At 72.0% G+C, this 55,261-nt stretch carries 56 protein-coding genes and 1 pseudogene (2 of these 57 only partly in view); 29 read left to right on the forward strand and 28 right to left on the reverse strand.

Annotated elements, in window-relative coordinates:
• Both AWQ70_RS13825 and AWQ70_RS13830 read right to left on the reverse strand, forming a co-directional pair.
• Positions 1–702, reverse strand: partial view of an alpha/beta fold hydrolase gene (locus tag AWQ70_RS13825; RefSeq protein WP_218004523.1) — the start only. It extends 732 nt beyond the left edge of the window; the window shows 702 of its 1,434 coding nt (coding positions 1–702); the start codon lies at positions 700–702; the stop codon falls past the left edge of the window.
• Between the two features lie 188 nt (positions 703–890).
• Positions 891–2,516 (reverse strand): ABC-F family ATP-binding cassette domain-containing protein, encoded by a 1,626-nt coding sequence (locus AWQ70_RS13830; RefSeq protein WP_067175304.1) that lies wholly within the window; start codon positions 2,514–2,516, stop codon positions 891–893.
• A 311-nt stretch (positions 2,517–2,827) separates the two neighbouring features.
• On the opposite strand from AWQ70_RS13830, the gene AWQ70_RS13835 reads away from it, so the two are divergent.
• Together AWQ70_RS13835 and AWQ70_RS13840 are read left to right on the forward strand one after the other, a co-directional pair.
• The gene (locus AWQ70_RS13835) at positions 2,828–3,514 is read left to right on the forward strand and encodes a phosphatase PAP2 family protein (RefSeq protein ID WP_067175306.1); all 687 of its coding nucleotides are present in this window, start codon (positions 2,828–2,830) and stop codon (positions 3,512–3,514) included.
• A gap of 221 nt (positions 3,515–3,735) precedes the next feature.
• Positions 3,736–4,230 (forward strand): sensor histidine kinase, encoded by a 495-nt coding sequence (locus tag AWQ70_RS13840; protein WP_084517017.1) that lies wholly within the window; start codon positions 3,736–3,738, stop codon positions 4,228–4,230.
• Positions 4,231–4,287: 57 nt separating this feature from the next.
• Here AWQ70_RS13840 and AWQ70_RS13845 read toward each other — a convergent pair whose 3' ends face one another.
• The 4 genes from AWQ70_RS13845 to AWQ70_RS13860 all read right to left on the reverse strand — a co-directional run bounded on the left by AWQ70_RS13845 (position 4,288) and on the right by AWQ70_RS13860 (position 6,881).
• Positions 4,288–4,623, reverse strand: coding sequence for a COG4705 family protein (locus AWQ70_RS13845; RefSeq protein WP_067175312.1), 336 nt, complete (start codon positions 4,621–4,623; stop codon positions 4,288–4,290).
• Between the two features lie 211 nt (positions 4,624–4,834).
• Positions 4,835–5,035 carry a ferredoxin gene (locus tag AWQ70_RS13850; protein WP_067175314.1) on the reverse strand — a complete coding sequence of 67 codons (201 nt, stop codon included), beginning with the start codon at positions 5,033–5,035 and terminating at the stop codon, positions 4,835–4,837.
• Positions 5,035–5,697: a TetR/AcrR family transcriptional regulator gene (locus tag AWQ70_RS13855; protein ID WP_067175317.1), complete on the reverse strand. Its 663-nt coding sequence runs from the start codon at positions 5,695–5,697 to the stop codon at positions 5,035–5,037. Before AWQ70_RS13855 ends, AWQ70_RS13850 begins: the two co-directional genes overlap by 1 nt.
• A 2-nt stretch (positions 5,698–5,699) precedes the next feature.
• Positions 5,700–6,881, reverse strand: a complete 1,182-nt coding sequence (locus AWQ70_RS13860; RefSeq protein WP_067175526.1) for a cytochrome P450 — start codon at positions 6,879–6,881, stop codon at positions 5,700–5,702.
• A gap of 422 nt (positions 6,882–7,303) precedes the next feature.
• On the opposite strand from AWQ70_RS13860, the gene AWQ70_RS13865 reads away from it, so the two are divergent.
• Positions 7,304–8,416, forward strand: coding sequence for a phosphotriesterase family protein (locus tag AWQ70_RS13865; RefSeq protein WP_067175320.1), 1,113 nt, complete (start codon positions 7,304–7,306; stop codon positions 8,414–8,416).
• Positions 8,413–9,489 (forward strand): phosphotriesterase family protein, encoded by a 1,077-nt coding sequence (locus tag AWQ70_RS13870; RefSeq protein ID WP_067175323.1) that lies wholly within the window; start codon positions 8,413–8,415, stop codon positions 9,487–9,489. Before AWQ70_RS13865 ends, AWQ70_RS13870 begins: the two co-directional genes overlap by 4 nt.
• 154 nt (positions 9,490–9,643) lie before the next feature.
• Here AWQ70_RS13870 and AWQ70_RS13875 read toward each other — a convergent pair whose 3' ends face one another.
• The gene (locus tag AWQ70_RS13875; RefSeq protein ID WP_067175326.1) at positions 9,644–11,683 is read right to left on the reverse strand and encodes a cellulose binding domain-containing protein; all 2,040 of its coding nucleotides are present in this window, start codon (positions 11,681–11,683) and stop codon (positions 9,644–9,646) included.
• A gap of 405 nt (positions 11,684–12,088) precedes the next feature.
• On the opposite strand from AWQ70_RS13875, the gene AWQ70_RS13880 reads away from it, so the two are divergent.
• Positions 12,089–12,547, forward strand: a complete 459-nt coding sequence (locus AWQ70_RS13880; RefSeq protein WP_067175329.1) for a hypothetical protein — start codon at positions 12,089–12,091, stop codon at positions 12,545–12,547.
• Between the two features lie 5 nt (positions 12,548–12,552).
• On the opposite strand, the gene AWQ70_RS13885 is transcribed toward AWQ70_RS13880, so the two are convergent.
• From AWQ70_RS13885 to AWQ70_RS13900, 5 genes are all read right to left on the reverse strand, one after another.
• On the reverse strand, positions 12,553–14,511 hold the full coding sequence (locus tag AWQ70_RS13885; protein WP_067175332.1) for a hypothetical protein: 1,959 nt from the start codon (positions 14,509–14,511) through the stop codon (positions 12,553–12,555).
• A 45-nt stretch (positions 14,512–14,556) separates the two neighbouring features.
• On the reverse strand, positions 14,557–14,934 hold the full coding sequence (locus AWQ70_RS13890; RefSeq protein WP_169808664.1) for a hypothetical protein: 378 nt from the start codon (positions 14,932–14,934) through the stop codon (positions 14,557–14,559).
• Between the two features lie 302 nt (positions 14,935–15,236).
• Positions 15,237–15,530, reverse strand: coding sequence for a VOC family protein (locus tag AWQ70_RS13895; protein ID WP_306303399.1), 294 nt, complete (start codon positions 15,528–15,530; stop codon positions 15,237–15,239).
• Positions 15,531–15,700: 170 nt separating this feature from the next.
• Positions 15,701–15,910 carry a hypothetical protein gene (locus AWQ70_RS38855; protein ID WP_157530059.1) on the reverse strand — a complete coding sequence of 70 codons (210 nt, stop codon included), beginning with the start codon at positions 15,908–15,910 and terminating at the stop codon, positions 15,701–15,703.
• 16 nt (positions 15,911–15,926) lie between these two features.
• Positions 15,927–17,078: an RNA-guided endonuclease InsQ/TnpB family protein gene (locus AWQ70_RS13900; RefSeq protein ID WP_067175338.1), complete on the reverse strand. Its 1,152-nt coding sequence runs from the start codon at positions 17,076–17,078 to the stop codon at positions 15,927–15,929.
• Between the two features lie 23 nt (positions 17,079–17,101).
• Here AWQ70_RS13900 and AWQ70_RS42245 point away from each other — a divergent pair, with 23 nt between their 5' ends.
• Positions 17,102–17,308, forward strand: coding sequence for a type II toxin-antitoxin system prevent-host-death family antitoxin (locus AWQ70_RS42245; RefSeq protein ID WP_306303400.1), 207 nt, complete (start codon positions 17,102–17,104; stop codon positions 17,306–17,308).
• On the opposite strand, the gene AWQ70_RS41180 is transcribed toward AWQ70_RS42245, so the two are convergent.
• Both AWQ70_RS41180 and AWQ70_RS13905 read right to left on the reverse strand, forming a co-directional pair.
• On the reverse strand, positions 17,218–17,625 hold the full coding sequence (locus AWQ70_RS41180; RefSeq protein ID WP_245646950.1) for a hypothetical protein: 408 nt from the start codon (positions 17,623–17,625) through the stop codon (positions 17,218–17,220). The two genes, AWQ70_RS42245 and AWQ70_RS41180, sit on opposite strands and share 91 nt — an antisense overlap.
• Positions 17,626–17,938: 313 nt before the next feature.
• Positions 17,939–19,885 (reverse strand): family 10 glycosylhydrolase, encoded by a 1,947-nt coding sequence (locus AWQ70_RS13905; protein ID WP_067175341.1) that lies wholly within the window; start codon positions 19,883–19,885, stop codon positions 17,939–17,941.
• A 472-nt stretch (positions 19,886–20,357) separates the two neighbouring features.
• Between AWQ70_RS13905 and AWQ70_RS13910 the strand changes: the two genes are divergently transcribed.
• A complete protein-coding gene (locus tag AWQ70_RS13910; protein WP_067175344.1) occupies positions 20,358–21,872 on the forward strand; it encodes a golvesin C-terminal-like domain-containing protein in 1,515 nt (504 codons plus the stop codon).
• A 96-nt stretch (positions 21,873–21,968) separates the two neighbouring features.
• Here AWQ70_RS13910 and AWQ70_RS13915 read toward each other — a convergent pair whose 3' ends face one another.
• The 5 genes from AWQ70_RS13915 to AWQ70_RS13935 form a co-directional block, all read right to left on the reverse strand.
• Positions 21,969–22,751, reverse strand: coding sequence for a TetR/AcrR family transcriptional regulator (locus AWQ70_RS13915; RefSeq protein ID WP_067175347.1), 783 nt, complete (start codon positions 22,749–22,751; stop codon positions 21,969–21,971).
• 191 nt (positions 22,752–22,942) lie between these two features.
• On the reverse strand, positions 22,943–23,776 hold the full coding sequence (locus tag AWQ70_RS13920) for an ABC transporter permease (RefSeq protein WP_067175352.1): 834 nt from the start codon (positions 23,774–23,776) through the stop codon (positions 22,943–22,945).
• Positions 23,773–24,825, reverse strand: a complete 1,053-nt coding sequence (locus AWQ70_RS13925) for an ATP-binding cassette domain-containing protein (RefSeq protein ID WP_067175355.1) — start codon at positions 24,823–24,825, stop codon at positions 23,773–23,775. The genes AWQ70_RS13920 and AWQ70_RS13925 overlap by 4 nt, the downstream gene beginning before the upstream one ends.
• 298 nt (positions 24,826–25,123) lie before the next feature.
• Positions 25,124–25,813 (reverse strand): alpha/beta fold hydrolase, encoded by a 690-nt coding sequence (locus AWQ70_RS13930; protein WP_067175529.1) that lies wholly within the window; start codon positions 25,811–25,813, stop codon positions 25,124–25,126.
• A gap of 126 nt (positions 25,814–25,939) precedes the next feature.
• The gene (locus AWQ70_RS13935; RefSeq protein ID WP_067175358.1) at positions 25,940–26,122 is read right to left on the reverse strand and encodes a hypothetical protein; all 183 of its coding nucleotides are present in this window, start codon (positions 26,120–26,122) and stop codon (positions 25,940–25,942) included.
• A 118-nt stretch (positions 26,123–26,240) separates the two neighbouring features.
• On the opposite strand from AWQ70_RS13935, the gene AWQ70_RS13940 reads away from it, so the two are divergent.
• Positions 26,241–27,044: a helix-turn-helix domain-containing protein gene (locus AWQ70_RS13940; protein WP_245646945.1), complete on the forward strand. Its 804-nt coding sequence runs from the start codon at positions 26,241–26,243 to the stop codon at positions 27,042–27,044.
• A 116-nt stretch (positions 27,045–27,160) separates the two neighbouring features.
• On the forward strand, positions 27,161–27,556 hold the full coding sequence (locus tag AWQ70_RS13945; RefSeq protein WP_067175361.1) for a VOC family protein: 396 nt from the start codon (positions 27,161–27,163) through the stop codon (positions 27,554–27,556).
• A gap of 208 nt (positions 27,557–27,764) precedes the next feature.
• On the opposite strand, the gene AWQ70_RS13950 is transcribed toward AWQ70_RS13945, so the two are convergent.
• Positions 27,765–30,053 (reverse strand): hypothetical protein, encoded by a 2,289-nt coding sequence (locus AWQ70_RS13950; protein ID WP_067175364.1) that lies wholly within the window; start codon positions 30,051–30,053, stop codon positions 27,765–27,767.
• A 168-nt stretch (positions 30,054–30,221) separates the two neighbouring features.
• Complete coding sequence (locus AWQ70_RS13955) at positions 30,222–30,617, reverse strand: hypothetical protein (protein ID WP_067175367.1); 396 nt, start codon at positions 30,615–30,617, stop codon at positions 30,222–30,224.
• A gap of 171 nt (positions 30,618–30,788) precedes the next feature.
• Here AWQ70_RS13955 and sigJ point away from each other — a divergent pair, with 171 nt between their 5' ends.
• The 5 genes from sigJ to AWQ70_RS13980 all read left to right on the forward strand — a co-directional run bounded on the left by sigJ (position 30,789) and on the right by AWQ70_RS13980 (position 35,299).
• Positions 30,789–31,748, forward strand: coding sequence for an RNA polymerase sigma factor SigJ (gene sigJ / locus AWQ70_RS13960; protein ID WP_067175370.1), 960 nt, complete (start codon positions 30,789–30,791; stop codon positions 31,746–31,748).
• Positions 31,749–31,874: 126 nt separating this feature from the next.
• Complete coding sequence (locus AWQ70_RS13965) at positions 31,875–32,786, forward strand: ABC transporter ATP-binding protein (RefSeq protein ID WP_067175373.1); 912 nt, start codon at positions 31,875–31,877, stop codon at positions 32,784–32,786.
• Positions 32,787–32,798: 12 nt separating this feature from the next.
• Positions 32,799–33,494 (forward strand): ABC transporter permease, encoded by a 696-nt coding sequence (locus AWQ70_RS13970; protein WP_067175376.1) that lies wholly within the window; start codon positions 32,799–32,801, stop codon positions 33,492–33,494.
• A 7-nt stretch (positions 33,495–33,501) separates the two neighbouring features.
• Positions 33,502–34,665, forward strand: a complete 1,164-nt coding sequence (locus AWQ70_RS13975) for a sensor histidine kinase (RefSeq protein ID WP_067175379.1) — start codon at positions 33,502–33,504, stop codon at positions 34,663–34,665.
• Positions 34,658–35,299, forward strand: a complete 642-nt coding sequence (locus AWQ70_RS13980; RefSeq protein ID WP_067175382.1) for a response regulator — start codon at positions 34,658–34,660, stop codon at positions 35,297–35,299. The genes AWQ70_RS13975 and AWQ70_RS13980 overlap by 8 nt, the downstream gene beginning before the upstream one ends.
• Before the next feature lie 107 nt (positions 35,300–35,406).
• Here the strand turns inward: AWQ70_RS13980 and AWQ70_RS13985 are convergent, their stop codons facing one another.
• The gene (locus tag AWQ70_RS13985) at positions 35,407–36,810 is read right to left on the reverse strand and encodes a cellulase family glycosylhydrolase (RefSeq protein ID WP_067175385.1); all 1,404 of its coding nucleotides are present in this window, start codon (positions 36,808–36,810) and stop codon (positions 35,407–35,409) included.
• A 52-nt stretch (positions 36,811–36,862) separates the two neighbouring features.
• Between AWQ70_RS13985 and AWQ70_RS13990 the strand changes: the two genes are divergently transcribed.
• From AWQ70_RS13990 to AWQ70_RS14000, 3 genes are all read left to right on the forward strand, one after another.
• Positions 36,863–37,357: a hypothetical protein gene (locus tag AWQ70_RS13990; RefSeq protein ID WP_157530060.1), complete on the forward strand. Its 495-nt coding sequence runs from the start codon at positions 36,863–36,865 to the stop codon at positions 37,355–37,357.
• Between the two features lie 248 nt (positions 37,358–37,605).
• Complete coding sequence (locus AWQ70_RS13995; RefSeq protein WP_067175390.1) at positions 37,606–38,130, forward strand: RNA polymerase sigma factor; 525 nt, start codon at positions 37,606–37,608, stop codon at positions 38,128–38,130.
• A complete protein-coding gene (locus AWQ70_RS14000; protein ID WP_067175392.1) occupies positions 38,127–38,609 on the forward strand; it encodes a hypothetical protein in 483 nt (160 codons plus the stop codon). The genes AWQ70_RS13995 and AWQ70_RS14000 overlap by 4 nt, the downstream gene beginning before the upstream one ends.
• A gap of 120 nt (positions 38,610–38,729) precedes the next feature.
• Here AWQ70_RS14000 and cuyB read toward each other — a convergent pair whose 3' ends face one another.
• Positions 38,730–39,422, reverse strand: a complete 693-nt coding sequence (gene cuyB / locus AWQ70_RS14005; protein WP_067175395.1) for a cysteate racemase — start codon at positions 39,420–39,422, stop codon at positions 38,730–38,732.
• 286 nt (positions 39,423–39,708) lie between these two features.
• Here cuyB and AWQ70_RS14010 point away from each other — a divergent pair, with 286 nt between their 5' ends.
• On the forward strand, positions 39,709–40,818 hold the full coding sequence (locus AWQ70_RS14010; protein ID WP_067175398.1) for an Lrp/AsnC family transcriptional regulator: 1,110 nt from the start codon (positions 39,709–39,711) through the stop codon (positions 40,816–40,818).
• 129 nt (positions 40,819–40,947) lie between these two features.
• Here AWQ70_RS14010 and AWQ70_RS14015 read toward each other — a convergent pair whose 3' ends face one another.
• Entirely contained in the window at positions 40,948–42,186 is a 1,239-nt protein-coding gene (locus AWQ70_RS14015) for an amidase (RefSeq protein WP_067175401.1), read from the reverse strand.
• Between the two features lie 206 nt (positions 42,187–42,392).
• Positions 42,393–43,268: a LysR family transcriptional regulator gene (locus AWQ70_RS14020; RefSeq protein ID WP_067175404.1), complete on the reverse strand. Its 876-nt coding sequence runs from the start codon at positions 43,266–43,268 to the stop codon at positions 42,393–42,395.
• 112 nt (positions 43,269–43,380) lie between these two features.
• On the opposite strand from AWQ70_RS14020, the gene AWQ70_RS14025 reads away from it, so the two are divergent.
• The 4 genes from AWQ70_RS14025 to AWQ70_RS14040 all read left to right on the forward strand — a co-directional run bounded on the left by AWQ70_RS14025 (position 43,381) and on the right by AWQ70_RS14040 (position 47,706).
• The gene (locus AWQ70_RS14025) at positions 43,381–44,949 is read left to right on the forward strand and encodes an amidohydrolase (protein WP_067175407.1); all 1,569 of its coding nucleotides are present in this window, start codon (positions 43,381–43,383) and stop codon (positions 44,947–44,949) included.
• A 15-nt stretch (positions 44,950–44,964) separates the two neighbouring features.
• A complete protein-coding gene (locus AWQ70_RS14030) occupies positions 44,965–45,918 on the forward strand; it encodes an ABC transporter substrate-binding protein (protein WP_067175410.1) in 954 nt (317 codons plus the stop codon).
• A 1-nt stretch (position 45,919) separates the two neighbouring features.
• Positions 45,920–46,828: an amino acid ABC transporter permease gene (locus tag AWQ70_RS14035; RefSeq protein ID WP_067175413.1), complete on the forward strand. Its 909-nt coding sequence runs from the start codon at positions 45,920–45,922 to the stop codon at positions 46,826–46,828.
• A 122-nt stretch (positions 46,829–46,950) separates the two neighbouring features.
• Positions 46,951–47,706, forward strand: coding sequence for an amino acid ABC transporter ATP-binding protein (locus AWQ70_RS14040; RefSeq protein WP_067175535.1), 756 nt, complete (start codon positions 46,951–46,953; stop codon positions 47,704–47,706).
• Between the two features lie 168 nt (positions 47,707–47,874).
• On the opposite strand, the gene AWQ70_RS14045 is transcribed toward AWQ70_RS14040, so the two are convergent.
• Entirely contained in the window at positions 47,875–48,549 is a 675-nt protein-coding gene (locus AWQ70_RS14045) for a molybdopterin-dependent oxidoreductase (RefSeq protein ID WP_067175416.1), read from the reverse strand.
• Complete coding sequence (locus AWQ70_RS14050) at positions 48,546–49,145, reverse strand: TetR/AcrR family transcriptional regulator (RefSeq protein WP_067175419.1); 600 nt, start codon at positions 49,143–49,145, stop codon at positions 48,546–48,548. Before AWQ70_RS14050 ends, AWQ70_RS14045 begins: the two co-directional genes overlap by 4 nt.
• A gap of 127 nt (positions 49,146–49,272) precedes the next feature.
• On the opposite strand from AWQ70_RS14050, the gene AWQ70_RS14055 reads away from it, so the two are divergent.
• From AWQ70_RS14055 to AWQ70_RS14085, 7 genes are all read left to right on the forward strand, one after another.
• Positions 49,273–50,151, forward strand: coding sequence for a TIGR03619 family F420-dependent LLM class oxidoreductase (locus tag AWQ70_RS14055; protein ID WP_067175422.1), 879 nt, complete (start codon positions 49,273–49,275; stop codon positions 50,149–50,151).
• A 32-nt stretch (positions 50,152–50,183) separates the two neighbouring features.
• Positions 50,184–50,630, forward strand: a complete 447-nt coding sequence (locus AWQ70_RS14060; RefSeq protein ID WP_067175425.1) for a nuclear transport factor 2 family protein — start codon at positions 50,184–50,186, stop codon at positions 50,628–50,630.
• Positions 50,631–50,807: 177 nt separating this feature from the next.
• Complete coding sequence (locus AWQ70_RS14065) at positions 50,808–51,887, forward strand: NAD(P)H-dependent amine dehydrogenase family protein (protein WP_067175428.1); 1,080 nt, start codon at positions 50,808–50,810, stop codon at positions 51,885–51,887.
• A complete protein-coding gene (locus tag AWQ70_RS14070; protein WP_067175431.1) occupies positions 51,884–52,381 on the forward strand; it encodes a carboxymuconolactone decarboxylase family protein in 498 nt (165 codons plus the stop codon). The genes AWQ70_RS14065 and AWQ70_RS14070 overlap by 4 nt, the downstream gene beginning before the upstream one ends.
• 109 nt (positions 52,382–52,490) lie before the next feature.
• On the forward strand, positions 52,491–54,131 hold the full coding sequence (locus tag AWQ70_RS14075) for a GMC oxidoreductase (protein WP_084517005.1): 1,641 nt from the start codon (positions 52,491–52,493) through the stop codon (positions 54,129–54,131).
• Between the two features lie 32 nt (positions 54,132–54,163).
• Positions 54,164–54,511: a MazG-like family protein gene (locus AWQ70_RS38860; protein ID WP_067175434.1), complete on the forward strand. Its 348-nt coding sequence runs from the start codon at positions 54,164–54,166 to the stop codon at positions 54,509–54,511.
• Between the two features lie 132 nt (positions 54,512–54,643).
• Positions 54,644–55,123, forward strand: coding sequence for an SRPBCC family protein (locus AWQ70_RS14085; protein WP_067175437.1), 480 nt, complete (start codon positions 54,644–54,646; stop codon positions 55,121–55,123).
• Here the strand turns inward: AWQ70_RS14085 and AWQ70_RS14090 are convergent.
• Positions 55,087–55,261, reverse strand: a pseudogene (locus AWQ70_RS14090) (AfsR/SARP family transcriptional regulator) (its annotated part continues 911 nt past the right edge of the window); the annotation flags it as partial. The gene AWQ70_RS14085 and the pseudogene AWQ70_RS14090 overlap by 37 nt on opposite strands.

The following is a 55,261-nucleotide window of genomic DNA, read 5'->3' on the forward strand; positions in this document are numbered from 1 at the left end:
CGCGCGTTCCACCCCCCGCCAGCCGACCGTCGGGTCGGGCGTGCTGTCGAAAACCACGGCACGGACGCGTCCTGGATGAAGCCGCGCGTACGCGGCGGCCGGAACCCCGCCGTAGGAGAAGGCCAGCATGTTGAGCCTGTCCTGGCCGAGGGCGGTTCGGATCGCCTCCATGTCCCCGGCCACCGAGGACGAGTCCAGGTGGTCGGCCAGACCGGTCGTGTCGTCCCGACGGCACCGATCGACCAGGCGTTCAAGGGCGACGGCCTGGGCCTCGTACGCGGCGCGGTCACGCGGGTCATTGAGCGGCAGCCCGGGAACCCCGCAGGAAGGCGGCAGATAGCGTCCGGCCGCGCTGGTGCGCGGGTTGTAGCTGACGACATCGAAGTGCTCGCGCAACTTCGTGAACGACTCCGGAGCCGGGGAAAGGACGCCTTGGATCCCCGGACCGCCGTCGGGCACCACGAGAACGCTGCCGAGGCGGAGCGACGGATCGGTGGCGGGCAGCCGAGCGAGGTCCAGCTTGATCGTGGCTCCACCCGGCGCGGACCTGTCCACCGGAACCTCGATGGCGGCACATTCCATATCGGCCGGGCCCTGGCCGGCAGAGCAGGACCTCCAGGTGAGGGTCGGCGCGGCCTGGGCCGCTACCGGCAGTACGGCCGGGCCCAGGAACGCGGACAGGGCCGAGAGGGCGACCGGCACGGCCCTCACCCGATACGCGGAGCGCACCGGTGCCGGTCCGACCGGCCGTTTCGTTCGGTTTTCCATGCGCTCACCGTAGAGATCGCGACCGGCCCGATGACATGGCCGAGGCATCCCGAAACAAGGTGAGGCACACTCCACCTTCGCCCGTGCGCCCAGCCCCACCGCTCACCGCCGCCGTGGGCGCGTCACTCGCGGGCGAGATCCCCGGTCTCCAGCAGCCGCCCGCCTGACAGCTCCAGCCGGCGGTCCACCCTGATCTCCGCGAGAAAACGCTCGTCGTGGCTGACCACCACGAACGCCCCCTCGTACGCGCCGAGCGCGCTCTCCAACTGCCCCACGCTGACCAGGTCGAGGTTGTTCGTGGGCTCGTCGAGCAGCAGAAGCTGGGGCGCCGGCTCCGCGCACAACACGCAGGCCAGCGTGGCGCGCAGCCGTTCGCCGCCCGACAGCACCCCGACCGGCAGGTGGGCGCGGGCGCCCCGGAACAGGAAGCGGGCCAGCATGTTCATCCGGTCCACCTCCGGCATCGCGGGGGCGAACGCGGCCAGGTTCTCGGCCACGGTCCGGCCGACGTCGAGCAGGTCCAGCCGCTGCGACAGGTAGGCCACCCGGCCGTCGGCCCGCCTGGTCGTGCCGCCGTCCGGCTCCAGCTCGCCGCTGATGAGGCGCAGCAGGGTGGACTTGCCCGCACCGTTGGGGCCGGTCAGCGCGATGCGCTCGGGTCCGCGGATCGTCAGGTCGACGCCGGGCTCGGCGAACAGGCCGCGGGCCCGCAGGTGTTCGCCGAGGAAGACCGTGCGCCCCGCGGGGACGTTGGTCCCGGGCAGTTGCAGCACGATCTTCTGGTCGTCGCGCAGGGCGCGCCCCGCCTCGTCGAGCCGGGCCTTGGCGTCGCTGACGCGGGCCGCGTGCATCTGGCCCGCCCGCCCGGCCGACTCCTGGGCGCCCCGCTTCATGTTCCCGGCGAAGATCCGCGGCAGGCCGGCGCTCTTGAGGTTGCGCGCGGCGTTGCTCGCCCGGCGTTCGGCCCGCTCGCGGGCCTGCTGCATCTCCCGCTTCTCACGCTTGAGCTCCTGCTCGGCGCTGCGCACGGTCCGCTCGGCGGCCTCCTGCTCGGTGCGTACAGCCTCCTCGTACGCGGTGAAGTCGCCGCCGTAGAAGCGGACCTCGCCCCGGTCGAGCTCGGCGATGCGGTCCATCCGGTCGAGCAGGGCCCGGTCGTGACTGACCACGAGCAGGCAGCCGTTCCAGTCGCCGAGCACGGCGTAGAGCTTGCGGCGCGCGTCGAGGTCGAGGTTGTTCGTCGGCTCGTCGAGCAGCAGGACGTCGGGACGTTTGAGGAGCTGCGCGGCCAGGCCGAGCGACACGACCTGGCCGCCGCTGAGCGTGCGCAGCGTACGCGCGAACTCGAGGTCGCCGAGCCCGAGCCGGTCGAGCTGGGCTCGGGTGCGTTCCTCGATGTCCCAGTCGTTGCCGATGGCGGTGAAGTGCTCCTCGCTCGCGTCTCCCGACTCGATGGCGTCCAGCGCGGCGATCACGGGGGCGATGCCCAGGACCTCGGCCACGGTCAGGTCGCCGGCGAGTGGCAGGCTCTGCGGTAGGTAACCGAGCACACCGTTGACGGACACGCTGCCGCCGCCGGGCCGGTACTCGCCGGCGATCAGCTTGAGCAGCGTGCTCTTGCCCGCGCCGTTCGGGGCGACGAGGCCCGTACGGCCGCCGCCCACGGTGAAGGACAGGTCGGTGAAGACGGGCGTGTCGTCGGGCCAGGAGAAGGACAGGTTGGAGCAGACGATGAACGCATCGGACATGCGAGAGACCTCGTACGCAAGTGATCCGGGCGCGCCGACGCAGCCCGGTGATGGGACAGGGATTCGGGGAACGACGACCGAAGCCGCATCGGCGGCGCTCAACATGCGCCCGCCGGGGCCGATCAATCTCCGGTATCACCCGGAGATGTCGTCGTCACCTGCCACGTCTGGTCTCCTAGCTTCCGCTCACAAGCGGTATACACCATAGCAGCGGTCCACCGGCCGGCGGCAAGAACGATCTTGCTCTGGCCGTCTTCGCCGCCTCGGCCGGCGCCGCCGCCGGCGGGGTGCCCCGATCCTCAAGGAGTTCCGTGGTCTGGAAGCGTCTGCGCCTGCCCGCGCTCCTCGTCGCCGTGAGCGGCGCGCTCGGGGTCGTCGCGAGGACACCGCTGGTCACCGAGCACGACCTGCGCGCCGACGAAGCCGTCGGGACGCTGCGCTCCCCCGTCCTGACGGCGATCGCGGACGGCCTCGACATCGCCTTCCGCCCCCTGGCGGGCATCATGATCATCGCGGCGCTGGCGGTCGTGCTCGCCGCGATGGGACGCGCCCGCACGGCGGTGCTCGTCACGGCGATGGTCACGATCGGCTGGACCACCGGCTCGGTCCTCAAGCGGATCATCGCCCGGCCCCGCCCGCCCCTGTCGGGCCAGCTCCTTCACATGACCGGTCACGACAGCTTTCCCAGCGGGCATGTCACCCTGACGCTCTCGCTGGTCATCGCCGCCTGCTTCCTCGCCGCCGGCACCCGGCGGTTCCGGCTCGTCGTGTGCGTCGGCGCCGTTCTCGTGGCCGCGCAGGCGTTCGCGCGCGTCTACCTCGGCGTCCACTACCCCACCGACGTGATCGGCGCGCTGCCGGCCGCCGCGGCAGGGACCTCGGCCGTCATCGCGCTGCGCGACGGCGTCGGCGGCCGGTTCGGCCGGGCGCCGCTCTCCGCCGCGCCTCCGGGCCGGAGGCGTCGACGGGGGTCGCGCGACGCGGGCGACGACGCGTGAGCTCCCCCTTCGGGGAGAGCCGCGCCGCCGCGCCGAGCCGTACTGACCTGAACGCGACCTGAACGCCGGGCCCCGCCGGCGCGGTGACGCTCCGGAGGCGGGCGATAGCCGGCCCGCCGTGCCGAACCGCTCGGCCGCGCCGCGCTCGCTCCACCGCGCGGCCTGGGAACGCGGCCGAGCGGCGGGCGTCCCACGAGGTGATCGCGTCCGCGGCGGCGACGATGCGGAGCATCTGCGAGACCCTGCTCTCCGAGGCGCGGACCCGGTCGGCGCCGGTGCCGGGGCGGTGCGCGGTGCTCGACCTCGCGCACGACCTGGCCCGGCGCAGCGCCGAGGAGCATCCGGAGGCGGCCCCCGTGGTCGTACGCGGCTCCGCGGTGACCGCCGGGGTCGCCGCGGCCGTCGCGGAGCGTGTCCTGACGCCGCTGCTGGACAACGCCCGCCGCTACGCCGTACGGACGATCGCGATCGAGTGCGCGCGGGTTCCCGGCGGCGGTGTCGAGGTCGCCGTCGCCGACGACGGGCCCGGGGTGCCCGCCGAGGTGGGCGCGGCCGTCTTCGAGCCGGGCCGGCGCGCGGATCCCGCCGACGGGCACGACGGCGCGGGTCTCGGTCTCGCCCTCGCCCGGCGCCTGGCGCGGGTGGCCGGGGGTGACGTGCACCTGGCCCCGGGCGCGGAGGGCGCCCGGTTCGTGGTCCGGCTGCCCGCCGGGTGACGTTCGCCGGGGACGGGCTCCTTTCGCGGGCGGGACGCGTCTCGGCGAGGCCGGCGGTCACCCCGCGTCGGACAGCGGTGTCGTCGTCCGCTGCCCCTGCCACATCGTGTACGCGATCAGCGCGGCCAGGACCCCGGCGAGCACCAGCGAGGAGCCGATCGTCCCGTACCCGAGCCCGCCCTTGGCGACGGGCTTGCTGAAGAAGTCGCCGACGGTGGCGCCGAGCGGGCGGGTCAGGACGAACGCCGTCCAGAACAGCAGCGTGACGGAGACCCGGGTGAGGTATCGGGCCGCGAGGATCGCCGCGAGCAGGTCGCCACCCGTCTCCCCCAGGGTCGTCGCCGCGATCTTCATGATCCAGAAGGCCAGGGTGATCCGCGGAAGCTTCGTCATTTCCCCTCCCCGTGCCCAGGTGCGGACGCGGGGGGCGTGAGCGAACGCCGCGTGCGCCCTGGAGATGACCGGAACCGCGTGGCGGTCCGGCCTCTCCAGACCGCCGGGAGGAGCGTAGGTCGGCGGATCTGAAATCAACCTGAGCGGCCGGCGGGGGTTCCGCCGGCCGCGTTCCGTCCCGGGCCCCGGGGTCGCGCCCGGGGTGGCGGGGTCAGTCGTTCTCGTGCAGTTCGATGGCGGAGGTGGGGCAGACGGCGGCGGCTTCGCGCACCACCGGGTGGAGACGCTCGGCGGGCTCCGCGTCCAGCAGCGCCACGACGCCGTCGTCCTCGCGCTGGTCGAACACCTCGGGTGCGAGCAGCACGCATTGGCCCGCGCCGCAGCACCTGGTCTCGTCCACGCTGATCTTCATTATGGGGTTCCTCTCCGCTTCCCTTCGACGTGCGTGACGGGCGCCGTCCACAGGCCGGTGATGGCGTCGATCAGGCCGGTGGCGGCGTCGTGCCAGCTCGCCCGGGGGGTGGGCCGGCCCTCGGCCAGGGCGCGCTCGCGCTCGGCGCACCCGTGCATCATGAGCTGGCTCGTCATCTCGCCGCGCTCGGCCCGTACCTCGCCCGGCAGGCCGGGAAGGCACCGGTTCAGCCCGTCGACGACGCGGATGAGCGTGGGCGAGGCGAGCGCCTCCTCGATCATGATTTCGCGCAGCGCGGGGTCCGTCATCACCTGGGCGCCGAACCGGGCGAACCAGGTGGGGTTGCCCATGGCGGCCAGATGTTCGGTGAACGGGCGCACCAGGCAGGCCACCCAGTCCCGCACGTCGGCGGAGCCGGCCGTCTCGGCCAGCATCCGCCGGCGGATGAGGTCCATCCGCTCGGCGTGCTTGTGCACGATCGCGCGCACCAGGTCGGCTTTGGCGCCGAAGTGGTAGCCGACCGCGGTGTTGTTGCCCTGGCCCGCCGCCTCGCTGATCCGGCGGTTGGACACGGCGAACACCCCCTGCTCGGCGAACAGCCGCTCCGCCGCCGTCAGGATCTGCTCCCGGGTCGCGCTGACCCTCTCGGCCCGCAGGGCCATGCTCACCACCGCACCGGGACTTCCCGCAGCCCGCCGACGATCAGCCCGTCCACAGGGAGCAGGTCCTCCGGCGCGACGGCGAGCTCCAGGGACGGGAGCCTGCGCAGCAGCACCTCCAGCACGACCTGCAGCTCGGTGCGCGCCAGCGCCTGCCCCAGGCACGAGTGCGCCCCGGAGCCGAAGGCCAGGTGCGGGTTCGGGGTACGGCCCAGATCCATCTCGCCGGCGTTCTCGAACGCGGTCTCGTCCCGGTTGGCCGCGGCCATGCTGCACACGACGGTCGTGCCGGCCGGCAGGGACGTGCCCCCGAGCTCGGCCTCCTCGCCGAGGTAGCGCGGCATGCCGAACCCCGGGTTGGCGTCGAACCGCAGCGCCTCCTCGACCGCCGTACGCACCAGCGACGGATCCGCGAGCAGCGACTCCCAGCGCCGCCGGTCGGCCAGCAGCATGCCGACCATCTTTCCGATCATGTTGGCGGTGGTCTCGTGCCCGGCGACCAGCAACGCCATCCCGGTGATCACCAGCTCGTCCTCGGACAACCCTTCGCCATCGGCGTCCGTGCCGACCATCAGCTCGCTGATCAGGTCCTCGCCGGGCTCCGCCCGCTTGGCGGCGACGTGCGCGGCCATGTAGCCGATGAACTCGGCCTGCGCCGCGTCGATCTCCTCCTGGCCGTACCGGGTCAGGTTGAGCAGCGTGTCGGACCAGTAGGCGAACCGGTCCCGGTCGGCGGCCGGCACCCCGAGCAGGTCGCAGATCACGTACACCGGGAACGGGAAACCCAGGCCCGCCCTGAGATCGGCCGGATGTCCCGTCTTGACCATGTCGTCGACGAGCCGGTCGGCCATCTCCTCCATCCGCGGACGGAGGGCGGCCATCCGCTTGGCGGTGAACCATTTGGCGACCAGGCGCCGCCACCGCCGATGCCCGTCGCCGTCCTGGGGGAGGGTCGTCGCCATGTCGTTGTTGAACACCCCGCCCGACTCGTTGTCGGAGATCCGGGCCGCGTCGTCCGCGCTGAGCTGCCGGGTGAAGCGCGGGTCGGACAGCGCCTGCTTGACGTCCTGGTAGCGGGTCAGCAGCAGCGCCTCGTCCCCGCTGGGCAGCCGCACCCGCGCGACCGGGCACTCCCGCCGCAGCCGGGCCCACTCGGCGGGCGGCTCCAGCGCCGTCTCGCTCCGCATCGGGTAGCTCAGGATCGGCTCGTCGTGGCCTCGGCTCACCGGACACCTCCTTCGACGCCGGCGCGCGGTCGTCGACCCGGCCGGTCAAGTTAAGTCAAGCGATTGATTTAATATGTCCCCCTTTCCTCGCGGCGTAAGACGGGAAACCCGACCTTTTACCGTCGCTCGACCCACTCCCTGCCTCCCCTTGGTGCGACGCGTACGCCGCGTGGGCCGCGCTCCGCCGCCTCCCGGCCTCCCCCAGGCCGTGGGCGTCACGGACGTCCCACGACGTCGCGGGAACCAGCAGATGATCACCGGCCCGCACGTTCCCGGCCAGGACGCGGACGGCTCCTGCGCCTTCCCCCGGGAGTGGCCGGCGTCCCCGGAGGCGACCGCGGAGGACCGCCCGGGGCGGGAAATCTTATACGATATGTTGTCTTATGGACTTTATCGATCGTGTGTCCACCGGAGACTCGACCGGGCGGGCGTCGCGGGAAACCGTCGTCACCGTCACCGGCGAGGTCGCGGCGGACACGCTCGGCGCGGTGCTCCCCCACGAGCACCTGCTGAGCGACTTCGCCCCGCCCCGCGACACCGCCGAGTCCTGGGCGGCGGTGGGCGTCACCCGCCCCACCGCCGCGAGCCGCCTCCGCCTCTACCGCGCGCCGCTCACCATGGACCTGCTCGGCGAGGTCGCGATGGGCACGCCCAACAGGGACGACTGGCTGCTCGGGGACGAGGACCTCGCCGTGCGCGAGGCGGCCGCGTTCAAGGAGGCCGGCGGCGGCACGCTGGTGGACGCCACCACCGCCGGTCTCGGCCGCGATCCGGCCGCCCTGCGCCGGATCGCCGAGGCGACCGGCCTCGCCGTCGTCATGGGCGCGGGGTGGCACCACCCCGCCCGGGCCGGGGGGCTCGCCGGCCGCGACGCCGAGAGCCTCACGGAGGAGATCGTCCGGGACCTCACCGAGGGCGTGGACGGGGTGCGCGCCGGCGTCATCGGCGAGATCGCGGCGCTCGACCCCGGCGAGCCGTCCGAGCGCGCCGTCCTCGTCGCGGCGGCGCGGGCGTCGGCGGCGACCGGCGCTTCGATCTCGCTCCGCCGTTCCGGCGACGCCGCCACCCAGCGGCGCGTGCTCGACCTGCTCGCCGAGGAGGGCGCGGACCTCGCCCGTGTCGCCGTCGGGAACTGCGACGCGCTCGCCCCGCGCCCCGACGACCTCGAACCGCTCCTCGAACGCGGGGTCTTCGTGCGGTTCGACCGGCTCGGCCGGCTTCCCTCGGTGCTCAGCGTGTCCGACGACCAGGACGTCGCCCTGGCCGTGCTCGAACTCGCCCGCAGGGGCCACGCCGAGCGGATCCTCCTGTCGCAGGGCGTCTCCGCCAAGTCGCAGCTCCTCGCCTACGGGGGCGGCGGCTACGGCTTCGTCCTCCGGCAGTTCGTCCCGTACCTGAGGATGCTCGGAGCCGACGACGCCCTCGTCGAGCGCGTCACCGTCCGGAACCCGCGTCGTCTCCTCGCCGTCCCGACCACCCCGAAGGCAGACTCGTGAGCCGCTACCCCTTCGAGATCCCCGACATCGCCGGCAAGGCTCTCACCGTGACGGGCCCGGTGGACCCGGCGACGCTCGGGGAAACGCTCATGCACGAGCACGTCTTCGTCGACCTGCGGCGGCCGCCGCGGTTCCACCGCCCCGGCGAGGACGCCCCCGAGGCCGCCGAGCCGCTCACGCTCGCGAACCTCGCACGTGTACGCCACGGGAGCCCGAACGCCGACAACGACGTGATGGGCGACTTCGACGAGATGCTCGCGGAGGTGGCGGCCTTCGCCCACAGCGGTGGACGCACGATCGTCGAGGTCTCCCCCATCGGCCTCGGCCGGGACCCCGAGGCGCTTTCGCGGCTCTCCCGGGCGAGCGGGCTCAACATCGTGATGGGCGGAGGCTGGTACACCCCGGCCTTCCACCCGGAGGACATGGGCGAGCGCACCGTCGACGACCTCGCCGACGTCATCGTGCGCGACATCGCCGTGGGCGCCGACGGTACCGGCGTGCGCTCGGGCGTCATCGGCGAGGTCGGCGCGGAGTCGGCGCCGCTGACCGGCGACGAGCTGAAGAGCGTGCGGGCGAGCGGGCGCGCGAGCAGGATCACCGGCGCTCCCGTCACGTTCCACGTCGGCGGCGTGGGCGAGGAGAAGTTCCGGGTCCTCGACATCCTGGACGAGGAGGGCGTCGCCCCGTCGAACGTCGTCATGGGGCACGCGGCGGACGTCCTCGCGGACGCGCCGTTCGCCGAGCGGCTCCTCGCCCGCGGCGTCTTCGTCGAGTTCGACTTCCTCGCCTCGCCCGGGAGCCCGTGGGGCCACCTCGTCCTCATGAGCGACCACAAGGTGGTCCGGGGCATCGCGGACCTGATCGAGCGGGGTCACGCCCGCCAGATCGTGCTCGGCCACGACGTCTGCCAGAAGATCCAGCTCAAGAGGTACGGCGGCAAGGGGTACGACTACATCCACCGGCACTTCCTGCCCGCCCTGCGCCGCCTCGGCGTGAGCGAGGAGGCGATCCACACGATCATGGTGGAGAACCCGGCGCGCGCGCTCGCCTTCGCCGAGCCGCAGGCCGGTTAGCGACCCCAACCCCGGCGTCCGGCCGGAAAGCCCCCGATCCCAGACCTGGCTGCGCTGACACGGGCGTACCCGGCCCCGGCGCACGACCGGCGCGCCCGGCCGGGCGCTCCCTTCGGCCGGGCGTGAGGCGGGCCGAAGGGAGCCTCCGGGGGTGTCACCGCGTCGTGCAGACGGCTCCGTTGAGGGTGAAGACGGCGGGGAGCACGTTCGGACCGCTGTAGTTTCCGACGAAGCCGACCGTGGTCGAGGCGCCGGTGGCCAGCGAGCCGCCGCCGGGCTCGTTCACGACCGTGACCTCCGAGCCCTCCTGCGTCCAGACGGCGCTCCAGCCGCTGCCCAGGCTCTGCCAGGGCCTGGGCCACCTGAAGTGCAGGGTCCAGCCGTTGACCGGCGCGCCGTTGTTCGTGATCTCGATGGCGCCGACGTAGCCGTTGCCCCAGTCGGACTGGTCGGTCAGCCGTACGGCGCAGGAGCCGGAGGCGGGCGTGCCGGTCGTGAACGTGAGCGGCGGCGAGGCGGGCGAGACGCCGCCGGCGCCGTCCCGGGCGACCACGTTGACGGTGTGGCGCGTGCCCGGGGTGAGGTTGGCGACGCGGAAAGACGTGCCGGCGGTCTCGCCGAGCTGCTCGCCGGCGGCCCCGTCGTTGCGGTGGACCTCGTACTTCACGATCGGGCGGGTCCCGGCGGAGGCGGCGGGCCAGGAGATCGTGGCGGCCGTGTCCGTCACGTTCGAGACGGCCGGCTGCCCCGGCGCTCCCGGGAGGCCCTCCTGGGCCGCGGCGGGACGCACGACGATCGTGGTCAGCGACAGCGGCGGCAGCGTCTGGCCGGTCGCGCTCCCGGCGGTCGAGCCGGTGATGCCCGTGGCGCCGTTGGTGTGGGTCAGCACGGTGGGCGCGCCGGAGGCCGGGCTGAAGCCGGAGTAGCCGATCGTGACGGGGTAGGACGTGTCGGACGAGGTGTTGATCAGCATGACGGCGAGATCGCCGCCGGGACGGCGGACCGCGTGCGCGGCGACCTTCGGCTCGTCGGTCGCGGCCGCGACGAACCGGTCTCCCGGACGGGCGAACCGGCTCATCATCTGCAGCGCGTAGTACGGCGCGAAGGGCGTGTTCGCCGGCGGCTCGCAGACGTCGCCGGCGGAGGTGCACGCGGCGCTGGACAGCAGGCCGAAGTCGCCGTAGTCGGTGTGGCCCTCGACCTGCGTGACGGCGCCGATGCCGTTGTGGACGTTCCACCAGTCGACCGTGAACACCCCGTTCGCGAGCAGCGTCGCGTAGGCGTCGGCGGCCGCGAGCGCGCCGGGCTGGGTGTTCGTGCCGTTGCTGCTGCTCCCGGTGTTGAACTCCGTCATCGCGATCCCGATCCGGTCCGACCCGGGTCCCGCGTACTCGGCGATCTGCCGTCGGGTGAGACGGATCATGTCGGGGACGTGGGCGGCCTTGTCGAGGGCGCCGGGATACCAGTGCAGGATCACGAAGTCGATCTTCGGTCCGGCGATCGAGAGGACGACCTTGTTCCAGGTGCCGTCGTCTCCGTCGCCGACGAGGCCGTCGGGCCAGTTGGCCGCCGTGGTGAGCACCGCGCCCACCTTGATGGCCGGGTCCACCGCCTTCATCGCCTCGGCGTACGCGACGACGTTGCGCGCGTACTCCGCCGGGCTCTTGTCGGCGTGGGCGTCCGCCTCCCAGGCGGAGCCGTAGTGGCCGTTGCCGTAGTTCTCGTTGCCGATCTCCCAGTACGTGACGCCGTACCCCTTGGTGACGTTGGCGTGGCGGACCCAGGCGGCGGCCTCCTCGGCGGTTCCGGTGCCGTAGTTGGCCGTCACCATCGCCTGCGCCCCGGTCCGCCGCACGCCGCGCATGAAGGTGTCGAAGTCGGTGTCCGGAGCGACGTAGCCGCCGGGAGCGGTGTGGTCGGCCCAGTGGTAGATGTCGGAGTAGGAGCCGCCCGGGTAGCGCAGCAGCTTCACACCCGCGTCCTTGAGCCGGTCCGCGGTCTCGTCGGTGCCAAGGCGGCTGTCCCAGATCGCGTGGTTGGCTCCGATGGCGGTCTCGGGGACGGCGGCGAGCGCGGCACGCGCGTTGACGGTCACCGCGACTGGGGCGGCCTCCTCGGCGTGGGCGGGGGGAACGGTCAGCGCGGCCAGCGTCAGCAGGACGGCGGACGCGACTCGTAACGGGACATTGGGCATCGGCACACCTCGCCATGTGTAGCGGCATTCACTCGACGCCCCCTCCTGACCAGGGAAGCACCATGATCCTGTGGGCAGCTGCCACGCGCGTCAACCTCGCGTGAAAGTTTCATCCGCACGCCCGCCACGGCGTGGCCCGCCCGACGGCGCACACCTCGGAATCGCCTCGGCGGAAACACAAGGTCGGCCGCGCCCGGGACCGTACGGACCGGCTCCTTCGGGAACACGGAAAACGGCCGACACATATTGCATTCGACGGGATCCCTTTTCGCCGACAAAAGCCATAGAGCGAGCGAATGAATGGTCGGCGCGAGAAAGGGATGACGGAAGGCAACGCTTTGGGTCAAGATTGACAGGTCTGTCCGTCAGGGTGGAGGTAGGCGCGTGCGCGTTGCGTGGACGGCGATGGCGGTTCTGCTGGTCGGCGGAGTGCTCTCCGGATGCGGCCCCGGCCCCACTCTCGCCGCGGCGACCGCCGAGCTCCGAAAGGACACGCAACGCCTGGAGACCGACAGGTTTTTCAAGAATCCCCTGACCAAACTGCGGATCGTGGAGCGTCCGGACAAGGATCTGCCCTGCGACAAGGGCAAGTTCCAGCGGGTGTTACACGCGACGGCCGACTACGGATCCAAGCCTTCGGATGTGGACGGCCGTCTCGATCTCGCACAGCGGTTGATGGAGAACACGCTGTCTCAGGCGCTCCACTACACGGTGACCTATGACTTCACCCAGGTGGACTGGGAAGACGCCCGGTTGATCGAGGGCAGGAAGGACGTCCCCGGAATCACCGTCAAGGTGATCCTGGTACCGGAGTCCCCGACGTGGCGGCTCGTCGCGAAGACCGACTGCCTCCCCCGCTCATAGCCCCGTCACCCCCATAGGCGGAGGAGTTCCTTCGCCTGCTCGTTGGCCATGTGATCCGCGGCGTCCTCGACCTTCCGATCGAGGGCGTCATTCCTGTCCATCCATCGCTCGTAGGGCGTCAGCTTCGCCCGGAGAACGCTCTCCCAGCTCTTTCCGGTACGGGCGGCCTCCTGCTTGGCCTCCGCCATCAACTCGTCGAAGGTCTTGAGGTGGCCCGTTCTGGCCTTGATCAACTCACTCGGGGGCCTGCTCGCGGGATAACCGGCGTCGTGCAGCAGGTAGGCCATGTCGTACTTCTGACGCAGGGTGAAGTTGGCCCGGGCCTCGGCCAGCGACTGGACGCGGGTTTCGAAACCGGCGGCCCAGTTGTCCAGCAACTTGCTCGCTCCGTACGTTTTCGCGAGCGTCCATCCCACCCCGACGATGGGGCCGGCTATGGGGATCCGGTCGATGCCCAGGGCCATCGTGTTCTTCGTGAGATCCCGGATCAGGCTGTCCGTGGCGTCCTTCTCACCCCGCACCTCCAACGCCGCCTTGAACTCGAGCCCGCCGAGATCGCCGAACATCTGGCTGGCACGTTGGAAGCGGTAGTTGTCTCCCTTGGCGTCCAGGCGGGCCGCCGACGTCAGGACGTCGTACCGGAAGCCGGCCGCGGCCTTGTCGAAGTCGTCGGTGAGCCGCTCCTCTCCGGCGAACGTCTGGAGGAAGCGGTAGGTGTCCCCCGGGCTCAGGTAGAAGGCGGGAGTGACGCCGGTGATCGGCACCCAGTTCTCCGGTGTCGCCATGCCCGACGTCCGGTGGAGCGCCTTGTCGAAGCGGGCGCCGGAAGCGAGCTCGTGGACGTAGGACTCGCCGATCACCTCCATCGAGTCCCTGGCCGTGTTGGGCAGGTCCTTGCCGAAGGAACCGGCCGCGAGGACCGCGTCGAGCGCGAACGCCGCGGCCGGCGCGGAGTGTTTTCCCGGCTTTTCGGTCGCGGCCTCGCTGCCCGCCTCCATCACGTGGCCGAAGGCGTCGGCGACGGCGTCGCCCGTGCCGACGGATTTGGCGTAGTTCAGGAACAGCTTCATCTTCCCGACGCGATCGAGCGTGACGCCGTCGCCGCCCATCTGCGCGAAGGCCGTGCGGGCGGCCGCGCCGTCCCCGGCCAGCACCTCCAGCGCGAGGGCGACCACGTCGGAGGAGTATCCGTACGCCCGGGACAGGCTCGCGCTGCCGCCGCGCCAGTCCTGCCGGGGATTCCCGGCGAACGCGTCGAGTGCGAGAGCCCGGGCGGCGGCCACCCGCACATCGGTCGGCGCCTTCGCTCCGATCAGCAGCGCGAGCCGGTTCCACGCCTCGCCCCGGTCGGCGGGCTTGCTCACCAGGTCGGCCTTGACCTTCTCGAAGGCCGGAATGCCGCCGGGAGCGCGCAGCGCCGCGCCCAGGGCCGCGCTGAACGCGGCCAGGTCCTGCTTGGCGGTCGGGCTGCCCGTGGCCGCGAGCAGTTCGGGCAGGGCGTGGCGGACGTCCGCGGGCAGTGTGGCGAAGAACGCCGCGGCGGCCGCGGGATCCCCGGCCAGCCGGGCCAGCTCGTCGACGTGCTCGTGGACGAGGTCGCCCTTCAGCTCCGGCTTGATGCCCTTGTTGGTGAGGATGCCCGTGCCGTACGTCAGGGCCAGGTCGCGGCCGGCCGAGAAGCTCGCCAGCGCGTCGGGCAGGCGGGCGAAGGTGTCGTCACCGGTGCCGTTCAGCGCTTTGATCAGCTCGGCCCGGTCGCTGAGCATGGGGGCCTGCCTCCTGCCCCACTCGGCGATGGCGGCTATGTGCGTCAGGGGCGCGGTGCTGACCCCGTTCGCCCGGAGCAGCCCCTCGAAGTCGGCGGAGAAGGCGGTGAGCCGGTCGGCCGCCTGGCGCAGGTCGGTCGCCATGGCGTTCATCGCCGCGGGGTCGATGCCGCAGAAGTCACCGGCGGGGGATGCCATCGCGGTCCTCTTCTCGGGATCGTCGCCGGTCGTCGCCGGGCGTTGTCAGGGACGTCCGGTGATCTGGTGCCGGATGAGCTCGGCCTGGGACCGCGTCACCAGCGCGGGATGCCGGCGCAGCTCGTCTTCGATCGCCTGCAGCAACTGCCGTACGACCCGGGCCAGACGGTGGTGGCGCTCGGCGACCTCGTCCGTCCATTTCTTCGCGGTCGGCCCCGTCCAGACCTTTCCCGACTGCATCGAGGCGTGGACGCGCTGGTATGCCTGTCCGACCTCCTGCGACCGGCTGTGCGCTTCCTTGAGAAGCGCCGCGAGTTGTTCGTGGCGGGGGTTGGGCACCATTTCTTCCGGCACGCCGTCCGTCCCCCGTTCTTGTCTCCTCGCACCCGCCCCCGAGTCATAGTCGATGTCAAAGGTAGACATCCGCCGATGGGGGCGACAAGCCCGAAATATCAGAACGGTTGTTTATGCGGTGACTTAGGAATTCCGGACAGGTTTCAGCGGCGGAAACCGGCGGATTTCAACACGGATTCCACGGCGGGAGCTGATACTCCAGCCGTGGAGCCTGACAGCGGGCATCGACCGCCATCGCGAGGACGCCACGCCACCGCCCACGGCCACCGCACGATCGTCGATCGGTCGATCGTCGGCACGACGCTCGATGATCATGGTGGCCGTGCGCGGCTCCACGCCCCGCTACCGGAAAGCCGGCGATCTACGAAGTGTCAGAGGCCACGTTCGGCCGTGCTCCGCTCGACGCAGAATTCGTTGCCCTCGGGGTCGAGCAAGGTGACCCAGCCGAGCCCTTCGGCGGTGCGGTGGTCCTCGTACAGCTTCGCGCCCAAGGCGATGATGCGATCCACCTCCTCGTCGCGGGTCCGCTCGGTGGGCATCCAGTCGAAATGGATCCGGTTCTTCACGGTCTTGCCCTCGGGCACCTGGATGAACAACATTCCGGGAACGGGCGAGGGAGCCTCGACGAGGACCTCGGAGTCGCCCGGCGCGTCCTCGTCGGACACCGGTCATCCGGTTACGGCACTCCAGAACTTCGCGAGCTCATAAGGATCGGCACAGTCGACGGTCACATGGCGCAGGATCATGAAGTGCAGCCTAGCCACCCGGCCGGCGCCATCGGTTGATCACGAACGTGGAGGGCCGGACCGCGAACCACGGCGGCCGTGCCGGCCGGCTAGCCGCAGTGCGCCCACTTGCCCTGCGGCGTGCCCCCGCGGACGAGGGGCTTGGAACCGATCCTGACCGCCCCGGTCATCTGGACGCACAGGTTGTCGGCCGAGGCGAAGACGGGGCCCGCGAACCACTTTTGACGCGCTCCCCAGCCTGAAGGCTGGGGATTCAGCCCGTACCGCGCGTGCGGCACCTCTGCGGCTACCTGTTTCACCGGGTCCTGCCCTCCGCTAAGCGGCGGGTCTTACGGTCCCTCCGCAGGCGTTTAGCCTCTCCGCCCGTCCGGCGGCGAGGATGTTCTTCGCGGCGTTGACATCCCGGTCGTGGACCGCGCCACACGGGCATTCCCACGACCGAACGTTCAGCGGCATCGACTCGGCGAGCGCCCCGCACGCTGAGCAGAGTTTCGAACTGGGGAACCACCGGTCGATCTTGGCGAAGTGGCGGCCGTGCCGGGCCGCCTTGTACTCCAGCATGGTCACGAACTGCGACCATCCCGCGTCGTGAACGGACTTCGCGAGGCGGGTGCGTCCGAGACCGGACACGGCAAGGTTCTCCACATACACCGCTTGGTTCTCGCGGATGATCTGAGTGGAGAGCTTGTGTGCCCAGTCGCGGCGCGCATCGGCCACCTTGGCGTGCGCCTTGGCGACCTTCACGACGGCTTTCTTGCGGTTGTTCGACCCATTCGCCTTGCGGCTGAGATCCTGCTGTGCCTTGCGGAGGCGTCGTTCGGCCCGGCGGAGGAAACGCGGGTTGTCCACCTTCCGGCCGTCGGAGGTGACGGCGAAGTGCGTGAGTCCGAGGTCGATGCCGACCTCGGACGCGGCTTCGGGGAGCGGTGCGTCTGCCGTTTCGACCACGAACGAGGCGAAGTACCGTCCGGCCGCATCCTTGATCACTGTCACCGAGCTGGGGTCGGCGGGCAGGGAGCGAGACCAGCGGATGTCCACGTCCCCGATCTTCGGCAGGCGAAGCTTCCCACCCGTGGTGATCGAGAAGCGGGCGTTCTTCGTGAAGCGGATCGCCTGCCGGTTGGCCTTGCGGGACCGGAAGCGGGGCGGGGCCACCTTCGGGCCTTTCCGCTTCCCGGTGATCGAGGCGAAGAAGTTGCGGAATGCGGTGTTGAGGTCCGCGAGTGCCTGCTGAAGGACCACGGCTGAGACCTCGGAAAGCCAGGAACGTTCCGTGGTCTTCTTCGCCTCCGTGATGACCCGCTTGGACAGGTCCCCATCCGACAGATATGGCAAGCCCTGCTCCCGAGCGATCTGCCGTGCGCGCAGCCCGTCGTTGAACACCACCCGCGCGCACCCGAACGCCCGTGCCAGCGACTCGCGCTGACCAGGTGTCGGGTAGAGGCGGAAGTTGTATCTGAGCTGCACAGATCAATTGTACATCCACGTACATGAAGGTGCGTCCATGTACGCTGACCTGTATGGAGTCGGAAGAGATGAGCGTCGCCGACGCGCGCAGGCAGTTCGCGGACGTCCTCAACGACGCCGCTGTCCGAGGCCGCATCACCTACATCACCAACCGGGGGCGCAGGGTCGCCGCCGTGGTGCCGGTACCGGTCGCGGAAGCTGCCGAACCCGCGCAGGGCGAACACGGCTGACGTTGCGGGTTAGGGCACGCTCGGGCCTTGACGGCCCTCCCGCGCGGGCCTTCACCCCCGGCCTGAAGGCCGGAGCACTGGCCCGCATCCCGGTAGCTCTCGGCGCCGCTGGCCACCCCGATGTCGGCGTCGTCGTACTTCTTGTTCCGGTTCCTGTCCACGAACAGCTCGACGTACAGATAGCTCGTCTTGCCGACGTAGGCGCTCGCCACCCGGGCGATGGCGCATTTCCGGTGCGCGGTCGGGCTCTGGTAGAGCGTGACGGTGCCGTACGACTTCCCGTCCTTCGCCCCCTGGCTGAGCGGATAGGTGGCCACCTTGCGGTACGACTGCCGCAGGAGCCCTGGGGAAGGGCCTCCGCGGGAGCGGCGGAGACCAGGGTGAGGGCGGCGGCCGCGGTCATGCCGCCCGCGACCCAACGAGTGATCTTCAAGGGTTCTCGCCTGACTGTTGGGGAGACGGTCGTCGAACCATCGCCGGCGAGCGGAAACGGACGACGATCACGCTAACATCACCGCGTCTTGACCTCCTAGCGGAATGATCTTCAGCCCTCCCGCCGGGAGCCGCGAGCCGCCGCCGCGGCGAGGGCGGTCCCCCGTCCGGATCGTGCGGCCGGGGGACGCACGACCGTCAGATCTTGGTGATGCGGACGGCGTCGGCGATGACGTAGCCCGTGGTGGAGGTCCATCGGCTCACGCCCACCACCTTGTACGTCCCGGCCGCGAGCGTGAACGTGCCGAGCGTGCGCCACTGGCCGCCGCCCGTGCGCTGGTCCACCGCGACGGTCTGGTTGCCGCTCGACGTCGCCACGATGTACGGCGTCGCGCTGTTGTAGCCGGCGTTGGCCGGATACCAGACCTCCACCCGGTAGCCGCCCGCGCTGGGGATGGCCGCCGTGAACCAGGCCGGGTCGCTGGCGGCCACCGGCGTGGCGAAGCGGTAGTCGGAGCCGTAGAGCTGCGAGGAGTAGGCCGAGGTGCCCCAGGCGGAACCGGCGGTGAACGACGGATCGGCGTTGTCGACGACGACGCTGAACGCGCCGGAGGAGGTCACCGGCTTGCCGGCGCTGGGCGCGCTCTCCCGCTGCCACCGGTCGAGCGCGGTGACGTAGTAGGTGGTGGTGCCCCCGGGCGCGGTGTCCGTGAAGCTCGTCTGCCTGGTGGTCCCGAGCAGGTTGCGGGCGTCCGCGAAGAAGCACGGGTCCGCCGTCGAGGGGGTGCCGTCCACCCGGTACACCGCGTACGAGGTCGGCGAACCGGTGGCCTGCCAGGAGAGGGCGACGCCGTTCGAGCCGCGGGTGGCCGAGGTGATCGAGGGGGCGGAGGGCCCGCTTCCGGCGTCCCGGGCGGGCGGGAGCGCCGGTTTGGAATAGTGGGTGGACACGAGGGCCGACACGGCGCCGATCCGGTCCGCCCTGACGTCCTTGGCGCTGAAGTACACGTCGCCGGCCACCTCGGGGTGCTTCCTGTTCTCGTAGAGGTGGTCGCTCAGCTCGGCGGGGTCCTGCCAGGCGGCGTCCTGGCCGCTCGCTCCGGCCCGGTAGGCGGCCTGGCCGACGACGAGGCCGACGCCGGTCCCCTTGACGACGTCGGACCACCAGGAGGTGAGCACCTCGTAGGCGGCGGGGGCGTACCCGATGTGCCAGTAGATCTGCGGCGCGATGTAGTCCACCCAGCCCTGCTTCACCCACAGCCTGCTGTCGGCGTAGATGGCGTCGTACGACTGCAGGCCGGACGTGCGGGAGCCGAGCGGGTCGGTGGAGGAGTTGCGCCAGATGCCGAACGGGCTGACGCCGAACGCGAGGTACGGCTTGGCCGCGTGGACGCGCTCGTCCAGCTCGCGCACGAGCCGGTTGACGTTGTCACGGCGCCAGTCGGCGATGGTCGGGAAACCCGCGCCGTACCGGCTGTAGGTGGCGGAGTCGGGGATGGTCTCGCCGCTCACCGGATACGGGTAGAAGTAGTCGTCCAGGTGGACGCCGTCGATGTCGTACCGGCTGACCGCGTCCATGATCGCGTCTTCGATGAAGCCGCGGACCTCAGGGATGCCGGGGTTGTAGTAGAGCTTGCCGCCGTAGGCGAAGCGCCAGTCGGGGTGCTGCCGCGCCGGGTGCGTGGACACCAGCTTGGTCGGGTCGTCGTGGTTGGCGATCCGGTACGGGTTGAACCAGGCGTGCAGCTCCAGGTTGCGCGCGTGGGCCTCGGCGACCATGAACGCCAGCGGGTCGTAGCCGGGGTCGCCGCCCTGGGCGCCGGTCAGCCACTGCGACCACGGTTCGTACGGCGAGGGCCAGAAGGCGTCGGCGGTCGGCCTGACCTGGATCATCACCGCGTTCATGCGCTTGCTGACGGCCAGGTCGAGCCAGGCGCGCAGCTCGGCCTGCTGGGCGGAGGCGCTCAGGCCGGTCCGGCTGGGCCAGTCGATGTTGGCGACCGTGGAGATCCACATGGCGCGGAGCTGCCGCTTGGGGGTGGCGGGGTCGGTGGCGCAGGCCGCCGCCATGGCTGAGGTGGGGATGACCAGGTTGACGATCACGGCGGTGAGCGCCGCAAGAAGGGTACGCAGGAGCGCGGTCACGAAAAGAAGTTTCAAGAAATCGCATGGATTGCGCAATAGTCTTCACAAGATCGGGGGACCCAATTCCCGGTGACCGCCGCCGACCTCGTGCGCCCACCCGGTCCCACCGCCGCTCCCACCGCCGCGCCCGCCGCCTCCCGAGCACGCCCCCGGCCCGGCGGCCTCGGCAAGGGGCCGGGACGACGCGGCGGGATGGCCGGGCAGGGATGGCGGGCGGGGATGGCGGGCGGGGATGGCGGGCGGGGATGGCGGACCGAGCCAGGACGGGCGAAGCGGTCAGACGGGAGGGCGGGCGCCGGCGGTGCGGCGGTGCGGTGGTGGTGGCGGCGCGGCGGCGGTGGTGGTGGCGGCGCGGCGGCGGCGGCGGCGGCGGCGAAAAGTTTCTTCTAACTGAGATCGCATGTCAATTATCGACATCGTGTCAGGAGTTGCCGTACGGTGCAGCCGACACCCCCTGACAGGAGCCCCCCTCATGATCCTGCGCTTCGCCCGATTAACCGCTCTCGTCGCCTCCGCCCTCGCCGCCCTCGTCGTCCTCGCCGGCCAGCCGGCGACGGCCGCGGCGGCCGGGGAGACCCCGCTCCCCGCGGCGTTCGCCCGTGCGGCGGCCGACCGCGACGTGCCGCGCGAGCTGCTGGTCGCGCTCGCGTACGCCGAGACCCACCTGGACGCCCACGAAGGCAAGCCGAGCGCGAGCGGCGGCTACGGCGTCATGCACCTGGTCAGCAACCCCACCACCCACGCCCTGGAGAAGGCCGCCGAGCTGACCGGGCTGTCGGCCGAGAAGCTCCGCACCGACACCGCGGCCAACATCATGGGCGGCGCAGCCGTGCTGCGCGCGCACGCCGACGAGCTCGGCCTCGACGAGGCGGCCAGGAAGGACATGGGCCGCTGGTACCAGGCCGTGGCCCGGTACGGCAACGCCTCCTCGCCGGAGATCGCCCGTCTCTACGCCGACGCCGTGTACGAGCAGCTCGGGCTCGGGATCGACGCCCGCGGCGTCCGGGTCGCGCCGCAGGAGGTCACGGCCGACCGCGGCGACTACGCGAACGCCCGTGACCTGAGCGCCCGGGCGAGCCTGCTCAGCGCCGACTACCCGCCCGCGAACTGGGTCGCGGCCAGCTCCAGCAACTACACGGCCTCCAGCCGCCCGTCGAGCTACGCCATCGACCGCGTGGTCATCCACGTGACCCAGGGCTCGTACGCGGGCAGCATCTCGTGGTTCCAGAACCCCAGCGCCCAGGTCTCGGCCCACTACGTGGTCAAGTCGTCGAACGGCGAGATCACGCAGATGGTCCGGGAGAAGGACATCGCCTGGCACGCGGGCAACTGGACCTACAACACCCGCTCCATCGGCATCGAGCACGAGGGCTACATCAGCGACGCCTCGTGGTTCACCGACGCCATGTACCGCGCGTCGGCGGCGCTGACCCGCGCCATCTGCGACAAGTACGGCATCCCGAAGGACCGCTCGCACATCATCGGGCACAACGAGGTGCCCGGCGCGACGCACACCGACCCCGGCTCGTACTGGAACTGGAACACCTACATGAACTACGTGACCGGCGGCGGCACCCCGTCGTGGTCGGCCACGATCGACAACACGAGCGCCCAGTTCACGGCGAGCTCCAACTGGGGCACCTCGTCCTACTCCGGCCAGCGCTACGGCGCCGACTACCGCTTCGCCAACCCGGTGGCGGCCAGCGACCCGGCCTGGTACCAGGTCGCCGTCCCCAGCGCGGGCACCTACCGGGTCGAGGTGTGGTACCCGGCCGACGCCGGCTACAACTCCTCGGCGCCGTACATCGTGGCGGCATCGGGAGGCAACCAGACGGTCTTCGTCGACCAGCGCTCCGGCGGCGGCACGTGGCGCAGCCTGGGCACGTTCTCCCTCAACGCCGGGACGTACAACGCCGTCGGCGTCAGCCGCTGGACCTCGGGAACGGGCTACGTCATCGCCGACGCCGTCCGCGTCACCCGGGTCTGAGACTGAGACCGGTACGACCCGTACGTCCCCTACGGCCCGGATGACCGCGGCCCGCGCCGTTCACCCGGCGCGGGCCGTGCCGGCGTCCCACCCGGCTCAGAGAGGCCGGCTCCCGGGCCCGGCCCGCTGGTCCACCACGACGGCCAGGCCGTCGAGGACCCGCTGGAGGCTGAACTCGAAGGCGTAGTCGGGGTCGTACGCCCGGCCGTGCGCCTCGCTCGCGGCCGTGCCGACCCGGGAGGCCACCGGATACCTGTCCGACTCGGCGAACTTCTGCAGCCACGGCCCGTACGCCTGCCACCACTGCCCGTCGGTCATGCCCGTCTCGCGTTCCAGCTCCCTCATGTCGGCGGCGGCGCGCTCGGCGCTCTTGGCGACGTCGAGCACCAGGCTGAGCGCCGCGTCCATCTCGACGTCGGTGAGCCCGATGTCGGCGATCGCGCGCAGCTCGTAGTCGTACTTCGCCAGAAGGTTGGGACCGAGCACCGGCCGGCCCGTCTCGACCTGGAGGAGCCACGGGTGCCTGCGGTAGAGCGCCCGGTTCGCGCGCGCGACGAGCTCCAGCCGCGCCCGCCAGCCGCCGGGCACGTCCGGCGGGAGCTCCACCTCGCCGTACACCGTGTCGGTCATGAGGTCGAGCAGCTCCGCCTTGCCCGGGACGTAGGTGTACATCGACATCGTGCCGACGCCCAGCGCCTGGCTCACCTGCCGCATGGTCAGCCCACCGACGCCCTCCGCGTCGGCGATCCCGATCGCCGTCCTGACGATCCGGTCGACGCTGAGATCCGGACCGCCCTTGCGGCTCTTGGGCTCCTTGGTCCGCCACAGGAGGGCCATGCTCCGGGCCGGATCGGCCGCCTCCCTGCGATCAATAGGCATTCCCTCAGTATCCCATCGGGGCTTCCGGCCCGGATCGCCAAGGTTCCGGCGGGCACCCCGGCGTACGCGCTGGGACACAGGCGCCCGGACGTGCGGGCACCCGGGCATGCGGGGGTGCCGCTCCCCGGGGGCGTTCCCGGCGCGGCCCCCGGAGACCGGCCCGGCCCCCGGAGACCGGCCGCGGCGCCTCGTCAGGCGCGCAAAGAGCGATACTTCGCGACGGCCAGCGGCATGAAGATCAGCATGAGGACGACGGGCCAGACGACCGCCATCGTCATGGCGTTCCGCACCACCCACGCGTCGCCGCCCCAGCCCGGGTTGCCGAGCAGCTCGCGGGCCGCGGTGACCGTGGACGACAGCGGGTTCCACTCCGCGATCGCCCCCAGCCAGCCGGGCATCGTGCTCGGCGCGATGAACGCGCAGGACAGGAACCCGAACGGGAACTCCATCGTCTGGACGGCGGCGACGGCCTCCTTCCCCTTCATGGCCAGCCCGAGGTAGACGCCCACCCAGACGAGCGCGAACCGCAGCAGCAGGATGAGGCCGGCCGCCGCCAGGATCCGGCCCGCGTCCGCGCCCGGCCGCCAGCCGACGGCCAGGCCGCACAGCATCATGACCACCAGCGTGACCAGCGCGAACAGCATGTCCGCGGCCGCCCGGCCGATCAGCGGCGACATGGACGCCATCGGCATCGAGCGGAACCTGTCGGTGACGCCGCGTTCCATGTCGGCGGCGACCGCGGCCGTGGTGAGGCTGATGCCGAACAACATGGTCATCGCGAACATGCCCGGCATCAGGAACTCGTGGTAGTCCCCGCCGCCGGGCAGGCGCATCTGCCCGCCGAACAGGTAGGTGAACATCAACACGATCAGGACGTTGAAGGCCAGCGACGCGATCAGCGGGCCGGGGTCGCGGACCCAGTGGGAGAGGCTGCGCCGCGTCAGCGTCCAGCCGTCGGCCAGCGTCCAGCGGAGCCCGCCGGACCGGGCGGGCACCGATCCCGGCGTGAGGGTCCCGATGGTCATGCCTCCACCTCCTGCTCCGTGCGGGCGCCGTCCCCGGTGCCGGCGGCCCCCTTCCGTCCCGTCCCGCCTTTCCCGGCCTTCTCTTCGCCCCCGGCGCCGTCCGCGCTCTGGGTACGGCGGCCGGTCAGGTGGAGGAACACCTCGTCCAGGGTCGGGCGCCGCAGCGCGATGTCCTCGACGCCGAGCCCGGCCGCGTCCAGCGTCCGGATCGTCTCCGCCAGCGTTCCCACCCGGCCCCGCACCTGGACGCTGAGCATCCGCCTGTCGTCGTCCAGCGTCGGCTCGCCCCCTGAAACGCGGGCGACGGCGGCCGCCGCCCTCGGCAGGTCGCGCGGGTCGCGGACGACCACGTCGATCCGGTCTCCGCCGATCGTGGACTTGAGCTCGTCCGGCGTGCCCTCCGCGATGACCTTGCCGGTGTCGGCGATCGAGATCCGGTCGGAGAGCCGGTCGGCCTCCTCGAGGTACTGGGTGGTGAGCAGCACGGTCGTGCCCGCGCGCACCAGCGACCGCACGGCCTCCCACACCTCGTTGCGGCCCCGGGGGTCGAGCCCGACGGTGGGCTCGTCGAGGAACAGCACCGACGGCGTGAGGATCATGCTCGCCGCCAGGTCCAGGCGGCGCCGCATGCCGCCCGAGTAGGTCCTCACCGGCTGGGACCCGGTGTCGTCCAGGCCGAACTGTTCGAGCAGCTCGTCGGCGCGCCGCCGGGCCCGCCCGCCGTCCAGATGGAAGAGCCTGCCGAACAGCACCAGGTTCTGCCGCCCGCTCAGGACCTCGTCCACCGCGGCGTTCTGGCCGACCAGGCCGATCCGGCGGCGGACCAGCGCCGCCTGTGTGGCCACGTCGTGGCCGGCCACCTCGGCGCGTCCGCCGTCGAAGCGCAGCAGCGTCGCCAGGATCCGGACCGTCGTGGTCTTGCCCGCGCCGTTCGGGCCGAGCAGGCCGCGCACGGTGCCCTGCGGCACCCGCAGGTTCAGCCCGTCGAGCGCCGGCTTGCCGCCGTACAGCTTGCGGAGTCCTTTCGCGACTATCGCGAAGTCGCCCAAACCAGCCCCACTTCCTCTCACGTCTCTCACCGAGAGGCTACCGTACACTATACGGTACGTCGTACGACAAATAGCGCGCGCGGGTGGGTGTCTGATCGCTGTGGCCCTCCGCAGGTCAGGATCGTGCGGGCAGCGCGACGGCGCGCCCGCGGTAAAGCCCGATCGGGAGAGGTGTCATCGGCGTCGGCGAGCGGACGTCGTGCGGTCCGGACAGCGCCGTTCGATCCGGCGGCGTTGGTCGGCCGGTTGGTCGGCCGGTTGGTCGGCCGGTTGGTCGGCCGGCGTGAGAGCGGGCTGGTCAGAGCCCGGTGCGGTACGCCTCAAGGCGGTCGGCCAGTTCCTTCGGGTGGCCGAGCATCGGGCAGTGATCACCGGGCATTACGTCCGGTCGGAAACCGAGACGCTCGGCGACGATCCCGCGCATGAACTCGGCCGGGAAGAAGCGGTCGTCGGCGGCCAGCAGGAACCTGGTCGGCACATCCGGCCAGGCGGTCAGCGGCCACGGCTTGCCGAATGGCGTAGCCGCCTGGTGCCGCTGGTGCCCGGCCACGAACTCGGCGGCCAGGCCGGTCGGGGTGTCGTGCAGCACCAGGGAGAGCGTGTCCTCCTCCGTGCCGGCCGCGACGCCTCGGCGCCGGTCGGCTTCCTCCCGTGCCGCCCAGTATCCGGTGTTGCCCCACCATTCGCCCGGCGATTCGCCGGGGGCCGGGATCTGCGCCTGGAGCATCACGAGCAGGTCGGCCGGCACCCGATCACACACCAGCGGACCGGTGAACCCACCGAACGAGTGGGCGACGACGACCAGATCGGTGCGCTCGCCGATCGCCTCGACCACCGTGTCCGCGTACTCCGCGAGCCCGGCCGACTCGTCATCACAGGGCAGATCCGGTGCCACCACGTCGTGGCCCCGGTCTCGCAGCTCGGCGGAGAGCGGTCCCCAATACCAGGAGTCGACCGCCGCAGCGTGGACCAATACGTAGGTCGCCATCGGACAGGATCCTCCGAGGTTGTCGATCCATTCGTCCAGCCGGGGAGCCGGGCTGTCGGGCAACGGCCATCAGCGATCATCGCTTGGGCGAATACGGAAGATCATGCGGCGATCGCAGGCCACAGCCTAGACCTCGCCGCCGAGCCCCGCCATGGCCGGCGGCCATCTGGAGACCGAGCGGCCCGTGCTCCTGGCGCTGCCGGTCATGCCCATGACCGGCAGGTCCATCCCGGCCTTCTCGGCGATGCCGGTCAGCGGCTTCTTGAACAGCCTCGGCCCGGCGGGCAGCGCCTCGTGAGGAGGCGACATCCGCAGGCGAGCGCTGTTCGACGATGTCCAGCCATCGATCTTGGGAAGCCGCATCAGGCGGGCGTGCCACCGTAGCGGAGACGTCGGTCGCGTCGCCGGGCCGCCATATCGTGAAGGGATGACCATCGTGCCCGCTCATCAGAGGTCGTCTGCGGCTCTGGCGCCGTTCGTGGCGACACTGAGCCCCTACGAGCTCGGCCCGGGCCCGGTCGGCGTTCATCGCGGGCTGCCCTCGTCCACGATGTCGATCACCATTCCGGAGGCGGACTCGTTGGAGATCGCGTGGCTCGGGCGGCCCGGCTCGCGGGAACGGTTCCGGGCCGTCGTCGCCGGGCTTCACCTGAACGCGGCCGAGCTGAGGCAGGAGGGCGGCACCCGCGGCGTGTGGTTGAAACTCAGCCCGCTGGGTGCCGGCGCGCTGCTGGGGATTCCGGCGTCGGCGCTGGCCGGGCACGTCGCCGATCTCGCCGACGTGGCCCCGGCGATGGCGCACCTGCCGGAGCAGCTGGCGGCCTGCCGGTCCTGGCCGCAACGCCGATCCCTCGTCGAAGGCGCCCTGATCGCCGGATGGGCCCGGCACCAGGAGAACACCGGCGGACAAGAACTGCGGGCCACCCTGGCGGCACTGTCCGGGACCGCCCGGGTGCAGGAGGCGGCTCGGCTTCTCGGGTGCTCCCGGCGTCACCTGAGCGGTACGGTTCGGACGGAGCTGGGGGTGACGCCGAAGGAGTATCAGCGGCTCCTTCGGTTCGAGGCCGCACGTGGCGGACTGGTGGCCGCCGCCCGTGCCGGGACGGTCAGCCTGGCGGCAGTGGCCGCGGCGGCGGGATTCGCCGACCAGGCGCACTTCACCCGGGAATGGCGGGCCATGGCCGGGTGTACGCCGACCGAGTGGCTACGCAGCGAAGGCCTGGTCGCGTAGGGTCCATCGGCCGCGACAGGCCACCAGGCCGTGGGGTGCGTCCAGATGACGGCGGACGCGGGGGACGTTCCCAAATCTTCAAGACCCCTGCCTCCGTCCGGCCCGACGATGGGCTCATGACGCCTGATATTCGTCTTTCTCCCCGTCTCATCGTGCCCGACCCGGACCGTGCGTCGGCGTTCTACCAGGTCGCCCTTGGCGCTGAGCAGGTGTTCAGCGCTCCCCGGAGCGACGATGGCCGGCCCAGCGTCGTCGACCTCCGCGTCGGCGAGTCGTCCTTCCGGGTCTCACCTGCCGTCTCATCGTGGGGATGGCTGTCACCCGATGATCTCGGCGGATCCGCGGTCCTCCTCGAGGTCGAGGTCGACGATCCGGACGCGGTCGGCGAACGCATGATCGCGCACGGCGCCGAGGTGGTTGTGCCGATCGAGAACCGGCCCTACGGCAAGCGCTCGGGCCGCATCCGTGACCCGTTCGGCCACCTGTGGATCATCACGGGCGAGCTGCGCTGAGCCGGCCGCCGCGCCGTTCACACGCCTCGCTCGCCCGGCGGACATGGGCGCAGACAGCACTCGAAGCCCTGCGAACTCTCTCACCGCAACGGGCGATCATGTCGTGGCCCTGCTGCCGGGTCCGGAGCGCGAGACGCCACCTCGCTCGTCGCCGGGGCTTGTGCTCGGTGCACGGACCGGTGTCGGTGGAGCACCCCGGCGCGGGCGGTCAGCGTTCGACGGGCTTCCGGTGGACGACGACGCGGTCGCCCCGCCCCGGGTACGACATGATCAGCAGCCGCTGCCGGACGGCCCCGCCGTCCTTCGACCTGTCCCAGGAGTAGTGGATCCTGATGCGGTAGTGGCCCCTGCCCCGGACCGCGAGGTCGGGCAGCGGGTCGCCGCCCAACGGGTGGGCGAACCTGATCTCGCCGCTGACGCTGGGGTAGCCGACCTCGACCACACGCTGCCATCCCCTGATCTCCACGGGCGGGCGGCGCGTGTACGTCTCGGTCGTGACGCAGAGCGGGACGTCCGAGTGGACGCTGAGGCCGAGGAACCCCTGCCCGACGGCCAGCAGGTCGTCCGAGTAGGACAGATCGTTCTCCTCGTAGTAGTCCTCCCCGGCGATGTCCGGCTCGTACGCCTCCAGGGCGCCGTAGTCCGGCATCGACACCGGGTCCCGCTGGACCACCCTGGTCACCGGTCTGATCCGGGGCCGGGGGCGGCGCGCGGTGGCGCAGACGCGCCGCCGCTCCTCCTCCCACTCCCGCATCTCGCGCTCCTCCTGCTCGCGTGCCGCCGCGACGACGACGGCGGCGCTCGGGCAGATCTCCGCAAGGACGTGGTTCAGTTCCCGCACCTGGACGCCGTCCGTACGGAGGACGCGGGCGAGTTCCGCCGGGTCGTTGCGCGTATGGACGTCGCACAACCGGCGGCCGTAGGCGACCAGGAACCGGTCCGGGAGGTCCGGCGCGACCTTCAGCGCGCCCGAGGAGGCACGCACGGCGCAGACGAAGGCTCTCTCACCGGTCGGTGCGACCCGCTCGCGCCCTCCCGGCCACGACCCCGCGCAGTCGCCCACAGCGGTGACCGGGCCGCCTCCGTGGTCGGCCACCGCGAGGAAGCAGAGCGGAACGGCCACCGCCGCCGCCGTCGTGACCATGCGGAGCCGCGGACGCGGTCGTCCGCCGAGGCGATGCAGCGACAGCGGGAGAAGGACGGCCGCCGCGGCGAAGGCCCCGCCGACCCATAACCGCGCGACCCCGGAGTGGCCGCCGTCCGACCCGAAGCCGGACGAGAAATAGGACACCGTGTCGTACACCGTCCCGGACTCGTCCGGGAGGGCGGCGGGCCCCGGATCGCCGAGCGAGGCGAGCGAGGGGAACGCGATGACGACCTCGACCGCGGCGGCGGCGAGCAGGACGAGCACCGTCGCCCGCACCAGGCCGGGCCTCCTCCCCAGGACCGCGGCGAGGACCAGCGCCGACAGGGCGCCCACCCCGGCGATCGTGTCGACCAGCGACGTGAGCGCGGCGAGCACGAAGCCGAGGGGGCCCTCCGGCGCGGAGAACATCCACATCCCCCCTCCCGACCACGGGGGTGTGCCGTCGAGGAGGGCGACCGCCAGTGGGAGCAGGGGCAGCGCGACCGCCGCCACGGCGAGCGTCCGCGAGCGGAGCGGCACCGGCCCCGGCCGAGCCGCGCGCGCCACCTGCTCCGGCGGAGGGCCGGCGAGCTCGTGGGCGGAACGCGCCTGCCACACCGCGGCCAGCAGGGTGGTCGCGGCGGCCAGGCCGTACATCAGCGGTCCGGCGCCGTCGTCCGCCAGGGCGAAGAGAAGCCGGGTGGCGAGCGGGGACAGCAGGTACGGCACCGCCTCGGAGCAGAACCCCGTCCACACGGTGGCCCGGCTCCACCTGCCGTCCGCCGTCTGGGCGATCAGCAGCAACGCCATGCCGAGGATCCAGGGCAGCCCGTACAGCCCGGCGACGTCGAAGGCCCGCTCGACGACCGGGACGTCGAAGTGGTCGGCCACCTCGCTGCCGACCCAGCTCACCTCGGTCAGCGCCAGGGCCGCCGCCGCGAGCGCCGCCATCACCCGCGCGGACCCGCGCAGCACGACGAAGAACAGCCCGGCGAGGACGAGCCCGCCCGTCCCGATGACAAGGTCGCTCCACCACGGCAGGTCCACCGGGACCAGGTCGACCACGCCGAGGGCCGCGTTGAGGTACAGCACCACGCGGAGCGCGCGCACGGAACGAGCTGCCGCCGGGGCCGGCCCGGCCGGCCGCCCCCGCAGGATCTGCCACAGCGCCCAGCCCTGGAACGCGGCGATCAGGACGCCGACCGGCACGCCCCAACCGGCGGAGAGCCGTTTCTCCTGCCCGAACGTGAGCAGCCGGGCGAGGAGCGCGCCGTCGCCGGTGACCAGGGCGACGACGCCGAACAGGACGGCCGCCGCCGTGTAGACGACGGCGACAGAGGCGGCGAGCCGCCCGAAACGATGACGGAGCACGTGCTGCTTCCCGGGGGGTGAGGGGCCGGAGGCCCCGGCGGAGGGTGCTCGACAAGCTACCGGCCGCCGCCGACATTCGGCTCACCCATGGAGCCGCCAAGGCGTGTCGTCGGACCGTGAGAACTCAGACGACACGACCGCGGGGAACGCGAGACGACCCGTCGACCGTCATGCCGTGGCGACCGCGCGGCGACCGGACCAGATCCAGACGAGCTGAAGGACGCTCGAACCGAACATCAGGACCCCCAATGGGACGTGCAGGGTCTTCACATGCGCGATGCCCAGCGCCACCTGCGCCAGGGTGAGCACCAGGAACCCGACCGCGTACAGGATGGGCGCGGGCGAGCCGCCGCCCGGCCGCCACGTCAAGATCGCGACGACCAGATGCACCAGCGCCACGACGAACACCGTGTACGCCCCGGCACTGTGCGGTGCCCCGTCGCCGGGCGAGGACAACAAGAACCCCGCGGTGATCGCCTGGACGAAGACGGCCACGGTTTGCAGGGCACTCGCGACACGCAAGAACATGAGGTTGCCTTGCTTCGTGGTCGTGCGCGTGGGCATGGCGAAGTTTCCCTTCTCGATCTCACCGTGGTCGAGGCTGGGGACCCGGTGTCTCAGTAGTCCGACGAGACAACCGCCCGGAATGTGAGGCGAAGCGCCGAACCTCACAGTTCCGTGCGCTGTCTCGTCGATCCGGTGAGGGAAGACGCGATCAAGGAAGTCGGGGATACCATGACCACCCCATCCGAGCCGGGGCCCGGCCGGCCCGATCCGAGCCTCAGCGCGATCATGAGCGAGCGGCGTCAGCTGATCAATCTCGCGTACCGGCTCCTCGGTTCCCTGGCCGATGCCGAGGATGTCGTGCAGGAGACGTACGCCCGCTGGTACGCCATGTCCCGGCAGCAGCAGGAGGCCATCGCATCCCCCGGCGCCTGGCTGACGAAGGTGGCCAGTCGCGTCTGCCTGGACCTGCTCGGCTCGGCCCGGGCCCGGCGCGAGAGCTACGTGGGCGAATGGATCCCGGAGCCGCTGCCGGATCGTACGGAGTGGATCAACGGGCGGGGCGGCGGCACGGCCGACCCGGCCGACCGGATCACACTCGATGAGTCGATCAACATGGCCTTCCTGGTCGTGCTCGAGTCGATGACCCCGGCCGAGCGCGTCGCCTTCATCCTTCACGAGGTCTTCCGGTACTCCTTCGTCGAAGTGGCCGAGATCGTCGGCCGCACACCGGCGGCGTGTCGCCAGCTGGCCTCCTCCGCCCGCCGTCGCCTTCGAGCGGCGGAGGCTTTCGCGGCTCCGGCAGATCTGCGGGCCGGCCTCGTCAGGGACTTCAAGCAGGCATGGGAGGCCAAGGACATCCACGCCCTCGTGGGCCTCCTCGACCCCGGCGCCACGATGATCGCCGATGGCGGCGGCCAGGTCAGTGCCGCGCTCCGCCCGATCGAAGGCGGCGAGCAGATCGCCCGCTACATCGTCGCCATCGCCGACATGGCCCCCAACCTGACGATCCTGGAGCGTACGGTCAACGGTCAGCCCGGTCTGGTGGCCCAGCGCGACGGCGTCACCGTGACGGTGGCGGCGTTCGACGTTCCAGGCGACCGGATCAAGCGCATCTGGGCCGTACGCAACCCGGAGAAGCTCTGGCCTTGGACGGTGGGCCAGAGCGCCGAACGAGTACGCCCGAGCTGATCACTAGTTCGTAAGGCTCTTCGGGCGGTATCCACCGATCGGTGGATTTCCGGGTCAGCAGCATTCGCGGACGACTATGGCCGGCAGGTCGATTCGCCCCGGGCGCGGGCGAAAGATGCTTGAGCCATGGCAGTGATCGACGTCACCGACCTCCGCAAGAGGTACGCGGACCTGACAGTTCTGGACGGTGTGTCGTTCTCCGTGGAGGAGGGCGAGATCTTCGGCATCCTCGGGCCGAACGGCACCGGCAAGACCACCACCGTGGAGTGTGTGGAGGGGCTGAGGCGGCCCGACACCGGATCGATCCGGGTGCTCGGGCTCGACCCGGTCAAGGACGGGCGCCGGGTACGCGAGCAGATCGGAGTGCAGCTCCAGCACACGCAGTTGCCGGAGAACATCAAGGTGTGGGAGGCGCTCGACCTGTACGCCTCCTTCTACGGCAGGCCGCGGGACTGGCGTGAGCTGCTGGAGGAGTGGGGGCTGGCGGACAAGCGCGACGCCCGCTTCGGGAAGTTGTCCGGTGGCCAGAAGCAACGGCTGTTCATCGCGCTGGCCTTGGTGGGCGATCCGCGGGTGGCGTTCCTCGACGAGTTGACCACGGGGCTCGACCCGCAGGCCCGCCGTACCACCTGGGAGCTGATCAAGCGGGTCCGGGCGAGCGGCGTGACGGTGGTGCTGGTCAGCCACTTCATGGACGAGGTGGAGGAGCTCTGCGACCGTGTCGCCGTCTTCGACCGCGGCAAGGTCGTCGCGCTCGACACCCCGGCCGGGCTGGTCGACGGGATCGACGCCGACCACCAGATGCGGTTCACGCTGATGGCGGGGGAGATGGTCGAGCTGGGCGGGCTGCCCGGGGTGACCGGCGTGACCAGGACGGGAGACCGGGTGGTCGTCGCGGGCAGGGGTGACTTCGCCACGGCGGTCACCGCCGAACTCGCCCGCCACCACGTCCTGGTCAGCGATCTGCGCATCGACAAGCGCACCCTCGACGACGCCTTCGTCGCCCTGACCGGCCGTTCGTTCGGCTCCACCCACTGACGGAGGAACACCGTGACCAAGCTTGCCGTCGTCGAGCTGAAGCTGCTGACCAGGGAACCGGGCGCGATCTTCTCGCTGCTCATCCCGCTGTTCATCCTGGTGGTCTTCGGCAGCTCGATCGAGCCGGGGGACACCGTGCTCCTGCCCATGGCGCTGGCGATCGCCGTGGGGCTCGTGGGACTGTACCTGCTGCCCACCACCCTGGCCACCTATCGCGAGCGGGGCATCCTGCGCAGGCTCTCGGCCACGCCGGTGCGCCCGGCGAACCTGCTGGTGGTGCAGCTGCTCCTGCAGCTCGTCCTCGCGCTGGCCGCATGCGCCCTGCTGCTGGCCGTCGCGGGCACCGTCCTCGGGGCCCACCTGCCCACCGGGGTGCTGCCCGGTGTGCTGACCTTCCTGGTCGGCACGGCGGCGTTGTTCGCCGTCGGCCTGCTCATCGCGGCCCTCGCTCCGAACGGCCGGGCCGCCAACGGGATCGGCGTCCTGCTGTACTTCCCGATGGCGTACCTCGCCGGACTCATGCAGCCGACGGATCAGATGCCCGATATCGTGGCCCGCATTGGGGAGTACACCCCTCTGGGGGCTTTCCGGCAGTGCCTGCGGGATGTCTGGGAGGGGGGCGCTCCCAGCCCTCTGCTGCTCGGTGTGATGGCCGCGTACGCCGTGGTCATCAGCATCGCCGCGGCCAGGTTCTTCCGCTGGGAGTGAGTGAGGCATGACCGGGCGGCTCGACCGATGGGAGCGGCTGCTGGAGCGCCAGGTGGCGGCCGCGCCGTACGTCCTGCTGGTGACCTCCACGGTGCTCTCCCTGATCACCGACGGCAGGTCGTGGGTCATGCTCGGCCTGGCAGCGCTCGCCGCCGCCTGGATCTGGCTGGTGCCGCGAGGCGCGGTCTACGTGGCCGGGCTGGTGGTGCTGATCGGAGCGCTCAGCGTGCAGGGGATGTGGTTCGCGAGCTTCTTCGGGTTCACGGGATACCTCCACTCCTGGTGGTACCTGAAGGGGAAGTGGCGATTCGCCGGCGTGACCGCCACGGCGGCGATCAACGTCGCCGTCTACCAGGGCGGTTTGCCCGATCCCACCCCGTCCGGAATCCTCAGCTATCTGTTCTTCACCGCCGCCATCGTCGCAGGGGTCGGCCTGTTCAGCTTCGTCGGCGATGTCACGGCCGAGCGGAGCGACGAGCGCAAGCGCATGGTGGCGCAGCTTGAGGAGGCGCTGCGGGAGAACGCGGGACTGCACGCGCAACTGCTGGTTCAGGCCCGTGAGGCGGGCGTGCTCGACGAACGGCAGCGCATGGCGGCGGAGATCCACGACACCCTCGCCCAGGGCCTGACCGGCATCATCACCCAGCTCCAGGCGGCGCGGCGTGCCGAGGACTGGCGGCGTCATGTGGACAACGCGGTACGGCTGGCGCGGGAAAGCCTGGCCGAGGCCCGGCGCTCCGTACACGCGGTGGGTCCCGGCCAGTTGGAGGCGGCGCCCCTGCCCGAGGCGCTGAGAGACGTCGTGACCCGGTGGGGTGAGCTCAACGGGGTACGTGCGGATTTCGCCACCACTGGTACGGTCCGCCCCATGCATCCGGAGGTCGAGGAGACGCTGCTTCGCACCGCGCAGGAGGCCCTGGCCAACGCGGCCAGGCACGCCGCCGCGTCCCGTGTCGGGCTGACCCTGTCGTACATGGAGGACGTGGTCACCCTGGATGTGCGCGACGACGGCGCCGGGTTCGACCCCGAGCGCGTCCGCGACGGCGGCGGCTTCGGCCTGACCTCCATGCGCAAGCGGGTGAGCCGCCTGGCGGGCACGCTGGAGATCGAGTCGGAACCCGGCGCCGGAACCGCCGTCTCCGCGAGCGTTCCGGCGGTCGCGCGTGACTGAGACCCCGATCCGGCTGCTGATCGCCGACGACCATCCCGTCGTCCGCGACGGCATCCGCGGCATGTTCGTCGACGACCCGGACTTCGAGGTGCTCGGCGAGGCCGGGGACGGCGCCCAGGCCGTCGAACTCGCGCGGGCGCTGAACCCCGACGTGATCCTCATGGACCTCCGCATGCCCAGGATGGACGGTGTCGCGGCCATCAAGGAACTCGCCAGGCTGGGCATCGCGGCCCGCGTCCTCATCCTCACCACGTACGACACCGACAGGGACGTCCTGCCCGCCGTCGAGGCCGGGGCCACCGGCTACCTCCTCAAGGACGCCGGCCGGGACGAGCTCATCCATGCCGTCCGTACGGCGGCGCGGGGCGAAGCCGTGCTGTCCCCGTCGGTCGCCACCCGCCTTCTCGGCCAGGTCCGGGCGCCCGCCGACCCGCTGAGCGCCCGGGAACTGGAGGTCCTCCACCTCATCGCCGAGGGCGCCACCAACCGTGAAGCGGCCGCGCGCCTGTTCATCAGTGAGGCCACGGTGAAGAGCCACGTGCTGCACATCTACACGAAGCTGGGCGTGAACGACCGGGCGGCCGCCGTCGCCGTCGCCTTCCGGCGCGGCCTGCTCACCCTGGACAACGGCTGACCGGGACGGGCGCGGGCGGCGGCGCCGACGGCGACGTCGGCCGTCACGCCCCGGGCGGAGGACGGCCCGCCCCTGGTCGCGGCGGTCCATCAGCGTGAACGCCGCATCTAGGCGGGCGTGACCGTGAGGGTGACGCGGCCGGAGGTCCGGGTGCTCACGGTCAGGACGCGCCGGGCGGCGTCCCAGGACGCCCCGCCCTCCGAGACCCGGCCGCCGTTCGGGAAGCCCGCCGCGGGCAGGTAGATCTCGGTCGGCCCCGTCCCGTTGGCGTCGAAGGTCACCGTCAGCGAGCGCGCGTCGGAGCGGATGTCCACGGGGACGCCGCCGACCGCCCTCGGGTACGGCCGGTCGTAGGCCGCGACCAGCGGGCCGGCCCCGCCCTTCTCGTCGTACGGCCCCCAGGAGCCGGCGTCCCGGGACCAGTAGGCCATGCCCGCGCCCATGCCCTCGCTGAGCCGTACGACCTGGCCGACCAGGTCGGCGGCGCCCGGCCGGGTCATGTCGAGGCCGAACTCGCCGAGCAGGACGGGGGCGTCGAGCCGGTCCGCCGTGCGCAGCACGTTGTCCCGCCACCAGCCGACGGTGCGGTCGGTCCACTCCTTGGAGCCCGCCGCGTAGTCCTCCCCCAGGTCGAGGGGCAGCGGGTAGAGGTGCGGCGCGAAGGCGATGCGGGGCTCACCCTCGCGGGGGTCGTCGAGGTGCGGGAGCGCGGAGGGCAGCCCCCAGTTGACGCCCACCGCCTGCGGCTCCAGGAAGATCCATCCATAGGGGTCCACGGAGCGGATCTCGGCGATGCTCCTGCGGTAGAGGGCGGCGAGGGGGCCGGTCTCGAACCGGGGGCCCTGGACGGAGCCGCCCCAGGGCTCGTTCATCAGGTCGTAGCCGAGGACCGCCGGGTCGTCCTTGAACCTGGCGGCGACCGCCTTCCACGCCTTGGCGTAGTGGTCCATCAGCTCCGGATGCTCGCCGGTGGTGTTCCAGAAGTGGTCGAAGGCCCGGATGACGCCCGGCTCCAGGTAGTACGTCTCCCAGGTCGGCTGGTCGGTGCCGACCGGCAGTCCGTCGAGGTGGGTCGCCCAGGCGGGGGCGCCGTTGCCCGCGCGACGGTCGGGGGTGATGGCGTTGCCCCACAGGTCCTGGTGCATGTCGAGCATGACGTGGTAGCCGCGCTCGCCGTACCAGCGGACCCGCTCCGCCACCTTGTCCAGATATTTCCTGTCATAGACGCCAGGCTGGGGTTCCACCGCGCGCCACATGATGAGGAACCGGACGAAGTTCGTCCCCATGTCGCGGTACTCGCGGTCGATGTCCGCCTCGGTCAGCTCGGGCAGGGTGTCCGGGGCGTCCTTGGTACTGCCCGCCGTGTTGAAACCTCGCAGGATGAGGGCCCTGCCCCGGTCGTCGGTGACGAAGCGTCCGCCCGGCTCGGGCGCTCCCCTGGTCACAGTGGCGACGCCTCCGGCCAGTACGGCCAGCGCGACGAGGGACACGATCCACCGAGCTCTCTTCATTCGGTCTCCGAGGGCTTCCGCCGGGCACGTGGACGCCGCTAGCATGCCGAACATGAGCGCCGCTCGCAACAGCCTCCCCGCAGCCGTCACCCTGATGATCGTCGTCGCGTCCGGCGTGTTCGGCGCCTCGCTGGTCACCCGGGTGGGCTACCTGGCGGTGCCCGCCGCGCTCGGCCTCCCCATCGCGCCGCCCGCGCTGCGGCTCGTCCCGCTCGGGGAGACGACCTGGCCGGTGACGCTCACCGACAGCGCGGCGGCGCTGGTGCTCGTCGCCGTCGTGGCGCTCGCGCGCGGCGGCTTCTGGCGCACCTGGGGCGCGTTCGTCGCGGGCGCCGTGCTCGCCGACCTGCTGCGGGTCGCCGTACTGACGCAGACCATGTCCGCGGGCCTCGGCGCGTACGCCGGATATCTGGCGGGAGCGCTGGTGTCCGGGCTGCTGTGGGGCGTCGCGCTCGGCTGGCTCCCCGGGCTGGCCGCCCTGCCGCGCGGCAACGACCGCACGAGGGCCGCCCGGACCTCTAGCGAGGCCGCCCGGGAAGGCGCCTGACGCGCCTCGTCCACTCAGGAGCAGCGCCCCGGCCCGCTCGTCCACCCGGTCCGCTCATCCACCCGGTCCGCCGGCGCCGTCGCGGGCCACGCGCGCAGTAGGCGGACGGCCACCGGTTCGACGGACCGCCAGGCGTACGGCGCCGTGTCTCGGTCCCGGCCAGCGGTGACCGTGCTTCGCACGCTGATTCGGGAACCGTGAACCCGCTCGGCCTCTCCCCCGACTGTCTGAGATGACGGGAGGACGAGATGACCGATGAGTTGCTGGTGATCCGCGCCCAATTGGGCGAGCGCGCGGCGCTGACCGAGTTGCTGGCTCGGTGGCGGGTGCCGGTGTGGACCTACGTGCGGCGCATGCTGGACGCCGAGCGGGCCGACGACGTGACCCAGGAGATCTGGCTCGCCGTGGTCCGCGGCCTACCCCGGCTGCGGGAACCCGGCCGGTTCGCGCCATGGCTGTTCACGATCGCCCGGCGGTCGGTGACCGATCGTCTCCGCGGAGAGTACGCCTGGGCCAAGGAGGTGCCCGTGGCGGACGACGCGGTCACCGAAGACCCGACCGAGGCCGTGGTGGATCGTGCCGCGCTGGTGGGCTTCCTGTCAGACCTTCCGGTGCCGGAGCGGGAGATTCTCGTCCTGTTCTACCTGGAGGATCTGCCAGTGGAGGAATGCGCGTACATCTGCCAGATCCCGACCGGAACGGTTAAATCGCGGCTCAACCGCGCCCGTCGCCTGCTACGCGAGCATCTGGACAAGAAGGGATACAGGCCATGACCGAAGAGCCGCGCCTTTCGGAGCAGGAGATCATCGAGCGGCTGGCGCCGTCGCTGTCGCGCAGAACGCGGATCAGGGCGGTGGCGGCGCTGCTGGCCGGAGCGGCCGGCACGGTGTTCGTGAGCGCGTTGTGGTGGTCGGAGCCCGGCCCGCTGCCCGGCCACACTCACCTGGCGTTCGCGTTGTTCACGGTGTTCTGCCTGGCCTGGACGGGGTACGGCGGGTGGCTGCTGACACACAGGGTCCCGCTGTTCGCCACCGATCGAGTGATCGCCGCCTGGATCGGCCTGGCCGCCTCGCTCGCCACCACAGCCGTCGTCGCCGTCATCACCGTTCAGCGCGGCACCGGGACATGGCTCGCCCTGGCGACAGGGGGCCTGTTCGTCGCGGCGGCGCTGGCGCTGGCCGTACGCGCGCATGCCCGGCGAGCCGCGTTGCTGCGCCGCGTGCGCGAACTGACCGGCCGGGAAGAGCGGTGAACGCGCCACGGGGCCGAGCCGCCCCTGGGCCACGGCGCGGGCCGGAACGGCGACGGGACCGGCCAGGCCGATGCGGGTGGCGATGACCCAGCACGCCTGCTCGCGGGCGGTCGGAGCGCGTCAGCCGAGCGCCAGCTCGGCGACCCGGCGGGCCAGCAGGCGGGCGGGGTCGACGACCGGAACGGGGACGCGTGAGCCGTCCAGGGCCAGGACGATCTCGGTGCAGGCGGCGACGACCCGCTCCGCGCCGCGAGCGGCGAGGGTACCGGAGACCTCCTCCAACGCCCGCCGGTGGGCCGGGCCCGCGCCGCCGCTCTTGACCGCGCCGATGGCCGCCATGACCCGCCGCTGATCCGGCTCGTCCGGCTCGACCACCGCGATGCCGCGCGCCCGCAGCGCCTCCGCGTACAGGCCGGAGCGCAGCGTGCCCGAGGTGGCGAGCACCCCCGCCGCGCGTACGCCGCCGGCGGCGAGGGCGTCGACGGTGACCTCGACGATGCTGGCCAGCTCCAGCCCGGCCTCGTCCGCCAGCCGGGGGACGAAGGCGTGCGCGGTGTTGCAGGGCACGGCGAGCACCTCGCATCCGGCCCGCTTCAGTCCCTCGATGCCGCGCCGCAGATACGGGGTCGGGTCCTCCCCCGCGCCGAGCAGGCTCATGGAGCGGTCGGGGACGCGGGGGTCGCCCCAGATGACGACGGGCACGTGTCCCTGGTCGCAGGTCGCCGGCGTCTCCTCCACGAGCTTGCCGTAGAAGTCGACGGTGGCCGCCGGGCCCATGCCGCCGAGGACGCCGACCAGCCGTGGGGCGTTCACCGGCCACCTCCGGCCTGGCCGCGGCCCCGCCGGGCGCCGCCGAACCGAGTCATCGAGATTCGTCCTCTCCCCGGGTGCCACGGGTTCCCCACGTGGTCCCGGAAGCTTTCGCACCGTGCCGCGGGCTCCCCGTGTGGTCCCTCGCGCCGTCGTGAAAGGTCCGCCCGAGCCCGAAAACCCCGTGCCGGAAGCACGGCGGCGTGCGGCGGGTCGAACGGCCGCCCGCCCAAGAATCCCCCGATAAGGTGATTTCGGCCGCCAGACGCAGCAAAGCATCATCGAAAGAGTGATCGTGCAGGATTCCGGCATCGAGCCGCCGCGGTTGTTGTCGGAGGCCGACCTCGAACTCATCGACGCCCTCCAGATCAACCCGCGTGCGAGCTGGGTGGACGTCGGGGCGGCGATCGGCGCCGACCCGGTGACGGCGGCGCGGCGCTGGCAGCGGCTGAACGCGTCCGGCGAGGCGTGGACCACCGTCGCACTGGGACGGCGGCAGATGCACGCGATGAGCGTGGCGTTCCTGGAGATCGACTGCGCGGCCGGAGCGGCGGTCGAGGTGGCCGACCGGCTGGCGGCGGCGGGGCACCTCATCACCGTGCAGCACGTCGCCGCGGACCACGACCTGTTCGCGATCGCCGTGGCCGCCTCGATGCCCGCGCTGGCGGACTACCTACTCGCCGACCTGCCCCGGGTGCCCGGCGTGGCGAAGGTGCGCACCCACGTGGCCACGCGGGTCTTCGACGCCTCGCGCCGCTGGCGGCTGCGCGTGTTGTCCCCGGGCGCCGCGCGCGACCTGGCGCGGCGGCCCGCCGCCCCGGAGCCGTCCGGGCGGATGGACGCGCTCGACCGCCGGCTGTTCGCCGCCCTGCTCGCCGACGGACGCGCGGGATACTCCGAGCTGGCCCGCGCGGCCGGCACGTCCGAGCGCACGGCGCAGCGCCGGCTGTCCCGGCTGGTCGCGTCCGGCGACATCGACTTCCGCTGCGACCTCGCACGCGCGCACGCGGGCTGGCACTCCTCGGCCGTGCTGTGGCTGCGGATGCCGGACGCCCTGTTGGAGGAGACGGGCCGCGCGCTGCTCGACTGGCCGGAGACCCGGACGTGCGCGGCGCTCGCGGGCGCCCGCAACATGCTCCTCACCGTGGGCCTGCACGCCGCGGGCGATCTGCACCCGCTGGTGGTGCGGTTGGAGGAGCGCTTCCCCCACGTCGTCGTCGCCGACCGCCAGATCGTCCTGCGGCAGGCCAAGCTCTACGGCCGGCGCCTCGACCGGTTCGGCCGCTGCACGGGCGTCGTCCCGGTGGACCCGTGGAGCTTGGGACCGGACTGGCGGCATCCTGGGTGCTCCCCGGCCCCGGCCACGGCGCCCCCTGGCGCACCTCGCCGGCCCAGGTGAGCGAGCGGTGAGGAAGGGCTGAGGCGCCCTGAGCCAGGCTTCACGAGATCGCATCTCCCTGATCCCGAAATCCGTCGCATCCCCCCGGGGCGGGGTGTTGCGACGATCAGCGGAACGGAGGTCCGGAGGTCAGCGGGGCTCGGGGATCCCGCCGCCGCGCGCCTCCCGGCACAGCCCGGCCCGCAGCACGTCCGCCTCGCCGCGTCCGACCATCTGCAGGTCGCCGACCGCCAGCGCGGGCAGGCCGAGCGCGGACACGATGGCGGTGATCCGGCCGACCTCGCCGCGTACGGCGGCCTCGTCGCATCCGACCCGGGGCGCGGGGGCGCCGAGCGTCGGCGTGACCAGGAGGTCGACGCCGGACATCTCCGCCGAGAACCGGGCCCGGACGGCGGCGACGGTCTCGACCGCCAGGCGGTACTCCCGATGGCCGATCCCGGCGGCGCCGTCCAGTTTCCGCCGCACGCCCTCGCTGTAGCTCGCCGCCTCCCTCGGGTACGTGCCCTCGTGCGTGCGCCGGGCCTGCGCGCCCAGGATCGTCCAGTACGCCGGCAGGATGTCGTGCGGCAGGGCGATCTCACGCACCTGGGCGCCCAGGTCGGCGAACTCCTCTGCCTGCGCGCACCCCTCGGCGACGCCGACGACCAGCCCGGTCAGCGAGTCCGGCGTCTCGACCGCCTCCCCGGAGAGCGCCCGCCACACGCGCGCGCAGTCGGCCACGGACTTGGCCATCGGCCCGACCCTGTCGAACATCGGGGCGAGCGGCGCGACCCCCTCGGCCGGGACGGCCCCGCCCCTCGGGCGCAGCCCGACCACTCCGCAGCAGGCGGCCGGGATCCGCACGGAGCCGCCGGTGTCGGTGCCGAGGCCGAACCGGGCGATGCCCGCGGCGAGTGCCGCCGCCGTGCCGCCGCTGGACCCGCCGGGGGTCAGGTGCTCGTGGCGCGGGTTGCGCACGTCTCCCCAGTGCGGGTTCTCGCTGGTGATGCCCCACGCGAACTCGTGCTGGTTCGCCTTGCCGACGAGGAGGGCCCCGGCGCGCTCCAGCGCCTCGACGCACGGGGCGCTGGCCAGCGCCTTCTGGCTCCCGTACAGGATGGAGCCCCGGGTGGTGGGGAGCCCGGCCACGTCGATCATGTCCTTGGCGACGAACGTCCAGGCCCACAGCTCGGGCGGGACGGCGGGTGCGGGGCGGTCGTCGCGCGCGAGCCGGTCGACGACCGGCTCGTCCCCCGCCTCGATCAGGATGTTGTGCCCGCGGTGGCGGCGGATCGCCTCCGCCGACCGCGCGATCGCCGCCTCGCGCGCCGACATGGCCTCGCCTGTCATCGTCTCGGGGGGCATGGCGGACGCCGTCTCACGCTGCATGGTCGAGGACCTCCTAACGCCTGCCCCGGCCGGGGCGGGGCGGCCGACGGCGACGCGCGGCGGATCGTCACGGCCGCGCCGATGATCCGGCAAATGGTGACAGATCCCCCGCTCTCCGTCGAGCCCCTCCATCGAGCCCCTCCATCGCTTCCCGTCGAACCGCACGGAAGCTCCACGTCGAGGCCGCGGGGGGCCGGCGTGCCCGGTCAGACCGCGAGGGCGTCGAGCAGGGACAGCAGGCGGGCGGTCTCCCGCTCGGGGCGGGCGAGCGAGAAGATGCTGCGGCTGGTGTTCAGCCACGGCACGTCCGCCACCACGACGCCGGGACCGTGCCCGCGCAGCGCGAGATCGGGGACGAGCGCCGCGCCCACCCCCGCCTCGATCATCGCCATCGTGATCTTGAAGTCGTCGGAGTAGCCGGCCACCCGGGGGTGCAGGCTCCAGCGGGCGAACACGCCGTCGAAGAAGGAGGCGTCGCCGCTGCCCGGGTGGTGCATGATCCAGGGCAGGTCGACGAGCTGCTCGGCCCGGTACGGTGCCAGGTCGGGCCAGCACGCCGGGAGGACGACCTTGTACCGGTCCTCGGCCATCCAGCGGCGGCCCAGCGCCGACGGCCACGAGAGGCCGGAGTTCCCCACCTGGTAGACGATCGCCGCGTCCAGCTCGCCGCCCGCGCCGAGGCGCGCGACGAGCTGGGAGGACTCGGCGACGGTGATCCTGACGCCGGCCCGGTCCCCCGGCTTCGACCGCCCCAGGACGCCGGTCAGCACGTCGGCGAAGCTGGGGAAGATCCCCAGGTGGATCTGCCGCTCGCTGTTCCGGTGCACGGCCTGGACGGCGGCGATCATGCGTTCCATGTCGGTGAGCACGGTCTCCGCGTGCCTGGCCAGCACCTCGGCCGCGCTGGTGGGCAGCACACTGTGCGCGGAGCGCTCGAACAGCTTCACGCCCATCTGCCGCTCCAGCGCGGCCATCTGCTGGGAGACGGCCGACGAGGTGTACCCGAGCCGGTTCGCGGCGGCGGCGAAGGAGCCGAGCTGGACCACCTCGCGCAGGGTACGGAGGTGTTCCGGCTTCAGCATCAGCGTTCCTTGCTCTCAGGGCTGCCAAATGTCGTGTTTATAGCGCTTCCGCCTTCTTTTCGCCACTCCTACAGTGATGGACCACCGTTCCCCGAACCCCTTTGAGAGCCACATGAGCATCCGCGTGTACCGCAACGCCGCCATCCACACGGGAGTCGTCGGCGCACCGCCCGCACAGGCCATGGCCGTGGACGGCGAGCTGCTGCTCGCCGTGGGCACGGACGCGGAGGTGCGCGAGGCCGCGGGCCCGGGAGCGGAGCTGATCGACCTGGAGGGCGCCGCGGTGCTCCCCGGCCTGTACGACGCCCACATCCACACCGCGCAGTACGCGCAGAGCCTGGGCGCGGTCGACCTGCGCGACGCGCGTTCCCTGGAGGACGCCCTCGCCCTGGTGTCCGCGCACGCGGCGCGGCTGCGGCCGGGCGCCTGGCTGTTCGGCGGCCGGTGGAACAGCAACACCTGGGAGCCGCCCGCCCAGCCGGACCGGTACGCGCTGGACTCGGTGTGCCCGGAACTGCCGGTCGCGCTGCCCAGCGTGGACGGCCACACCGTGTGGGCCAACTCCGCCGCCCTCCGCCTGGCCGGCATCGACGCGAGCACGCCCGACCCGGTCGGCGGCGAGATCGTCAGGGACGCGGCCGGGGAGCCCACCGGCATCCTGCGTGAGGCGGCCTCGTACCCGCTGCGCGACCTCATGGTCTCCCCCGACCTGCGCGACCTGCTCCGCACGGCGCAGGACGAACTGCTCGCACTCGGCCTGACCAGCGTGCACGACATCGACGGTGAGGACTGCCGGGCCGCCTACCTGGAGCTGCGCGACGCCGGCGAGCTGAAGCTGCGCGTCCACAAGGCGATCCCGATGATCCACCTGGACGAGGCGGTCGCCGAGGGCCGCCGCACCGGGCAGGGCGACGACTGGTTCCGCACCGGCCCGGTGAAGATCTTCAGCGACGGCGCGCTCGGCTCGCACACCTGCCACATGAGCGAGGCGTTCGCCGGCGAGCAGGGCAACAACGGCATCGCGGTCACGCCGTACGAGGAGCTGGTCAGGCTGTTCGGCAAGGCCGCCGGGGCCGGCATCGCGGTGGCGACGCACGCGATCGGCGACCGCGCCAACCATCTGGTCATCGACGCCTACGAGGCGCTCGGCCGCACGCCGGGGCTGCGGCACCGCATCGAGCACGCCCAGCACCTGCGGCCCGCCGACCTGGCCCGGATGGCGAGGCTGGGCGTCGTCGCCTCGATGCAGCCCGTGCACTGCACCAGCGACATCGACCTGGTCGACTCGCTGCTGGCCGGCCACGACCTGGCCTCCTACGCCTGGCGGGGGATGCTGAACGTCGGCGTGGCGCTGGCCTTCGGCTCCGACGCCCCCGTCGAGCACCCCAACCCCTTCGCCGCGCTGTACGCCGCGGTGACCCGCACCCGGACCGACGGCACCCCCGTCGGCGGGTGGCAGCCGGAGCAGCGGCTGAGCATGGCCGAGGCCGTCACCGCCCACACCCTGGGCGCGGCCTACGCGGCGGGCGAGGAGGAGCGCAAGGGCGTCCTCGCGCCCGGCAGACTCGCCGACTTCATCGCGGTGGACACCGACCCCTACCGGGAGTCGCCCGAGGCGGTGCTGCACACCAAGGTTCTGACCACGGTCGTCGGCGGCGAGGTCCGCCGGCGGCGAATCTGAAGGAGCACCCCCCTTTTGAACACCCGGATCCTCACCATGCTCACCGCGGGCGGGCTGCTCGCCGCGACCGCCGCCTGCGGCGCCCAGTCCCTGGACGCCGGCGACTCCTCGGCGGCGGCCTCGGCTCCGGCCGTCGTCCTCGACCAGGCTCCCGCCGAGGAGAAGGCGGCCGACGTCATCAACGCCATCACCCCGGACCCGGAGCTCGCGGCCAAGGCGCCGGCGAGCCTGAAGTCCGGCGGCCTCAAGGTCGTCTCCTCGATCGGCTACCCGCCCATGGAGCTGTACGCGAGCGACGGCAAGACCGCGATCGGCTTCGACCCCGCCCTGGCGCGCGCCATCGCGAGGAAGCTCGGCGTCAAGGTGACCATCACCGACGAGGAGTTCAACTCGCAGATCCCCGGCGTGCTCACCGGCCGCTACGACTTCGTCATCTCCTCGATGAGCGACACGCCCGAACGGCAGGGCCAGGTCACGTTCGTCGACTACGTGCAGGCCGGCGCGGCGCTGCTGGTCAAGAAGGGCAACCCGGCGGGCGTCGCCGGGCCCGCGGACCTGTGCGGCAAGACGGTGTCCGTCGTCGACAACGGCTCCTCGATGGAGCTGGCCGAGGACTACGACGCCGCCTGCAAGAAGGACGGCAAGCCCGCCATGGACATCCTGAAGTTCCCCGGCGACACGGAGGCCATGCTCCAGGTGGGCAACGGCCGCGCGCAGGCGAGCGTCACCGACTACGTGGTCGCCGCGTACAAGGCGGCCGACCCCAAGCTCGAGATGGAGGCGATCACCCTCGACGGCACGGCGAGCCCCTGGGGCATCGGGATGAAGCCGGACAACAAGCAGCTCATCGACTCCGTCCAGGGCGCGCTCGACTCCCTCATCAAGAGCGGCGAGTACGGCAAGCTGCTCAAGGCGTGGAACCTGGACGCGCTCGCCGTCGAGTCGGCCGTGGTCAACGGCGGTAAGTGACGTGCGCACCGAACCGATCGCCGACGGGTCCGGCACGCCGATCCCCGTCGCCCGCACCTGGCACTGGGGCCGCTGGCTCGCCGCGGCGGTCGCGCTCGCGGTGGCCGGATGGCTGGCCTACCTGGTCGTGGTCAACCCGCGCCTCGACTGGGGCAAGGTCGCCGAGTACCTGTTCAACGAGCGGATCCTGTCCGGGGTCTGGGTCACGATCGAGATCTCCGTGCTGGCGACGGCTCTCGGGCTGGTGCTGGGCGTCCTGGTCGCGGTCATGCGCCTGGCGCACAACCCGGTGCTGAGCGGGCTGGCCTCCTTCTACATCTGGTTCTTCCGCGGCACGCCCGTGCTGGTGCAGCTCATCTTCTGGTACAACCTGGCGTTCCTCTTCCCCGAGCTAGTGCTCAAGATCCCGTTCACCATGATCGGTCTCAAGTGGGACACCAACCAGGTGATGACCGGCTTCACCTCGGCGATGCTGGGGCTGGGGCTGAACCTGGCGGCGTACTTCGCCGAGACCGTGCGCGCCGGCATCCAGGCGGTGGACCGGGGCCAGACCGAGGCGGCGTACGCGCTGGGCATGACCCCGGCCAAGCGGATGCGGGTCATCGTGCTGCCGCAGGCGCTGCGCATCATCATCCCGCCGACCGGCAACGAGTTCATCTCCATGCTGAAGACCACCTCGCTGGTGTACGTGGTCGCCGGGCACGACCTGATGACCAACGCCAGCCAGATCTACAAGGCGAACAACCGGATCATGGAGCTGCTGATCGTGGCGAGCGTCTGGTACATGCTCATGACCGCCGTGGCGACGTTCCTGCAGGGCCGGCTGGAGCGCCGGTTCGGCTCCGACGCCGTACGGCTGGTGCGCGGCGGCGGCGCGGCGGCGCGGATCCTGCCGAAGGTGGCCGGGTGAACGCCGGGGTGAACGCCGGGGTGAACGCCGGGGTGAACGCCGGGGTGAACGCCGGGGTGAACGCCGAGGTGGGCGCGGTGGACGGCGGCCCGGCCCCCGTCGTGGTCGCGTCGGGCGTCCGGATGGGCTACGGCGGCGTGCAGGTGCTCAACGGGGTGGACTTCACCGTGGCCTCCGGCGAGGTGAGCTGCGTCATCGGCCCGTCCGGCTCGGGCAAGTCCACGTTCCTGCGGTGCCTCAACGGCCTGGAGCCGGTGCTGGGCGGCAGCCTGCGCGTGCTCGGAGAGGAGGTCGGCCACACGCTGCGCGACGGCCGGTACCACCCCTGGACGCCGAAGGAGTTCGCCGCCTTCCGCAGGAACATCGGCATGGTGTTCCAGCGGTTCAACCTGTTCGCCCACCAGAGCGCGCTGGAGAACGTCGCCTGCGGGCCCGTCCACGTGCTGGGCACGCCGCAGGACCGGGCGCGGACGCTGGCGATGGAGCACCTGGATCGTGTCGGCCTGGCCGACCACGCGCACAAGCGGCCCCACCAGCTCTCCGGCGGCCAGCAGCAGCGGGTGGCCATCGCGAGGGCGCTGGCGATGAACCCGGCGCTGATGCTGTTCGACGAGCCGACCTCCGCCCTCGACCCCGAGCTGGTGGACGAGGTGCTCGAGGTCATGAAGGGCCTGGCCGCCGAGGGGATGACGATGGTCGTGGTGACCCACGAGATCGCCTTCGCCCGCGAGGTCGGCGACCGGCTGACCTTCTTCGCCGACGGCGTGGTCGTCGAGCGGGGCCGCCCGCGCGAGCTGCTCACCGCCCCGGAGCACGAGCGCACCCGCGCGTTCCTGTCGAGCGTCCTCGGTTCCCAGGAGGGCTCGTCCACGAAGTGAGCGCCGGCCCCTGGCCGCCCGACGGCCGGACGGCGAGGTCTCCGATGGATGGTCCGTCGAGAAGGACCGTCCATCGGAGACGGGTCGCACCCGGCGCGGGGCCGGAGCCGACCGGCGTGGGAAGGCCGAACCGGCCGGTCACGCCCGCTCGGGGACGTGGACCGTGTGTCAGACGCCGGTGGATCCCTGGTCGGAGGCGTCGCCGTCGTAGCGGCGGCGCACACGGGGGGCGAGCCCGCGCCACACCCGCCGCCACATCCAGCCCGGGAGCAGCACGCTGCGTTCCTCCCTCTCGACCCGGCCCCGGCGATGCGCCAGCGGGCCCGCCGACCCCGGGTCGTAGCTCAGCCGGTACTCCACCGCGCACACGTGCCGCACGCTCTTGTAGCCGTAGTGCGCGGGAGCGACCAGACGCGCCGGAGCACCCTGGTCCCGGGTCAGCGGAACGCCGTCGAGCGTGTCCGCGAGGAGGACGTCCTCGGCGAGCGCGTCGGCCAGCGCCAGGCAACTCCGGTAGCCGTCCAGGCCCGTGAAGGTCACCCAGGCGCACCCCGGATGCGGCCGCACGCGTGCCGCGAGCGTCTCGTGCACCGCCCGGAACGGGACGCCTCCCCAGCGCAGACCGGTCGCGCTCCAGGTCGTCACGCAGTGCAGGTCGCCGACCTGCGCGCGGCGGCCCGGCAGCGCGAGCAGCTCGGCGAGCTCGACCTGGACCGGCGTCCGCACCACGCCCGACACCGACAACACGGGCCGGACGGGCACCTCCGGCCGGACCCCGGCGAACCGGGGCAGGCCGAACCTCCGCAGCGGAGCCGGCGACTGGCCGCGAGGCAGCCCGCTCACGCGTCCGTCCCCGGCGTCCCCGCGGCGCCCGCCGCCCGGCCGCGGCTCCGCGTCCGGTCGCCCGGCGCCAGGCGCATGGCCAGCTCGTACACCTCGCGCAGGTCGCCCGCCGTCATCGGCGGGGCCACCTGACCCGCCCCTATCAGCACCAGGTAGAACAGGCGCGCCATGGGCAGGGCGTCGGCCTCGGCTCCGCCCGCCTCCCGCCACAACGACCGCAGGTAGTCCAGGCGCAGGGCGTCGACGCGTTCCTGCGTGGCGCGGACCTCTCCGTCCTGCGCCGCCCAGGCCCGTACGGAGATCTCCAGGCGGGAGCGTTCACCCTCCTCGGCCAGGATCAGGGCGAGGAGGCGCTCCAACCTGGCGAAGGGAGAGCCGCCCGAGCGTTCCACCTCGTCGATGTAGCGGCCGGTGTACTCCGCCGCGAAGTGCGCGAGAAGGCCGGTCCTGAACCCCGTCATGCCCGCGAAGTGGTGGTAGAAGGAGCCCTTCGTGAGACCGAGCCGCCCGCACAGCCGCTCGACGGTCAGCGCCGGTGCCCCCTCCTCGCTCAGCACCGTGAGCCCCGCCTCAAGCCAGTCCTGCCTGCTCGCCATGCGCCCGTCCCATCATGTCCGCCACGCTCCAGTTGCCATACCATACCGTATGGTACGGCCACGCTCGGGCGGAAGCGGGCCCGTTCGCGCTTCTAAACTGAAACGAGTTCTATTACGCTCGGCTTCCATGCGGTTCACCTACGCCGAGGCCATGACCGACCCGTCGTACTACCTCCCGCTCGCCAAGGCCGCCGAGGCGGCGGGGTACGCGAGCTTCAGCGTGGCCGACTCCCTCGTCTATCCGAAGGAGTCGGCCACGAGCTACCCCTACACCGCCGCCGGCGACCGGGAGTTCCTGGAGGACAAGAGCTTCATCGAGACGTTCGTCCTGATCGCGGCGATGGGGGCGGTGACGTCCACGATCCGGTTCACGCCGTTCGTGCTCAAGCTGCCGGTGCGCCCGCCGGTGCTGGTCGCCAAGCAGGCGAGCTCGATCGCCTTCCTGACCGGCGACCGGCTGGCCCTCGGCGTCGGGATCAGCCCGTGGCCGGAGGACTTCGCGGCGATGGGCGTGCCGTGGGAGCGGCGCGGCCGGCGGATGGACGAGGCCGTCGCGGTGGTGCGCGGCCTGACGAGCGGCGGCTACTTCGAGTTCCACGGCGAGTTCTACGACCTCCCGCCGGTGAAGATGACCCCGGCCCCCGCGAAGCCGATCCCGATCCTGGTCGGCGGGCACAGCGAGGCGGCGCTGCGCCGCGCCGCCCGCCTCGGCGACGGCTGGATGCACGGCGGGGGCGACGCCGCCGAACTGGACGCGCTGCTGGCCAGGCTGGCCGCGCTGCGCGAGGAGGAGGGCACGGCCGACCGGGCCTTCGAGGTCCACGTGATCTCCGCCGACGCGTACAGCGTGGACGGGGTGAGGCGGCTGGCCGACAAGGGCGTCACCGACGTGATCGTCGGCTTCCGGTCGCCGTACATCAAGGGGCCGGACACCGAGCCGCTGGCCCGCAAGATCGGGCATCTGGAGCGCTTCGCCGAGTCGGTGATCGCAAAAGTCACCCCTTAACCCGAAAACAAGAACACGTTACAGTCCCGGGTATGACCGATTCCTCCGCCGTCACCTGGGAAGCGCCCGACGCGGACCATCCCGCGCGCCGGGCGGCGCGGGCGTCCATGGCCGCGGTCACCGCCGGACGCAGGGCGGACTGGCTGGCGCTGTTCGCCCCCGACGCCGTCGTGGAGGACCCCGTGGGCCCCTCGCCTCTCGACCCCGAGGGCAGAGGGCACCGGGGCCACGACGAGATCGGGAGGTTCTGGGACTCCCACATCGGCACGGTGCGCGAGTACCGCTTCCACGTCAGAGACTCCTTCGCCAACGGGCCGTGCTGCGCCAACGTCGCCTCCATCGCCATGACGCTGGACGGCGGCGCGACCATGACGGTCGACTGCGTGATCGTCTACACGGTCGACACGGCGGGGGCGATCACGTCGCTGCGCGCCCACTGGGAGCCGGACCGCGCCATGGCCACCCTGACCGCCCCCTGACCCCGGGACGGCGGCCGCGCCGACCGGGAACACCCGAGGGGCGCGTACGGCCCGGGAAGCGGCCGGGCCGAGGCGCGGCTCCGCCATGCCTTCTCGCAGGTCAGCACGGGTACGCGCACCAAAATCGAGGGCGCGGGGGCCCTATGCACTAAAACAAGCGCTTGCTACGCTCCGCCCATGGTGTCCACAATCGTCTGGGGTACCGGCAACGTGGGCCGTGCGGCCATCCGCGCCGTCGAGGCCCATCCGGCACTGGAACTCACGGCAGTGCTCGTCCACGATCCCGGAAAGGTCGGCCGCGACGCGGGCGAGCTGGCCGGCCTCGGCCACCGCCTGGGCGTCACCGCCACCGACGACGTCGACGCGGTGCTCGCCGCCCGGCCCCGCGCCGTGGTGTACGCGGCCTCCGGGGACATCCGCCCCGACGACGCCCTCGCCGACATCGTCAGGGCGGTCCGGGCCGGGGCGGTGGTCGTCACACCCTCGCTGTACGCGCTCTACGACCAGCGCAACGCCCCGCCCGAGATGCGGGAACCGGTGCTGGCCGCCGTCGCCGAGGGCGGCGGCTCGCTGTTCGTCTCCGGCGTCGACCCCGGCTGGGGCAACGACGTGCTCCCGCTGCTGATCAGCGGCCTCGGCTCCACCGTGGACGTGATCCGCTGCCAGGAGATCTTCGACTACTCCACCTACGACCAGCCCGACTCGGTCCGCTACCTCGTCGGCATGGGCCAGCCGATGGACTACGAGCCGCCGATGATCGCGCCGACCGTCCCGACCATGGTGTGGGGCGGGCAGGTGCGGCTGATGGCCCGCGCCCTCGGCGTCGAGCTCGACGAGATCCGCGAGACCCTGGAACGGCGGCCGCTCGACTCCACCGTGAGCACGACGTCGATGGGCGACTTCGCGGCCGGCACCCAGGGAGCGGTCCGCTTCGAGGTGCAGGGCGTCGTCGAGGGCGAGCCCCGCATCGTGATCGAGCACGTCACCCGCATCCACCCGTCCTGCGCGCCGGACTGGCCCGCGCCGCCCGACGGCACCGGGGCGCACCGCGTGATCATTGAGGGCCGTCCGCGCATCGAGGTCACGGTCGAGGCCTCCGACGAGGGCGGCAACCGGTCCGCGGGCGGGAACGCGACCGCGGTCGGCCGGCTGGTGAACGCCGTCGACTGGCTCGTGGAGGCGGAGCCCGGCCTCTACGACGCGCTCGACGTCCCGCTGCGCCCCGCGACCGGCCGGCTCGGAAGGAAGCGCCCATGAGGGTGGACGTCCCCGAGGGGAAGGACCCGATCGCGTACGTGTGGGGCGAGATGGTCCCCGGCATCGGCCCCGCCGCCTCGGCCTTCTCGCTGGCGGTGTACGCCCACACGACCCTCGGGCTGCGCGAGTTCGAGGCCGCGCGGCTGCGGATCGCGCAGATCAACGGGTGCCTCTTCTGCCTCGACTGGCGGACGGAACGCGACGGGCGGAAGGTCGAGGAGGCGTTCGCCGACGCGGTGACCGACTGGCGCACCACCGACGCGTTCGACGACCGTACCCGGCTGGCCGCCGAGTACGCCGAGCGGTACGCCCTCGACCACCACGGTCTGGACGACGAGTTCTGGAACCGGATGGCCGCGCACTACAGCCAGGCCGAGATCGTGGAGCTGACCATGTGCGTCGGCTCCTGGCTGACGTTCGGCCGCCTCAACCGGGTACTGGGCCTCGACGCCGTGTGCGTGCTGCCCGGCCATCCCCAGTCCGGCACCCGATAGCCGGCCGCCTCCACGGATCCGGCGCCCCGGCCGGACACGGCCCATCCCGCAACACGCCCCATCCCGCCGCAGTACGCGAACCCCCTTCGGTCGAGAGTGAGGACGACACATGAGTGACAGCACGTCGGTCGGTTCAGGTTCCCGGGGTGTCTCACGCCGCGGATTCATCGCGGGAACCGGTTCCCTCCTGGGAGTCGCGGCCCTCGGCGGGCGTGCCCCCGCCTGGGCGCAGGCCGTCGCCGCGCCCGCCCCGATCGCCGACGGGGCGCGGGTGTCCGCCCTGGTGATCGGCACCGGGTACGGCGGCTCGGTCGCCGCGCTGCGTCTCGCCGAGGCGGGCGTCGACGTCCACATGATCGAGATGGGCATGGCCTGGGACACCCCCGGCTCCGACGGCAAGATCTTCTGCAACACGCTGTCGCCGGACCACCGGTCGTACTGGCTGCGCACCCGGACGAAGGCGCCGCTCAACTACTTCCTCGGCTTCCCGATCGACCGGGACATCTCCCGCTACACCGGGATCCTGGACGCCGAGGAGTTCGGCGGCATCACGGTCTACCAGGGCCGCGGCGTCGGCGGCGGCTCGCTCGTCAACGGCGGCATGGCGGTCACTCCCAAGCGGGAGAACTTCGGCGCCGTCCTCCCGACCGTGAACCCCGACGAGATGTACGACGTCTACTACCCGCGCGCCAACGCCGGGCTCGGGGTCGGCACCGTCGACCCGGCCTGGTTCGACTCCACCGACTGCTACCAGTACGCCCGGGTCGGCCGTAAGCACGCCCAGCGTTCCGGCTTCCCGTTCGTCTTCGTGCCCGACGTGTACGACTGGGACTACATGAAGCAGGAGGCGGCCGGCACCGCCACCAAGTCGGCGCTGGCCGGCGAGATCCTCTACGGCAACAACCACGGCAAGAAGTCGCTGCAGAAGACCTATCTCGCCCGGGCCAGGGCCACCGGCAGGGTCACGATCTCCGCGCTGCACCAGGTCACGTCGGTCGCCCCCGCGTCCGGCGGCCGCTACACGGTCGTCATCGACCAGCTCGACACCGGCGGGAACACCACGGCCACCAAGACCGTGACCGCGGACCGGGTGTTCTTCGCCGCCGGCAGCGTCGGCACCAGCAAGCTGCTGGTGAAGCTGAAGGCCACCGGCGCGCTGCCGAACCTGAACGGCGAGGTCGGCAAGGGGTGGGGCGACAACGGCAACGTCATGTGCGGCCGGGCCAACCACCTGTGGGACCCGACCGGCGCCCTCCAGTCGTCCATCCCCTGCGCCGGCATCGACAACTGGGCCGCGGGGGGCGCGTTCGCCGAGGTCGCGCCGCTGCCCACCGGGATCGAGACCTTCGCGTCGTTCTACCTGTCGATCACCAAGAACCCGAACCGCGCCGAGTTCTCCTGGAACCCCGCCACCGGCAGGGTCGAGCTGAACTGGCAGACCGCCTGGAAGCAGCCGTCCATCGACATGGCCAAGACGATCTTCGACAAGATCAATTCGAAGGAGGGGACGATCTACCGGACCGACCTCTTCGGCATCTACAAGATCTGGGGCGACCACCTCACGTACCACCCGCTGGGCGGGGCCGTCCTGGGCAAGGCCACCGACAACTACGGCCGCCTCGCCGGCTACCCCGGCCTGTACGTCATCGACGGCGCGCTGATCCCCGGCAACACCAGCGTCAACCCGTTCGTCACCATCACGGCGCTCGCCGAGCGGAACATCGAGAAGATCATCGCCACCGACCTGTAGGGCCGTTCAGGGCGGCCGGGAAAGGGGGAGCGGTGAACCCCGAACGGACCAACACGCTCATCCGCGACCTCTCCGCCTGGATCGACGACTCCCCCGGCAACCGGGGGCGGGACCGCGAGGCCCTGCTGTGGGGCAGGGTGGCCAAGGTCGCCGAGGAGGCCGGCGAGGTGATCGAGAAGCTCGTCGGGATGACCGGCCAGAACCCGCGCAAGGGCCGATCGGCCACGCGGGCGGAGGTCGAGTACGAGCTCCTGGACGTCGCACTGACCGCCCTGGCGGCGTTGGCCCACCTCCGCGCTGACGATCCGCACCCGCCTGACCTGCTCGGCCTCCTCGCCCGGCACGTCGAGGTCGTCGCCCGGCGGGCGGACCTTCTCTGAACATGCGGCTCGCACGGTGCCCGGCCGGGCACCGTAAGCGGGACCTTAAGGACATCGGAAGGAGACCGTAAGGGCGGCCCGGCAATGTGGGTCTCGTCGGAAGCCGATCCACGAGAGCCTGAGAGGGCAGCCATGACGCAGACCGCCGAGTTCGAGATCGTCCGTGACTTCGCCGCGCCGCGCGAGCAGGTGTACGCCGCCTGGACCCGCCCCGAGCGTTTCGCCCGCTGGTTCGGGCCGCGGATCTTCACCACCCCGGCCGACCGGGTCGTGCTGGACGTCCGCCCGGGCGGCGTCTGGCAGGCCACGCTGGTCGGCGACGAGGGGTTCGAGGTCACGTTGCGGGGCGTCTACCGCGACGTCGCCGGGCCGGGGCGGCTGGCCTTCACCACCGGCGACCCGGACAACCCGGGCGACGGGCCCGCCTCGGTGGTCACGCTGACCCTCGACGAGCACGCGGACGGCACCACGATGCGGTTCCACCAGTTCGGGGTCAACACCGACGCCGAGCACGCCGAGCAGTCCAAGGCGGGCTGGCTGGAGTTCTTCGACCGGCTGGCCGAGCACCTGGCGGTTCAGGCCACGTCGTCGAAGGTCAGCTCGCGGCCGTGAGCGTGGGCGGCGGCGTACGCCTCCTCGCCGAGCGCGTCCCTGGCCCGGTCGGCGATCCGCCGCGCCTCGGCCTCCTCCGACTGGGAGGCCGGGGTGCCGTGCGCCAGCCGGGCCGCGGCGGCGAGGCCGAGCAGCCGC

It is taken from the genome of Microtetraspora niveoalba, from assembly GCF_001570405.1.
GTDB classification, from domain to species: domain Bacteria; phylum Actinomycetota; class Actinomycetes; order Streptosporangiales; family Streptosporangiaceae; genus Microtetraspora; species Microtetraspora niveoalba.

Excerpts from the sequence above, each read along its gene's own strand:
- AWQ70_RS13840 (WP_084517017.1), top strand. The coding sequence starts at position 3,736 with ATGCGGAGCATCTGCGAGACCCTGCTCTCCGAGGCGCGGACCCGGTCG.
- AWQ70_RS13865 (WP_067175320.1), top strand. The coding sequence starts at position 7,304 with ATGGACTTTATCGATCGTGTGTCCACCGGAGACTCGACCGGGCGGGCG.
- AWQ70_RS14060 (WP_067175425.1), top strand. The coding sequence starts at position 50,184 with ATGACCGATTCCTCCGCCGTCACCTGGGAAGCGCCCGACGCGGACCAT.
- AWQ70_RS13885 (WP_067175332.1), bottom strand. The coding sequence starts at position 14,511 with ATGGCATCCCCCGCCGGTGACTTCTGCGGCATCGACCCCGCGGCGATG.
- AWQ70_RS13850 (WP_067175314.1), bottom strand. The coding sequence starts at position 5,035 with ATGAAGATCAGCGTGGACGAGACCAGGTGCTGCGGCGCGGGCCAATGC.
- AWQ70_RS13875 (WP_067175326.1), bottom strand. The coding sequence starts at position 11,683 with ATGCCCAATGTCCCGTTACGAGTCGCGTCCGCCGTCCTGCTGACGCTG.
- AWQ70_RS13955 (WP_067175367.1), bottom strand. The coding sequence starts at position 30,617 with ATGCCCACGCGCACGACCACGAAGCAAGGCAACCTCATGTTCTTGCGT.
- AWQ70_RS13935 (WP_067175358.1), bottom strand. The coding sequence starts at position 26,122 with ATGTCGCCTCCTCACGAGGCGCTGCCCGCCGGGCCGAGGCTGTTCAAG.
- AWQ70_RS13910 (WP_067175344.1), top strand. The coding sequence starts at position 20,358 with ATGATCCTGCGCTTCGCCCGATTAACCGCTCTCGTCGCCTCCGCCCTC.
- AWQ70_RS13940 (WP_245646945.1), top strand. The coding sequence starts at position 26,241 with ATGACCATCGTGCCCGCTCATCAGAGGTCGTCTGCGGCTCTGGCGCCG.
- AWQ70_RS13830 (WP_067175304.1), bottom strand. The coding sequence starts at position 2,516 with ATGTCCGATGCGTTCATCGTCTGCTCCAACCTGTCCTTCTCCTGGCCC.
- AWQ70_RS13975 (WP_067175379.1), top strand. The coding sequence starts at position 33,502 with ATGACCGGGCGGCTCGACCGATGGGAGCGGCTGCTGGAGCGCCAGGTG.
- AWQ70_RS13930 (WP_067175529.1), bottom strand. The coding sequence starts at position 25,813 with ATGGCGACCTACGTATTGGTCCACGCTGCGGCGGTCGACTCCTGGTAT.
- AWQ70_RS13860 (WP_067175526.1), bottom strand. The coding sequence starts at position 6,881 with ATGCGGAGCGAGACGGCGCTGGAGCCGCCCGCCGAGTGGGCCCGGCTG.
- AWQ70_RS14040 (WP_067175535.1), top strand. The coding sequence starts at position 46,951 with ATGGGCTACGGCGGCGTGCAGGTGCTCAACGGGGTGGACTTCACCGTG.
- AWQ70_RS14050 (WP_067175419.1), bottom strand. The coding sequence starts at position 49,145 with ATGGCGAGCAGGCAGGACTGGCTTGAGGCGGGGCTCACGGTGCTGAGC.
- AWQ70_RS13985 (WP_067175385.1), bottom strand. The coding sequence starts at position 36,810 with ATGAAGAGAGCTCGGTGGATCGTGTCCCTCGTCGCGCTGGCCGTACTG.
- AWQ70_RS13890 (WP_169808664.1), bottom strand. The coding sequence starts at position 14,934 with ATGTCTACCTTTGACATCGACTATGACTCGGGGGCGGGTGCGAGGAGA.
- AWQ70_RS14025 (WP_067175407.1), top strand. The coding sequence starts at position 43,381 with ATGAGCATCCGCGTGTACCGCAACGCCGCCATCCACACGGGAGTCGTC.
- AWQ70_RS42245 (WP_306303400.1), top strand. The coding sequence starts at position 17,102 with ATGAAGGTGCGTCCATGTACGCTGACCTGTATGGAGTCGGAAGAGATG.
- AWQ70_RS14015 (WP_067175401.1), bottom strand. The coding sequence starts at position 42,186 with ATGCAGCGTGAGACGGCGTCCGCCATGCCCCCCGAGACGATGACAGGC.
- AWQ70_RS13990 (WP_157530060.1), top strand. The coding sequence starts at position 36,863 with ATGAGCGCCGCTCGCAACAGCCTCCCCGCAGCCGTCACCCTGATGATC.
- sigJ (WP_067175370.1), top strand. The coding sequence starts at position 30,789 with ATGACCACCCCATCCGAGCCGGGGCCCGGCCGGCCCGATCCGAGCCTC.
- AWQ70_RS13920 (WP_067175352.1), bottom strand. The coding sequence starts at position 23,776 with ATGACCATCGGGACCCTCACGCCGGGATCGGTGCCCGCCCGGTCCGGC.
- AWQ70_RS13880 (WP_067175329.1), top strand. The coding sequence starts at position 12,089 with ATGGCGGTTCTGCTGGTCGGCGGAGTGCTCTCCGGATGCGGCCCCGGC.
- AWQ70_RS13915 (WP_067175347.1), bottom strand. The coding sequence starts at position 22,751 with ATGCCTATTGATCGCAGGGAGGCGGCCGATCCGGCCCGGAGCATGGCC.
- AWQ70_RS13845 (WP_067175312.1), bottom strand. The coding sequence starts at position 4,623 with ATGACGAAGCTTCCGCGGATCACCCTGGCCTTCTGGATCATGAAGATC.
- AWQ70_RS14000 (WP_067175392.1), top strand. The coding sequence starts at position 38,127 with ATGACCGAAGAGCCGCGCCTTTCGGAGCAGGAGATCATCGAGCGGCTG.
- AWQ70_RS14020 (WP_067175404.1), bottom strand. The coding sequence starts at position 43,268 with ATGCTGAAGCCGGAACACCTCCGTACCCTGCGCGAGGTGGTCCAGCTC.
- AWQ70_RS13965 (WP_067175373.1), top strand. The coding sequence starts at position 31,875 with ATGGCAGTGATCGACGTCACCGACCTCCGCAAGAGGTACGCGGACCTG.
- AWQ70_RS14065 (WP_067175428.1), top strand. The coding sequence starts at position 50,808 with ATGGTGTCCACAATCGTCTGGGGTACCGGCAACGTGGGCCGTGCGGCC.
- AWQ70_RS13995 (WP_067175390.1), top strand. The coding sequence starts at position 37,606 with ATGACCGATGAGTTGCTGGTGATCCGCGCCCAATTGGGCGAGCGCGCG.
- AWQ70_RS13855 (WP_067175317.1), bottom strand. The coding sequence starts at position 5,697 with ATGGCCCTGCGGGCCGAGAGGGTCAGCGCGACCCGGGAGCAGATCCTG.
- AWQ70_RS13945 (WP_067175361.1), top strand. The coding sequence starts at position 27,161 with ATGACGCCTGATATTCGTCTTTCTCCCCGTCTCATCGTGCCCGACCCG.
- AWQ70_RS14085 (WP_067175437.1), top strand. The coding sequence starts at position 54,644 with ATGACGCAGACCGCCGAGTTCGAGATCGTCCGTGACTTCGCCGCGCCG.
- AWQ70_RS14075 (WP_084517005.1), top strand. The coding sequence starts at position 52,491 with ATGAGTGACAGCACGTCGGTCGGTTCAGGTTCCCGGGGTGTCTCACGC.
- AWQ70_RS14055 (WP_067175422.1), top strand. The coding sequence starts at position 49,273 with ATGCGGTTCACCTACGCCGAGGCCATGACCGACCCGTCGTACTACCTC.
- AWQ70_RS14070 (WP_067175431.1), top strand. The coding sequence starts at position 51,884 with ATGAGGGTGGACGTCCCCGAGGGGAAGGACCCGATCGCGTACGTGTGG.